The 57,671-nt window shown below is 47.1% G+C and carries 56 protein-coding genes (1 of these 56 running past the window's edge); 19 read left to right on the top strand and 37 right to left on the bottom strand.

Translation table 11 applies throughout. The annotated features are described in order from the left end of the window. Positions 1-79: the 3' portion of a winged helix-turn-helix transcriptional regulator gene (locus tag AB447_RS18200; RefSeq protein ID WP_048407241.1), read on the top strand. Its footprint begins 257 nt before the window's first position; 79 of the gene's 336 nt are visible here — the last part of the coding sequence; the start codon falls outside the window, past its left edge; it ends in the stop codon at positions 77-79. Positions 80-233: 154 nt separating this feature from the next. Continuing rightward, complete coding sequence (locus AB447_RS18195; RefSeq protein ID WP_057957685.1) at positions 234-710, top strand: hypothetical protein; 477 nt, start codon at positions 234-236, stop codon at positions 708-710. A 59-nt stretch (positions 711-769) separates the two neighbouring features. On the opposite strand, the gene AB447_RS18190 is transcribed toward AB447_RS18195, so the two are convergent. From AB447_RS18190 to glvA, 3 genes are all read right to left on the bottom strand, one after another. Beyond that, on the bottom strand, positions 770-2,356 hold the full coding sequence (locus tag AB447_RS18190) for an alpha-glucoside-specific PTS transporter subunit IIBC (protein ID WP_156416000.1): 1,587 nt from the start codon (positions 2,354-2,356) through the stop codon (positions 770-772). A 21-nt stretch (positions 2,357-2,377) separates the two neighbouring features. Beyond that, entirely contained in the window at positions 2,378-3,160 is a 783-nt protein-coding gene (locus tag AB447_RS18185) for a MurR/RpiR family transcriptional regulator (protein ID WP_048407250.1), read from the bottom strand. 110 nt (positions 3,161-3,270) lie between these two features. Next, positions 3,271-4,620, bottom strand: coding sequence for a maltose-6'-phosphate glucosidase (glvA, locus tag AB447_RS18180; protein WP_048355080.1), 1,350 nt, complete (start codon positions 4,618-4,620; stop codon positions 3,271-3,273). A 180-nt stretch (positions 4,621-4,800) separates the two neighbouring features. On the opposite strand from glvA, the gene AB447_RS18175 reads away from it, so the two are divergent. After that, positions 4,801-5,127 carry a YnfA family protein gene (locus tag AB447_RS18175; protein ID WP_046130997.1) on the top strand — a complete coding sequence of 109 codons (327 nt, stop codon included), beginning with the start codon at positions 4,801-4,803 and terminating at the stop codon, positions 5,125-5,127. On the opposite strand, the gene AB447_RS18170 is transcribed toward AB447_RS18175, so the two are convergent. The 5 genes from AB447_RS18170 to AB447_RS18150 all read right to left on the bottom strand — a co-directional run bounded on the left by AB447_RS18170 (position 5,128) and on the right by AB447_RS18150 (position 11,615). Beyond that, complete coding sequence (locus AB447_RS18170) at positions 5,128-6,978, bottom strand: sigma-54-dependent Fis family transcriptional regulator (RefSeq protein WP_048355081.1); 1,851 nt, start codon at positions 6,976-6,978, stop codon at positions 5,128-5,130. Positions 6,979-7,054: 76 nt separating this feature from the next. After that, positions 7,055-8,422 carry a dihydrolipoyl dehydrogenase gene (gene lpdA / locus AB447_RS18165; protein ID WP_048355082.1) on the bottom strand — a complete coding sequence of 456 codons (1,368 nt, stop codon included), beginning with the start codon at positions 8,420-8,422 and terminating at the stop codon, positions 7,055-7,057. A 15-nt stretch (positions 8,423-8,437) separates the two neighbouring features. Then, positions 8,438-9,556 (bottom strand): dihydrolipoamide acetyltransferase family protein, encoded by a 1,119-nt coding sequence (locus AB447_RS18160; protein ID WP_057957684.1) that lies wholly within the window; start codon positions 9,554-9,556, stop codon positions 8,438-8,440. Positions 9,557-9,580: 24 nt separating this feature from the next. Beyond that, entirely contained in the window at positions 9,581-10,615 is a 1,035-nt protein-coding gene (locus tag AB447_RS18155) for an alpha-ketoacid dehydrogenase subunit beta (protein ID WP_048355083.1), read from the bottom strand. A 25-nt stretch (positions 10,616-10,640) separates the two neighbouring features. Continuing rightward, positions 10,641-11,615, bottom strand: coding sequence for a thiamine pyrophosphate-dependent dehydrogenase E1 component subunit alpha (locus AB447_RS18150; RefSeq protein ID WP_048355084.1), 975 nt, complete (start codon positions 11,613-11,615; stop codon positions 10,641-10,643). Between the two features lie 205 nt (positions 11,616-11,820). On the opposite strand from AB447_RS18150, the gene AB447_RS18145 reads away from it, so the two are divergent. Beyond that, positions 11,821-12,498, top strand: a complete 678-nt coding sequence (locus AB447_RS18145) for a DJ-1 family glyoxalase III (protein ID WP_156415999.1) — start codon at positions 11,821-11,823, stop codon at positions 12,496-12,498. On the opposite strand, the gene AB447_RS18140 is transcribed toward AB447_RS18145, so the two are convergent. The 5 genes from AB447_RS18140 to AB447_RS18120 all read right to left on the bottom strand — a co-directional run bounded on the left by AB447_RS18140 (position 12,410) and on the right by AB447_RS18120 (position 17,950). Beyond that, on the bottom strand, positions 12,410-13,246 hold the full coding sequence (locus AB447_RS18140) for a PRD domain-containing protein (protein ID WP_048355085.1): 837 nt from the start codon (positions 13,244-13,246) through the stop codon (positions 12,410-12,412). The two genes, AB447_RS18145 and AB447_RS18140, sit on opposite strands and share 89 nt — an antisense overlap. Positions 13,247-13,288: 42 nt before the next feature. Beyond that, positions 13,289-14,662 carry a sucrose-specific PTS transporter subunit IIBC gene (locus AB447_RS18135; RefSeq protein WP_048406563.1) on the bottom strand — a complete coding sequence of 458 codons (1,374 nt, stop codon included), beginning with the start codon at positions 14,660-14,662 and terminating at the stop codon, positions 13,289-13,291. Between the two features lie 372 nt (positions 14,663-15,034). Continuing rightward, complete coding sequence (locus AB447_RS18130; RefSeq protein WP_048406564.1) at positions 15,035-16,240, bottom strand: MFS transporter; 1,206 nt, start codon at positions 16,238-16,240, stop codon at positions 15,035-15,037. 102 nt (positions 16,241-16,342) lie between these two features. Then, the gene (locus AB447_RS18125) at positions 16,343-16,666 is read right to left on the bottom strand and encodes a YckD family protein (RefSeq protein WP_048406565.1); all 324 of its coding nucleotides are present in this window, start codon (positions 16,664-16,666) and stop codon (positions 16,343-16,345) included. A 90-nt stretch (positions 16,667-16,756) separates the two neighbouring features. Then, positions 16,757-17,950, bottom strand: coding sequence for a macrolide family glycosyltransferase (locus AB447_RS18120; RefSeq protein ID WP_048355114.1), 1,194 nt, complete (start codon positions 17,948-17,950; stop codon positions 16,757-16,759). 107 nt (positions 17,951-18,057) lie between these two features. On the opposite strand from AB447_RS18120, the gene AB447_RS18115 reads away from it, so the two are divergent. Then, positions 18,058-18,636, top strand: coding sequence for a TetR/AcrR family transcriptional regulator (locus AB447_RS18115; RefSeq protein WP_048355086.1), 579 nt, complete (start codon positions 18,058-18,060; stop codon positions 18,634-18,636). A gap of 38 nt (positions 18,637-18,674) precedes the next feature. On the opposite strand, the gene AB447_RS18110 is transcribed toward AB447_RS18115, so the two are convergent. From AB447_RS18110 to AB447_RS18090, 5 genes are all read right to left on the bottom strand, one after another. Continuing rightward, positions 18,675-19,391 (bottom strand): YfjL-like protein, encoded by a 717-nt coding sequence (locus AB447_RS18110; RefSeq protein WP_048355087.1) that lies wholly within the window; start codon positions 19,389-19,391, stop codon positions 18,675-18,677. Then, positions 19,369-19,923 (bottom strand): hypothetical protein, encoded by a 555-nt coding sequence (locus AB447_RS18105; RefSeq protein WP_048355088.1) that lies wholly within the window; start codon positions 19,921-19,923, stop codon positions 19,369-19,371. The genes AB447_RS18110 and AB447_RS18105 overlap by 23 nt, the downstream gene beginning before the upstream one ends. A 238-nt stretch (positions 19,924-20,161) precedes the next feature. Further along, positions 20,162-20,623, bottom strand: a complete 462-nt coding sequence (locus tag AB447_RS18100) for a DUF6884 domain-containing protein (RefSeq protein ID WP_048355089.1) — start codon at positions 20,621-20,623, stop codon at positions 20,162-20,164. A gap of 50 nt (positions 20,624-20,673) precedes the next feature. Further along, complete coding sequence (rlmD, locus tag AB447_RS18095; RefSeq protein WP_048355090.1) at positions 20,674-22,062, bottom strand: 23S rRNA (uracil(1939)-C(5))-methyltransferase RlmD; 1,389 nt, start codon at positions 22,060-22,062, stop codon at positions 20,674-20,676. A 17-nt stretch (positions 22,063-22,079) separates the two neighbouring features. After that, positions 22,080-22,943 carry a DNA-3-methyladenine glycosylase family protein gene (locus tag AB447_RS18090; protein ID WP_048355115.1) on the bottom strand — a complete coding sequence of 288 codons (864 nt, stop codon included), beginning with the start codon at positions 22,941-22,943 and terminating at the stop codon, positions 22,080-22,082. Between the two features lie 136 nt (positions 22,944-23,079). Here AB447_RS18090 and corA point away from each other — a divergent pair, with 136 nt between their 5' ends. The 3 genes from corA (at position 23,080) to AB447_RS18075 (ending at position 25,720) form a co-directional block, all read left to right on the top strand. Further along, positions 23,080-24,039 (top strand): magnesium/cobalt transporter CorA, encoded by a 960-nt coding sequence (gene corA / locus AB447_RS18085; protein ID WP_048355091.1) that lies wholly within the window; start codon positions 23,080-23,082, stop codon positions 24,037-24,039. A 65-nt stretch (positions 24,040-24,104) separates the two neighbouring features. Next, the gene (locus AB447_RS18080) at positions 24,105-24,716 is read left to right on the top strand and encodes a hypothetical protein (protein WP_048355092.1); all 612 of its coding nucleotides are present in this window, start codon (positions 24,105-24,107) and stop codon (positions 24,714-24,716) included. Between the two features lie 122 nt (positions 24,717-24,838). Next, a complete protein-coding gene (locus AB447_RS18075; RefSeq protein WP_057957683.1) occupies positions 24,839-25,720 on the top strand; it encodes a hypothetical protein in 882 nt (293 codons plus the stop codon). 202 nt (positions 25,721-25,922) lie between these two features. Here AB447_RS18075 and AB447_RS18070 read toward each other — a convergent pair whose 3' ends face one another. The 4 genes from AB447_RS18070 to AB447_RS18055 form a co-directional block, all read right to left on the bottom strand. Then, positions 25,923-27,026: a glycerol dehydrogenase gene (locus tag AB447_RS18070; RefSeq protein WP_048355095.1), complete on the bottom strand. Its 1,104-nt coding sequence runs from the start codon at positions 27,024-27,026 to the stop codon at positions 25,923-25,925. A gap of 212 nt (positions 27,027-27,238) precedes the next feature. Then, positions 27,239-27,364, bottom strand: coding sequence for a hypothetical protein (locus AB447_RS27300; protein ID WP_277620359.1), 126 nt, complete (start codon positions 27,362-27,364; stop codon positions 27,239-27,241). A gap of 33 nt (positions 27,365-27,397) precedes the next feature. Further along, entirely contained in the window at positions 27,398-28,189 is a 792-nt protein-coding gene (pdaA, locus tag AB447_RS18060) for a delta-lactam-biosynthetic de-N-acetylase (protein WP_048355117.1), read from the bottom strand. A gap of 112 nt (positions 28,190-28,301) precedes the next feature. Then, positions 28,302-28,487: an SE1561 family protein gene (locus AB447_RS18055; RefSeq protein WP_048355096.1), complete on the bottom strand. Its 186-nt coding sequence runs from the start codon at positions 28,485-28,487 to the stop codon at positions 28,302-28,304. Between the two features lie 145 nt (positions 28,488-28,632). Between AB447_RS18055 and yfkAB the strand changes: the two genes are divergently transcribed. After that, on the top strand, positions 28,633-29,754 hold the full coding sequence (gene yfkAB, locus AB447_RS18050; protein WP_048355097.1) for a radical SAM/CxCxxxxC motif protein YfkAB: 1,122 nt from the start codon (positions 28,633-28,635) through the stop codon (positions 29,752-29,754). Between the two features lie 28 nt (positions 29,755-29,782). Here the strand turns inward: yfkAB and AB447_RS18045 are convergent, their stop codons facing one another. The 3 genes from AB447_RS18045 to AB447_RS18035 all read right to left on the bottom strand — a co-directional run bounded on the left by AB447_RS18045 (position 29,783) and on the right by AB447_RS18035 (position 32,185). Next, positions 29,783-30,574, bottom strand: a complete 792-nt coding sequence (locus tag AB447_RS18045; protein ID WP_048355098.1) for a YfkD famly protein — start codon at positions 30,572-30,574, stop codon at positions 29,783-29,785. A 66-nt stretch (positions 30,575-30,640) separates the two neighbouring features. After that, entirely contained in the window at positions 30,641-31,693 is a 1,053-nt protein-coding gene (gene cax / locus AB447_RS18040) for a calcium/proton exchanger (RefSeq protein WP_048355099.1), read from the bottom strand. A 108-nt stretch (positions 31,694-31,801) separates the two neighbouring features. Then, positions 31,802-32,185, bottom strand: coding sequence for an OsmC family protein (locus AB447_RS18035; RefSeq protein WP_048355100.1), 384 nt, complete (start codon positions 32,183-32,185; stop codon positions 31,802-31,804). Positions 32,186-32,273: 88 nt separating this feature from the next. On the opposite strand from AB447_RS18035, the gene AB447_RS18030 reads away from it, so the two are divergent. After that, on the top strand, positions 32,274-33,455 hold the full coding sequence (locus AB447_RS18030; RefSeq protein ID WP_048355101.1) for an MFS transporter: 1,182 nt from the start codon (positions 32,274-32,276) through the stop codon (positions 33,453-33,455). A 197-nt stretch (positions 33,456-33,652) separates the two neighbouring features. Here the strand turns inward: AB447_RS18030 and AB447_RS18025 are convergent, their stop codons facing one another. From AB447_RS18025 to AB447_RS18015, 3 genes are read right to left on the bottom strand one after another with little or no spacing between them, the layout of a single operon-like run. After that, entirely contained in the window at positions 33,653-34,477 is an 825-nt protein-coding gene (locus tag AB447_RS18025) for a YihY/virulence factor BrkB family protein (RefSeq protein ID WP_048355118.1), read from the bottom strand. A gap of 8 nt (positions 34,478-34,485) precedes the next feature. Continuing rightward, positions 34,486-34,824 carry a hypothetical protein gene (locus tag AB447_RS18020; protein ID WP_048406570.1) on the bottom strand — a complete coding sequence of 113 codons (339 nt, stop codon included), beginning with the start codon at positions 34,822-34,824 and terminating at the stop codon, positions 34,486-34,488. 19 nt (positions 34,825-34,843) lie between these two features. Continuing rightward, positions 34,844-35,314: a low molecular weight protein-tyrosine-phosphatase gene (locus AB447_RS18015; protein ID WP_048406571.1), complete on the bottom strand. Its 471-nt coding sequence runs from the start codon at positions 35,312-35,314 to the stop codon at positions 34,844-34,846. A gap of 490 nt (positions 35,315-35,804) precedes the next feature. Here AB447_RS18015 and AB447_RS18010 point away from each other — a divergent pair, with 490 nt between their 5' ends. Beyond that, positions 35,805-36,020: a DUF1128 domain-containing protein gene (locus AB447_RS18010; RefSeq protein ID WP_046131028.1), complete on the top strand. Its 216-nt coding sequence runs from the start codon at positions 35,805-35,807 to the stop codon at positions 36,018-36,020. 46 nt (positions 36,021-36,066) lie between these two features. Here the strand turns inward: AB447_RS18010 and AB447_RS18005 are convergent, their stop codons facing one another. Next, a complete protein-coding gene (locus AB447_RS18005; protein ID WP_048355103.1) occupies positions 36,067-36,582 on the bottom strand; it encodes a type 1 glutamine amidotransferase domain-containing protein in 516 nt (171 codons plus the stop codon). A 228-nt stretch (positions 36,583-36,810) separates the two neighbouring features. Here AB447_RS18005 and AB447_RS18000 point away from each other — a divergent pair, with 228 nt between their 5' ends. Continuing rightward, positions 36,811-41,073: a bifunctional 2',3'-cyclic-nucleotide 2'-phosphodiesterase/3'-nucleotidase gene (locus AB447_RS18000; RefSeq protein WP_048355104.1), complete on the top strand. Its 4,263-nt coding sequence runs from the start codon at positions 36,811-36,813 to the stop codon at positions 41,071-41,073. Positions 41,074-41,347: 274 nt separating this feature from the next. On the opposite strand, the gene AB447_RS17995 is transcribed toward AB447_RS18000, so the two are convergent. Beyond that, positions 41,348-42,694: a hypothetical protein gene (locus AB447_RS17995; RefSeq protein ID WP_048355105.1), complete on the bottom strand. Its 1,347-nt coding sequence runs from the start codon at positions 42,692-42,694 to the stop codon at positions 41,348-41,350. A 59-nt stretch (positions 42,695-42,753) separates the two neighbouring features. Here AB447_RS17995 and AB447_RS17990 point away from each other — a divergent pair, with 59 nt between their 5' ends. After that, positions 42,754-43,128 (top strand): UPF0715 family protein, encoded by a 375-nt coding sequence (locus tag AB447_RS17990; protein ID WP_048355106.1) that lies wholly within the window; start codon positions 42,754-42,756, stop codon positions 43,126-43,128. A 364-nt stretch (positions 43,129-43,492) separates the two neighbouring features. Here the strand turns inward: AB447_RS17990 and AB447_RS17985 are convergent, their stop codons facing one another. After that, positions 43,493-44,176: an NAD(P)H-dependent oxidoreductase gene (locus tag AB447_RS17985; RefSeq protein WP_046133037.1), complete on the bottom strand. Its 684-nt coding sequence runs from the start codon at positions 44,174-44,176 to the stop codon at positions 43,493-43,495. Positions 44,177-44,305: 129 nt separating this feature from the next. On the opposite strand from AB447_RS17985, the gene AB447_RS17980 reads away from it, so the two are divergent. After that, positions 44,306-44,668: a winged helix-turn-helix transcriptional regulator gene (locus AB447_RS17980; RefSeq protein ID WP_411801432.1), complete on the top strand. Its 363-nt coding sequence runs from the start codon at positions 44,306-44,308 to the stop codon at positions 44,666-44,668. On the opposite strand, the gene AB447_RS17975 is transcribed toward AB447_RS17980, so the two are convergent. After that, entirely contained in the window at positions 44,669-45,580 is a 912-nt protein-coding gene (locus tag AB447_RS17975) for an alpha/beta hydrolase (RefSeq protein ID WP_048355108.1), read from the bottom strand. A gap of 150 nt (positions 45,581-45,730) precedes the next feature. Here AB447_RS17975 and AB447_RS17970 point away from each other — a divergent pair, with 150 nt between their 5' ends. The 3 genes from AB447_RS17970 to AB447_RS25440 are packed head-to-tail and all read left to right on the top strand — an operon-like array spanning position 45,731 to position 47,068. Continuing rightward, positions 45,731-46,291: a TetR/AcrR family transcriptional regulator gene (locus AB447_RS17970; protein WP_048355109.1), complete on the top strand. Its 561-nt coding sequence runs from the start codon at positions 45,731-45,733 to the stop codon at positions 46,289-46,291. A 13-nt stretch (positions 46,292-46,304) separates the two neighbouring features. Then, positions 46,305-46,634 (top strand): DMT family transporter, encoded by a 330-nt coding sequence (locus AB447_RS17965; protein WP_048355110.1) that lies wholly within the window; start codon positions 46,305-46,307, stop codon positions 46,632-46,634. A 14-nt stretch (positions 46,635-46,648) separates the two neighbouring features. Further along, positions 46,649-47,068 (top strand): YvaD family protein, encoded by a 420-nt coding sequence (locus tag AB447_RS25440; RefSeq protein ID WP_048355111.1) that lies wholly within the window; start codon positions 46,649-46,651, stop codon positions 47,066-47,068. Here AB447_RS25440 and AB447_RS17955 read toward each other — a convergent pair. From AB447_RS17955 to AB447_RS17945, 3 genes are all read right to left on the bottom strand, one after another. Beyond that, positions 47,004-48,329: a nucleotide sugar dehydrogenase gene (locus AB447_RS17955; RefSeq protein WP_048355119.1), complete on the bottom strand. Its 1,326-nt coding sequence runs from the start codon at positions 48,327-48,329 to the stop codon at positions 47,004-47,006. The genes AB447_RS25440 and AB447_RS17955 overlap by 65 nt on opposite strands. A gap of 86 nt (positions 48,330-48,415) precedes the next feature. Then, positions 48,416-49,480, bottom strand: a complete 1,065-nt coding sequence (locus tag AB447_RS17950; protein ID WP_048355112.1) for a Gfo/Idh/MocA family protein — start codon at positions 49,478-49,480, stop codon at positions 48,416-48,418. After that, positions 49,477-50,586 carry a DegT/DnrJ/EryC1/StrS family aminotransferase gene (locus AB447_RS17945; protein WP_048406773.1) on the bottom strand — a complete coding sequence of 370 codons (1,110 nt, stop codon included), beginning with the start codon at positions 50,584-50,586 and terminating at the stop codon, positions 49,477-49,479. Before AB447_RS17945 ends, AB447_RS17950 begins: the two co-directional genes overlap by 4 nt. Before the next feature lie 154 nt (positions 50,587-50,740). Between AB447_RS17945 and AB447_RS17940 the strand changes: the two genes are divergently transcribed. Then, positions 50,741-51,940 carry a glycosyltransferase family 2 protein gene (locus AB447_RS17940; RefSeq protein WP_053071256.1) on the top strand — a complete coding sequence of 400 codons (1,200 nt, stop codon included), beginning with the start codon at positions 50,741-50,743 and terminating at the stop codon, positions 51,938-51,940. Between the two features lie 35 nt (positions 51,941-51,975). Here AB447_RS17940 and AB447_RS17935 read toward each other — a convergent pair whose 3' ends face one another. Next, positions 51,976-53,658, bottom strand: a complete 1,683-nt coding sequence (locus AB447_RS17935) for a glycosyltransferase (protein WP_479370974.1) — start codon at positions 53,656-53,658, stop codon at positions 51,976-51,978. A 158-nt stretch (positions 53,659-53,816) separates the two neighbouring features. Further along, positions 53,817-54,899 carry a glycosyltransferase gene (locus tag AB447_RS17930; protein ID WP_048353015.1) on the bottom strand — a complete coding sequence of 361 codons (1,083 nt, stop codon included), beginning with the start codon at positions 54,897-54,899 and terminating at the stop codon, positions 53,817-53,819. 162 nt (positions 54,900-55,061) lie between these two features. Here AB447_RS17930 and AB447_RS17925 point away from each other — a divergent pair, with 162 nt between their 5' ends. Next, positions 55,062-57,338 (top strand): glycosyltransferase, encoded by a 2,277-nt coding sequence (locus AB447_RS17925; protein ID WP_048353016.1) that lies wholly within the window; start codon positions 55,062-55,064, stop codon positions 57,336-57,338. The last annotated feature ends 333 nt before the right edge of the window (positions 57,339-57,671 follow it).

Here is a 57,671-nt window from a genome sequence, read left to right as displayed (position 1 = left end):
TGAACCCGTGCTAAGAGGAATCGAAGACTGGTCGCAGAAATGGGTCGAAATCGAAAACCTTCAGAAAAAAAATCATTAAAAAGGCATGCCGACAGGGCATTGCCTTTTTTGTTTGCTGCATTTCAGTTTTTCCTATAGTCAATTATACGTTTTCAAACGGCAAAACCCCCTTTCCCCTCCTTTGCAGCACTTCAATCCATGGTATAGTGAAAGGGCGGAAAGGAGGCGAAAACATGAGCGCAGCACTCGAACAAACCATCAGGACCATATTCAGAGAAGAGCTTCATCCTTTTAAAAAGGAACTCATCTTAATTAAAGACGAAGTCAGCTTTATTAAAAAGGACCTGGCTTCTGTTAAGGGTGAGGTCGGCTTCTTAAAAAAAGATTTTACTTCTCTTAAAGACGAAATGAGCACTCTCAAAAAAGACCTCACATCGTTTAAAAAAGAATTTACATCTTTTAAAGTGAAAACCTTGGCACATCAAAAACATTTTGATCACTTTAAAACCGAGGTCTTTTCTATGCTCGGGGCGCTTAAAGAAGCGCAGGAGAAAACCCAGGCAGAACTGTCCGCTTTTAAGCTTGATACAGGAAAGAAGTTCGATAAATTATTTCAAAGAACCTCGTTTTTCGATCACAACCTGAATGAGATGACAAAGGAAATTGCGGCCAGTAGGCGCGATATCGAAAAACTGAAGTTTAATGCATAAAGCCGGGCACATAAAAAAGCTGCCTTGTCTCAAAATGTTTAAAGGCAGCATGCTCTTTTTTAGCTGTCCAGCAGCTTCTCCACTCTTTCCCTTACCTGAGGAACCGAAAGGCCGATAATAATCTGCAAAGCTTTGCCGTTCCTGACCACACCGTGGGCGCCCAGCGCTTTAAATTCGCTGTCCGGCTGCACTTTTGATTCGTCATAGACGCTAACCCTCAAACGCGTCGCACAATTCGTCACTTCCGCGATGTTATCTTTTCCGCCGAGGGCGCGAATACAAAGGACCGCTTGATCTTCTTCGTGTTCCCTGCCCGCTGAAACCTCTTTTTCTGAATGCTTCTTCGCCTTGAAATCTTGTTTTGTATAAAACTTCGTTTCCTGCTGTTCACCTTTTTCCCGTCCCGGTGTTGCGATGTCCATTTTTAAAATCAGGAACCTGAATACGAAGAAATAGATGACTGAGAAGGAAAGGCCGATCAATATTTGAAATAGATAAGTGCTGCCATGCGAATGAAAGAGCGGTATCCAGTTGAGCGTCAAGATTTCGATTAAACCTCCGCCCATATTCCCGACAACTCCGCAAACATACATCAATGTCGCCATTGTAGCCGCTAAAAGGCTGTGGACCAAAAACAGCAAAGGCGAGATGAATAAAAAGGTAAACTCAATCGGTTCTGTGATGCCGGCTATCATGGCCGTCAAGGTAATCGGAATCAACAAGCCGGCTACGATTTTTTTCTTTTCCTTTTTGGCTGTCACATAAATGGCAAGCGCGATTCCAAGAATTCCGAAGATCTTGGAGTTTCCGTGAAGCGCAAACCCGCCCTGCGGAAACAGCTCCTTCAGCGGCTGCGCACTGGCTGAAAACTCCCCAAGGTGCTGGGCCCAATAGGTGACAATCCCGCCTTCAACAACGGCCGGTCCGAAAACAAACGGCGTGTAGATGAAATGATGAAGCCCCGTCGGAATCAAGACCCTTTCAAGAAATGTGTAGACCCATACGCCAAATGCGCCCGACCCCACGAGAAATGTTTGCAGTGATGCAATGCCGCCTTGAACCATCGGCCAAATATACGCTGTTGCCAAAGCGACCGGCAGCATGACGGCAAACGAGATGATCACGACAAATGAAGAACCTTGAAAAATCCCCAGAAAGTCGGGCAGCTTTTTATCAAAGTAGCGATTGTGGATATACACGACAATAGAAGAAATCAAAATCGCGCCAATGATGTTTGTGTCAAGCGTTTTGATGCCTGCAATTTCTGCAAGTCCGCTGGTTCCCCCGGCTTCCTGACTCATGTCTACGCCGAAAAAATCGCCCCATACGGTGAGGATGGCGCTGATAAAATAGTTAAAGGTCAAATAGGTGGTAAGCGCTTCCAAGCATGCGCGCGCCTGAGCTTTTTTCGCGAGGGCGATCGGGATGCCGACCGCGAACAACAGCGGCATCTGCCTAAATACGGTCCAGCCCCCTTCCTCAATGATATACCAGCATTTATACCAAAAGGTGTCAGGCCGGGCGATCGCCCCCATCAGCTGGTCGTTTTTAAATAAAGTGCTCAGTCCCACGACGATTCCCGCAAAAGCAAATAACAAAACCGGAACAAACATGGCGCTTCCGAATCGCTGCACTTTTTGCATCAATGTAAAATCCCCCCTTGTTTATTAAACATGATTTTTTTCGGTCCGGTTCTTTTCTTCAGTGTAATCGATATAACTGCGAAACAACGCTTCCCCGACGAGAAAAAAAGGAGCAAACGCCGTCAGTTCTGTATGAGAAGAAATCGTTACAGGCTGGCTTGTCGCATAGAGGTTGTACGGCGTCAATTGGGCGAGTAAATTATTTTTCAGATTGGTCAGGGAAATAAACGGAATCCCTTTTGCAGAGAGCGTTTGGGCTTGCGGAATCAGAGACGGGGTTTCTCCGGACAGCGAAATGATAATGATAAGGTCTTGATCGGTGAAATCAGACATCATCATTTCGAATTCGATTTGATCTTTGATAACCATTAAATACTTGTGCCGGGGTATAAACATGCGCTGCAGCTCGCAAGCGCAGGAAGTTTGGGCCGTGCCGGAGCCGTACACAAAAATACGGTCTGCTTCGTCAATGAGCTTGCACATCTTCCGCATATCCGTATTTTTCAAATATTTCATGCTGGCTTCCATATCCCTCATCAGCCCTTCGAAAGAACGGCACTCATCCCGCTCTTCCTCCCGCTTCTCCGCCTCCCACTTCAAAAACACCCGAAATTCGCTGTATCCGCTGAAATCAAGCTTTTGAGAAAGCCTTAAAATAGAAGTGCGTGAAACATTGCACTTTTTAGCCAGTTCATTTATGCCGAACTTGTAGCAGGTATCCTGATGATTCAAAATATATTTCAAAATATGAAAATCATTTTCATTTAGTTTTTTATAATGCTTGTTCATCAATTCTTCCAATTGCATCATGTTCACCCCATTTTTTCTCTATTTTTATTATATAAAATACGAGAAAAAATGGGGGTTATGCCAAGCAATGAATCACCTGCCGGTTGGCATGTAAAGCGTGACGTTCTTTATAAAGACGGCTGAAGGTTTTTTTCTGCCAGCGGCGGCCAGTAATCTTTGTTTGCTTCAACCAGGTCGTCTAAAATGAGCTTTGCCGTTCGTGCGTTTGGAACCGTCTGCGACAACGTCAGCGCCTGCCACAGTTTTTGATATGACTTTTCAATCCACGCTTCGACAACCAGCTTTTCAACGGATACCTGCTGTTCCATCAGTCCTTTTTGGAACTGCGGAATCCGGCCGACCGTGATCGGCTCTGGCCCGTTTTTGCCGACGATACACGGTACCTCAACCATTGCCGTCGGATCAAAGTTTTCGATCGTACCGTTGTTTTCAACGATTAACAGCATCCGTTCCCCCGTATTATATGCGAGCGCACGGGCAAGGTCGACGATATATGAAGCATGGTCATCAATTTTGATTTGGCTGTCTGCAGACGATTGCGCCCTGACGATTTTTTCGCATTCGCCGAAAATGAATTTTTCCCGGCCCTCCATGACTTCGTTCGCCCGGGTAAAATCGGGATTCGATTTTTTCACCATATCATCCGGGTAGAAATAATATTGCAAGTATGTGTTTGGCAGCGTATCCGGATCAAGCTGGTAGACTTCGCGGGCCTTTTTGAAGGTATCATTCCAGCTTGCTTCCGCCTGTTCTTGTTCGTTTTTCGGAATGTAGCCGAACTTTCCGACGTGTTCCTTGATCGCCGGCATCAGATCGTTTCCGGCCTTGTCACAGATTGACGTCCACCAGCCAAAGTGATTGAGGCCGTAATAACGGACGATCATTTCTTTCCGGGAAGACAATCCGAGGATTTGGGCCATTCTGTCTTCAATGCCGATCGGCATATCGCATATGTTCAGCACTTTTGAAGTCGGACGCAGCCTTCTCGTCGCCTCGGCGACAATGGCAGCCGGATTGGAATAGTTGAGCATCCACGCATCAGGAGAATAGGTCTCCATAAAATCGATCAGCTCAAGAACGCCGCCGATGGATCTCATTCCATAGGCGATTCCTCCAGGTCCGCACGTCTCCTGGCCGACAACTCCGTATTTCAGAGGGATTTTTTCGTCAAGCTCCCTCATCGCATATTTTCCGACCCTGATATGAGCCATCACAAAATCGACCTCAGAAAACGCTTCTTTCGGATCTGTCGTCGCCAAAAATTCAATATAAGGCGCCCTCTCTTTAATCAACACTTCACAGGCCCCGGCGATTTTGTTTTGGCGCTCTTCGTCATTATCGTAAAGCTTCAGGCGGGAGATCGGAAAGTCATCAAGATTGTCCAGCAGCATCAAAACGATTCCCGGGGTAAATGTGCTTCCTCCTCCGGCTATGACGATTGAATACGATTTGTTCATTTTATTGCCCCCTTATAAGCGTTTACATGTTACTTATATCACGCTTTACATCGGCATCCAACAGGTTTGGGGCAGACAGTTCCTATAATCGTGTTCTGTTTATTTTCACGGAAAGCGGGAAATTTCCCATGGCATTATTGTACAATCTGTGTAAGACATCGTAATTGGAGTGTTTCGTTTATGCTGATTGCATTGCTATTATTTCTACTTGCGGGTTTGGCTGAAATCGGCGGGGGCTATCTTGTTTGGCTGTGGCTGAGGGAGTCCAAGCCGGCTTGGTACGGAATTTGCGGAAGTCTGATTTTAATCGCTTACGGGATCATCCCAACGTTGCAGAAGTTCCCGTCATTCGGCCGGGTGTATGCGGCCTACGGCGGTGTGTTTATCATTCTTGCCGTTCTGTGGGGCTGGTGGGTCGACAAAAAAACCCCTGACCTCTATGACTGGGTCGGGGCTGTCATCTGTTTAGCGGGTGTATGCATCATGCTTTGGGCGCCGAGGGGATAGCTATAAATTATACTTTTGCAGGCGCTTGTAGAACGTGCTTCTCGGAATGCCTGCCAGCTTTGCGGCCTTTGTCACATTGCCTTTCGTTTTTTGCAAAGCCTCCATCATCGTATGTTTTTGGATATGCTCCCTGAATGTAAGCGGCGCACTTGAACAGTGATCTGCGGCAGGCGATCCTGAACTTTGCCAATCGAGCGCGCCCAGGACCGGTTCATAATCGGCCTCGCAGATCATCCCGCCGGATGGAAACAACACTCTCAGACGTTCAAAAACATTGAAAAGTTCACGAATGTTTCCAGGCCAATGGTATTCTTCAAGCCGCCGAAAAAAATGATCGGGACATTCGGCATTCCACTGATGCTTCTTTTTGTAATGGGTGAACAAATCGGGAATATCTTCTTTCCGTTCTCTCAGCGGCGGAATGTTGACGGGGTAGACATGAAGGCGGTAATACAAATCTTTGCGAATCTTCCCTTTTCGTAAAAGCTCGGTAATATCGCGATGGGTTGCGGAAATGATTCTGATGTCTAAAGGAATGTCATGAGTGCCGCCGATCGGGGTGACCTTTCGCTCCTCGATGATCCTTAACAGCGCAACTTGCATCGCATGGGGGATTTCGCCGATTTCATCCAAGAAGATCGTTCCTTTGTCAGCCTGCTCAAATTTCCCTTTTGAGCCGCGGCGTTTCGCCCCGGTGAACGCGCCTTCCGCATAGCCGAACAGTTCGCTTTCCATTAAGCTTTCAGGAATGGCGCCGCAATTCACGGCAATAAAAGGGCCGTTTCTTCTGGCGCTCCCCTCATGGATCGCCCTTGCCGCCAGTTCTTTTCCAGAACCTGTTTCCCCCCATATGTATACGTTGGCATCCGTATTTGCTGCCATTTTCATTTCGTTGAGCGCCTTTTGAAATATCTCGCTTGTTCCTGCGGCTCCTCTATAGCTGAAATAGGATAAAAATGTTCCGGCATGTTCTTTTCGCGGGGCTTCTCTCAATGAGATTGAGGTTCCGAGCGGCTCTCCGTTTATGTCTGAGACAACTTTCTGTTCCTCACGGGTGTAACACCCTCGGCTAAGCAATTCATTGACATTCAAGCCGCGCCAGTCTGAAAAACGCTCGCGCACCGGCTTGCTTGCTGAAACGATCGCTTTTTTATCATTGCAGACGACGAACGGTTCATCAGAATCGATGATCTCAAGACAACGGTTGACGAGTTCCATTTCTTTTCGTTTCGAGCGGACATTGATTTCGCGTTCAATGGCATGGGCCGCGGTCGCTGCCATGCCGAGCATAAAAGGGTGCCGCCTGTCCGCGAGACAGGAAATGTCAATGACGCCTAAGATCGTTCCGTCCTCATGCCGGATCGGGGCGGCTGAACAGCTCCATTGATGGGAGGCGACGGAGTAATGCTCCGTTCCGTTAATCGTGACGGCCTCGCCGATTTCAAGCGCCGTACCGATTGCGTTTGTGCCGACTTCCGTTTCTGTCCAGCACACCCCTTCGACAAAATTGATTTTTCCCGCTTCTTCAAGCGTTCTTTGGCTTCCCGCCAAGCTTAGCACATAGCCTTCTCCATCGATGAGAAGAGCCATCATTTCCGATTCTTCCAATTCAAGGCTGATCTTTTTCAAATAAGGCAGGGCGGCATCAAAAAATTCGGAATGCTTCTGTTTTTGAGCGTTGAACAAATCCTTTTGCAATATTGACCGTCCTTTATCTAAATACGGATTCACATTTGCATTTTTACAGCGGTACCATGATTCCATGACTCTTTTGTTCAGGCGGGACCCGTCAAGCAGCCCCTCCTGAACGAAGCGCTTCCACGTATTTAAATAGCAGGGCGTCGGATTCATTCCATCCTCTCCTAAGGGCTTTTTTCTCATTATAGAGAATTATAAAAGCGCTTTCAACATTGCTTTTTTAGACGCATCAGCAATGGACGGCCTGCCCCGTGGTTTGCAGCAATGCTTCGTGAATCGTTTCTGAAAGAGTCGGATGTGCAGCGATCAAATTCTCCATTGCGTCAGCCGTCATCTCGGCATGCATCATAATGGATGCCTGCCCGATCAGTTCGGTGGCATTCGGCCCGATGATAGACACGCCGACGATCTCGTTATATTCCGGCTCCGTGATGATTTTCACCTTGCCGACAGGCTCGTGTAAGATGAGCGCTTTCCCATTCGCGGAAAACGAAAACTCTCCCACCCGAATATCGCCATATCGTTCCCTTGCTATCTTTTCATTCAGTCCGACGCCGGCGATTTCAGGTGAAGTATAGATGCAGCGCGGGATGATCTCGCCGCTTGCCTGCACGTCTTTGCCCGAGGCGTGGGAAGCGGCGATTTTTCCTTCGTGAAAAGCCGCGTGTGCAAGCTGTACGCCTCCCGTTACATCACCGCAGGCGTAGATGTGCGGAAGGTTCGTTTGCATATGCTGATTAACGTAAATGCCCCTGCTGTCATATTGAATTCCGATATGATCAAGGTTTAAATCCGACACCCTCGGCTTCCGGCCAATCGCGGTTAAACAAACGTCCGCACCGATTTCTACTCCATTGTTCAAAAAGGCTTTCTTCTGAATGTGATCAAGCCGTTCAACAGATACGGATGTCATGACGTCGACTCCGGATTGTTCCAGCTTGCTGCGCAAAAATGCGGCGATGTCAGGGTCCTCTTCAGGCAGAATCTGCCCGGCTTTCTCAGCGATGACGACTTTAGCGCCCATTCTGCTGAAAATGCTCGCGAATTCGCAGCCGATGATGCCTCCTCCGATGATGAAAATCGAGTCGGGAATGGACGGAAGCGCCATGGCATCGCCGCTATGGATGATCCACTTCCCGTCAAGAGGGGCGAACGGCAGCTCCGCCGGTTCAGAACCTGACGCGATGATCGCTTGATCGGCTTTGACGACCTCCCTCTTCCCTTCTCCTTCCACGAGAATGTCACGTTCAGAGAGAAAAGACGCTTTTCCGTTCAGCACCTTGATCCTGTTTTTGTTCATTAAATAGGTGATGCCTCCTAAAAGCTTTCGGACGATCGCCGTTTTTCGCTTCTGAACGGCCTGCCATCGAATGACGGCTCCTTCTTGGGGCAGATCAATGCCGAACTCATTGGCCGCCTTGATTTTCTCATACAAATCCGCGCTTTCAAGCAGCGCTTTTGTCGGAATGCAGCCTTCGTTCAGACACGTCCCTCCCAATGGCCCGCGGTCAATCAATATGACTTCCCTGCCGAGGCGGGCGGCGGTAATCGCCGCCACATATCCTCCCGGTCCTCCTCCGATAATGGCGAGGGTCATGTTTTCACCTTCTTTCTATAAAAGAATCGATGCCGGGTTTTCCAAATACGTTTTTACGGTTGACAGAAACGCCGCGGCCGGCGCCCCGTCGAGCGCTCGATGATCAAACGTCAGGCTCAGCGGAAGAATATCGCTTTTGCACAATTCCCCTTCCTTGTAAACGGGCGTTTCGTACATCCGGCCGATTCCGAGGATTCCCGCCTCAGGCGGATTCAAGATCGGTGTGAAATGCTCAACTCCGTATGCCCCCAGGTTTGTGATCGTAAATGTTGAACCTTCAATCTCATCGTGAAGAAGCCGGCCTTCGCGCGCTTTCTCAGCGTACCATTTTATTTTTTTGGCCAGTTCGATTAATGGTAGGCGCTCGGCATGGCGGATGACGGGAACCGCCAAACCGCCGTCCAATGCGGCCGCAATTCCTAGATGGACGTGTTCATAAACCGAAAGCCTTTCGTCTTGATATGAGCTGTTCATCTCAGGGTGCTCCAATAGCGAAAGCGTCGCCGCCCTTGCGGCAAAATCGGTCATCGTCAGCTTCGTATCATATTTTGTTTTGGCCGTTTCATTAAGCTGATGCTGCAGGACGGTCAGCTTCGTTACATCGGCTTTCATCGTGATGGTAAGCTGTGCGCTGTTTTGCAGGCTTTCCGTCATCCTTGCGGCGATCGTCTTCCTCATCGTGCTCACAAACTGCTGATCATTTTCGGCCGGCTGTGTTTTCGGCTCCTCAGGAAGCGCCTTTAAAACATCAGCCTTCGTAATCCTTCCGCCCGGTCCAGTTCCCTGGATCGAATGAATGTCCACGTTTGCGCCTTCAGCGATTTTACGGGCGGCTGGAGAAATTTTCAGGCGTTCTCCCGCCGGTTTCGGTTGTTTTTCTTTCGGAGCCTTTTCGCTTTCATCGCCGATACAGCAGATGACGGTTCCCGGCGGCACGCCTTCTCCTTCAGGCACTTTAATTTCTAAAACGGTCCCTTTTGCCGGAGACTCGATGTCCATTTCGATCTTTTCAGAGTTGATGCTTGCGATGCTTTCTCCTTTTTCAACAAATTCCCCGGCTTTTTTATTCCAGGCGGACACGATACCTTCTTTCATTGACATTCCAAGCTTTGGCATGACAACTTCGACGGCCATATTTTTCTCTCTCCTTTCTTAATGTCACACGCCTTGAGATGACGTCTCTCCCACAAGCTCCAAAACGGTGTTCATGACCTTGTCAGGCGTCGGGAGATAGATGTCTTCAAGCGGCGGCGAAAACGGGACAGGTGTGTGCGGCGCCGTCACCTTTTTGATCGGGGCGTCCAGCAAATCAAATCCCTTATCTGCGACCAGTGAGGCGATATCCGCGGCGATGCCGCACCTCGGATTCGCTTCATCAACGATCACGAGCCGGTTTGTTTTTTCCACTGAAGCGAGAATCGCCTCTTCATCAAGCGGCGACAAGCTGCGCGGATCAAGGACTTCCGCCTCGATTCCCCGGGCCGCAAGCTGTTCCGCTGCTTCTAAAGCCGTGTTGACCTGTTTGCCGACAGCGAAGATCGTCACGTCAGAACCTTCCCGCTTCACATCCGCCTTGCCGATCGGAAGCGTGTAATAACCTTCAGGGACGTCGCCGGTCATGTTGTATAATGTTTTGTCTTCAAAGAAGATGACGGGATCTGGATCTTCAATCGCCGCGAGCAGCAAGCCTTTGGCATCATAAGGCGCAGAAGGCACGACCACTTTCAGCCCCGGAATGCTTGTAAAAAGGGCATACAGGCTTTGCGAATGCTGAGCAGCCGCTCTGAAGCCCGCCCCGTACGTCGTTCTGATCGTTACCGGCACCTCCGCTTTTCCGCCGAACATATAGCGGAACTTCGCACCTTGATTCAGCACCTGGTCCAAACAGCTGCCGATAAAATCATTGAACATCAATTCGGCGATCGGCCTGAGACCCGTTGAAGCGGCAGCCATTGCGGCGCCGATATACCCTGCTTCACTGATCGGCGTATCGAGGACCCGCTCCCTTCCGAATTCCTGAACGAGCCCCTTTGTCACGCCAAGCACGCCGCCCCATGCTTCATCATCCTGCAGGTGATCGACGTTTGCACCGCCGGCAACGTCTTCCCCCATTAAAATGACATCGGCGTCTTTTCTCATCGCCAGTTTGATCGCTTCATTGAGCGCGCCGGACACGCTTAATACTCTCGCCATTTTTCAATTCCCCCTTTTGAATCGATTAATAGGAAACATACACGTCTGTCAGCAGTTCGGCTTGATCCGGATACGGGCTTTTTTCGCTGAACTCGACCGCTTCCTCGACCGCTTCTGCGACAGATGTTTCAATCCGGTCAAGCTCCTCTTCAGTCAGCTTCTGACTTGTCAGCAATTCGCGTCTGAAAGTAGAGATCGCATCTTTTTCTTCTTGATGCTCCAGTTTTTCTTCGCTCGTCTTGTAGCGCTGGGCATCCCCTTCAAAATGGCCGTAATTGCGATATGTGATGCATTCGATTAATGTCGGTCCTTCGCCGTTTTTCGCCCGTTTTACCGCCTCTTCGGCCGCTTGATAGACGGCCATCACGTCTTTTCCATCCACTTGTACGCCTGGAATCCCGTAGCCCGCGGCACGATCGGCGATCGCTGTGCAGCTCGACGCATAGGAAAACGGTGTCGCTTCACCGTAGCCGTTATTTTCGGCGACGAAGATAACGGGCAGCTTCCAGATGGCGGCGAGATTGATCCCTTCGTGGAAAGTGCCTTGATTGTTTGCGCCGTCACCGAAAAAGCAAACGCTTACATTTTTCTCGCCTTTATATTTGGCTGTTAGAGCAGCACCGCAGGCCAACGGAAAACCGCCGCCGACAATCCCGTTTGCGCCGAGCATTCCTTTGTCAAAGTCTGCGATGTGCATCGATCCTCCCTTGCCCTTGCAAAGCCCTGTCGCTTTTCCGTAGATCTCAGCCATCATTCCCTTGATGTCGCACCCTTTTGCGATGCAATGCCCGTGACCGCGGTGCGTGCTCGTGATGCTGTCTTTGTCGTTTAAATGTGCGCAGACGCCGACCGCAACCGCTTCTTCCCCAGCATAAAGGTGGACAAATCCCGGCAATATTCCCTGGGCGAACAGCTCATGCACCTTGTCTTCGAATTTGCGGATTTCGAGCATTTTTTGGTACATCCATTCCGCTTTTTCCTTTGTCAATGCCGCTACCATTACACAAAACCTCCCTATCTTTTTATCGCTCACTTTTTATTAAGCAAAAATCGTGCCAACATAAAAAAGCCGCTCCGCCGCAGATGGATCTCAAAGAGACTGGCGAAAAAAGAAACAAAATGAGACCCGTGTCTCGTTTTGTCTACGAATGATTTGCCAGAAAAACTTTTTGGCCGTTAGAATGGAGATTAAGGAGGTCGATTCCATGACAAAAGCATATGTCTTTTTAATTGACGGATTTGAAGAAATCGAAGCCATTGCAACGATCGATATTTTACGGAGGGCAGAAGTGGAAACCGTCACCGTCTCCCTCGATCCCGAACGAAGCGTCAAAGGCGGGCACGGCATCGTCGTTGAAGCTGACAAAATGTTTGACGACGCCGACTTTCGGGAAGCGGACATGCTGATTCTGCCGGGAGGAAACGTGGGAAGCAAAAAAATGCTTGAGCATGATGCCCTGCATGAGACTTTAAAAGAAGCCGCAGCATCCGGAACTTACGTTGCCGCCATCTGCGCCGCGACGATGACGCTCGGAAAAACGGGGCTTGTCAGCGGCAAAAAAGCAACCTGCTACCCCGGCGTTGAGAAGGAGCTTACAGGAGCGGACATCGTCACGGATGAAAACGTCGTGATGGACGGAAATATCATTACCTCCCGCGGGCCTGCGACGACGATCCCGTTCGCCTTAAAGCTGGCCGAATTGTTAAACGGCAAAGAAAAGCCGATGCAGTTGCTAAAGGAATGCTCGTCCAATAAAAAACACCGGCTCAGACTGCCGGTGTTTTCTTATAATGTTAAATCGACCGCTGGTAAAACCTTTGAATATGCATTGAAATATAGCATAATTCCTTTTCCGGAAATTCAAACCCGTATTCTTTTTTGACGAATTTCCCGATTTCGCGCGCGCACAAAAAGGCTTGTCTGAACCTCTTTTTAATCAGGTCCATCATGTCACTATCAAGTTCATAAAAGGTCTCACCCGCTTCGACGTGCTGAATCGCAAAGCGGAGATGCGTGACAAGCCTTTCATATGAAATCGTTTCGTCTTTGATCGTGATGTTCAACCTGTTTTCGATGATTCTGATGATGTCCCTGATCATCGTCGTAAGGTCGAGCGTTTTGGTCATATCCCCGGCGTTTGTTTTGGCGGTATGTATATGTAAAGCGATGTTTGCGACTTCATCCTCGGGAATGTCGATGTGAAGCTTCTCTTTAATGAGCGCTTTCGCCCAGCGTCCGATTTGGAATTCTTTCGTATATAGGACTTTGACTTCATGAAGCAGCGGATTTTTGATGACCATTCCTTTGCTCAGACGTTCAATCGCAAACGACAGGTGGTCTGAGAAAGCAACATGGATCCGCTCGTGGATTTTAATCCCCAGCTCTTTTTCCGCATGAGAGATGATGTCCTCTGCAATCTGAATGTGATCCTCCGGGAGCGTTTTTAATATATTCTCAAACTGGAGGTACTCTGTTGAATCTTTTTTGACAAAGATTTTTTCGATTTTAGACCTGTCCACGACATCATTTTTCTTTTTCTGAAAGGCGATTCCGGACCCCAGTACGATTTTTTCTTCATCACGGTCTTTCACTACCAGCGCGTTGTTATTTAAGATTTTCTTGATTTTCATAGCTGCCTTCCTTTCATCCCTGTTTTGGTAATGAAAACGGAACTATTCTTTTTCCTCTTTCAAGCCAAGACACAGCGTCGCAACGAACGCAGAAACCGCGGCAATCGCAAAACCGATCAGGTAATGAACGAGATTGGCGGTTCCGAGCGGCAAAATGATCGAAATCATCGGAATGCCGGTCAGCCCGTATGAATTGGCGGCGACGTGGACGAAGGTCACATATGCACCGCCAAGCGCGCCGCCGATCGCTGCACCGATAAACGGCCTGAGATATTTTAGGTTGACGCCGAACATCACGGGTTCGGCGATTCCGAGAAAGGCGGTAAGTGAGGCGGGTATCGCAATCTTTTTGATATCGGCGTTTTTCGTTTTAACAAATGCGGCAAGCCCGGCTCCCCCTTGAGCGACGTTGGCCATCGACCAGATCGGAAGCAAAAAATTGACGCCGTATTCGGGATCTGCAAGCAGCGACGCTTCGATCACATAAAAGCTGTGATGCAGGCCGCTCAGGACGAGCAATGAGTAAAGTCCGCCAAATAACAGTCCGGCAACCGGTCCCGCATATTGATAAACAAAGCCGAGGCATTCACTCATCAAATGGCCGATGAATAAAGAAACAGGCCCCATGATAAACAGTGCGGCAAATCCTGTAACCATCACCGTCACAAACGGAATGACAAGCAAATCCAAAGAGCAGGGAACGATTTTTTTCAGCAGCTTTTCAATGCTGCTCATGATATAAACGGACAACAGAACCGGGATGACCGTCTCCTGGTATCCGATCAATGGCACTTCAAGCCCGAAAACATTAACGGTTGGCAGTGCTTTGCTGCCGAGCAATGAAGGATCGAGCAAATCCGGATGGGTGAGAATACCGCCGATGACCGCTCCAAGATACGGATTCGCACCAAATTGCTTTGCCGCACTGAATCCGAGCAGCACAGGCAGAATGATAAATGCTGAACTCGAAAAAATATCGAGCATTTTCATAGCCGGGACGTCCGCTGCGCTTAGTCCAAATTCTTTGAGGACCCCGATCAGCCCCTTGATCAGCCCGCTTGCGACCATTGCCGGAATGATCGGGACGAATATATCAGACAATGTTTTTGCAAATCTCGTAAAATGATTCATTCGAGATTGCGGTTCTATCTCCTTCTCTATTGGAGCCGGTTCACATAATTGAAGCATTTCTTTGTAGATTTTATTAACGGTACCCGCTCCGAAAATGATTTGAAATAAGCCGTACCTAAAAAAAGTCCCTTGCACGTGCTCCAGCTCTTCGATAGAGGCAATATCTATTTTTGTATCATCTTTGACATTGAAACGCAGCCTTGTCGTACAGTGGCTGATATCGATGACGTTTTCGCTGCCGCCGATCCTGGACAACAGTTCTTTTGCGATTTCTTTATGCTCCATAACCGGTGCCTCCTCCTTCAATTTTTTTATCCTATCAAATGAGCAGCCCGCGATCAAAATGAAAAATGTGACATTCGGGAAAAACGCGTCGGCAACCTAACGAAAAAAGACCTAAAACATGCAAAAGACGTCTGCCGATAGGCGCAATAAAGCGCACTAAAGGAGTAGGTCCTTTATCACATTTTAGGTCTTGCCTGCTTTACCAGTAACAAACCCGCCGATATTTTGTTCTTATTACGATTCTATTCTGTTCAGGCTTTTGCATCAATAGTACTATTTTCACAAAAAAGAGAAGGTGCGGCCACCTTCTCTCTACGTCTTTAAGCGATGTTTATCAGCTTTTCCCAATCCCTCTTTATGTCCTTCGCTCAATTAAGCAAGCTCCTGCTGCTTCGTTTCCGTTCCCAAAAAGAGAACGGCGCTGACGGCTGCCAAAACCGCCAGGCAGAAGATCAGGAAAATGACGGAAAGCGATGTGCCCTTGCTGACGAGACTTCCCACAAGAAGCGGCCCCAAAATCCCGCCGATTCTGCCGAACGCAGCGGCCATTCCGGCGCCGGTCCCCCTGATCTGCGTCGGGTACTGCTCGGGCGTATACGCGTAAAGCGCTCCCCATGCGCCAAGGTTGAAGAAAGATAAAAACATACCCGCCGCCAACAGGAGGGCAAGCGACTCGGCCGTTCCGAAAAAGTAAGCGCTGACGGCTGTTCCGAGCAGGTAAAGGATGAGGACCATTTTCCGGCCGGCTTTCTCGATCAGCCAGGCAGCCGAGAAATAGCCGGGCAGCTGGGCCAAGGTCATGACCAATACGTATTCAAAGCTTTGAATCATGCTGAAGCCTTTCATGACCATCACGCTCGGCAGCCATAAAAACATGCCGTAATAGGAAAAAACGACGCAAAACCAGACGATCCACAGCATTGCCGTCGGACGGACGAAACGGGCGGACCAGACGCTTTTTATACTGTCAACGATGGACGGCTTCCGCTCTTTAGCAATCGTGTCGTATTTTGGCGAGTCGGGAAGCGCCAGGCGCAGATACAGCGCGTAAAACGCCGGAAGCGCGGTAATGACTAAGGCGATCTGCCAGCCGTAATGCGGAATAATAAAATACGAAATCAGTGCTGCGGCCAGCCAGCCGAATGCCCAAAAGCTTTCCAGCAGGACGACGACCCTTCCCCGCCGCTCGGGTGCAACGGTTTCCGATACGAGCGTTGATGCGACCGGAAGCTCTCCTCCCAGCCCCATGCCGACAACAAAGCGCAAAACCAAAAATGCCGTAAGTGTCGTTGTCAAAGCGGATAAGCCGCTGCCCACCGAGAAAAACAGCAGGGTAATGATAAATACGTATTTTCGGCCGATGCGATCGGCCAATAGCCCGAACAAAAAAGCCCCGACAGCCATGCCGATGGAGTTGATGCTGCCGATCCAGCTCATCTCCTCCGGCGTCAATTTCCATTCCTCGTGTAAAGCAGCGATAATAAACGACAATATTCCGACGTCCATGGCATCAAAAAGCCAGCCGAGACCAGCAATGCCAAGCAGCTTCCGCTCGGAAGCCGGACGGTTTTTCTTCATACTCACTCACCTCTTAGCTGATTTTACATGAGTATTAGTTTACACCTGTCTTTACACTTTTGTCACGAAGAAATTGCGGCTGCCATCCCGGGGCTTGCGTTTTTATGGCATATGATGTTTATGGAACTTCTTTTCCTTGTCTTGATGCCACTTCGGCATAAACCCGTTCTTTTTCTCTTTGTCATAGCGTTGTTCAATATGGGATTTGATCTCTTTCCCTCTCTCTTGATCGATAATTCCGTACTCGACATACTTGTTGATCAGCTGTTTTTTCTTCTCCATAATATCCCTTTGCATTGAAGCCAGTTCACTTTTTTGCTGTTCTGTCAGATCCTGATAAACGCGCGTTTCCCCGTGCGCCTCAGAAAGCGGGACGAAGAAGGACAACGGCGCGATTACCAATAAAGACAGCCATAATTTACGCATTGCACAAACACCCTTTCTCAAAATTTATTCGTTCTATTCTTTTCTTTTTCAGGCGAATTATGCACACGAATGGTAAAAAAAGCAAACCGGTTAGCGGTTTGCTTTTTGGGCGGCATATTGATCAATGCGTTTAAGCGCTTCGTTCATCTCCATGCTGTTCTGGAAGCTCTCATCGATTTTTTGAATGTTTTCTTTATATCGGCTGTTGTTCAATACTTGATCTGCAGCGTGCCGCAATGTGTTCGCATCAAGCTTGTCTTTGAAAATCGGGTAGCCTGCATTTAATTCAGCAAGCCGCCCGGCGATCATCGGCTGATCCTTATCATGGGGCACGACGACCATCGGAACCTGAAAATGGATGCTTTCATTTACGCTGTTCATTCCTCCGTGAGTAATGAATACATCCGTTTCTTTCAACACTTCAAGCTGCGGAACATAAGGGGCTATGATGAAGTTTTCGGGAACGTCCTTCAAATGCGAGAAGTCGGCTCTTTCTCCCGCCGCTATCACGACGATGCCTTCAAAACAAGAGAACGCATCAATGCACAGGTTGAAAAATTCCGCCGTTTTGTCCAAAACCGTGCCCATTGAAATATAAATGACCTTCTTCCCCTTTAGCTTCTCAAGCGGAAAATCGTGCTTTTTGTCCAGCCGTTTCGGAAAGCTCGGGCCGATAAACAAATAGTCATCCCCGTACCGGTCGCTCTCAGGCTGGAAATAACGGCTTGTATACACGACGGTCAACTCAGCCCGGTTGCTCATAAATTGAGAGACATGGCGCGGGGATACTCCGTATGTTTCTTTGATCTCGGCGAGCAGGTCTACACATTCTTTGTCCATTTTGAGCGGCACGCCCGAATCCGGATGCATCGGCAGAATATCCAGATGCTCCTCTCCGAATAAGAATGAAGCAGATGACGCGACTCCCGGGATATTTAAATAATCCCTGACCAATTCCCCCGCACAGAATGTGTCATAATAAACGAAATCAAACTGAATGCTTTTTGCCAGTTCCTTCACGACCTCCAATATATACAGCGATGTCCGCAGGTGAATCTTCAAAAACGAAAGAAGACCGGAAGGAGACCCCGGATCGATACTCGCGGTTCTAAGCAAATCTTCATGCAGATGGACAGTCGCACCCACACCTTCCAATCTGTCTTTAAATTTTCCCGTTGTAATGTAATGAACATTGTCTCCCCTGTCAACAAAGGCCTTTGTGATGCCTAAAGTAGGGTTGACGTGACCTTCTGCCGGAAAGTTTACGATTAATACGTTTGCCACCTGTAAAACTCCTTTTCGTTCATTTTTAAACAGCTTGACATGCAAATGCCGCCTGTTTAGACTGATGTTAGTTACTACTAACTATCATAAAATGGAGGGATTTATGCATGCAAGAGACGAACGACCGGATTATTTCTGCTGCCTTGGACTTAATGCAAAATGACGGATTTACATCAGTTACAATCAAGGATATCGCCCTTTCTGCAGGCGTAAGCGAAATGACGGTTTACCGGCATTTCAAAACAAAAAAAGGCCTTTTGGAAGCCGCCGTTCAAAAATTTTCATATATCCCCGCCTTTAAAACGATCTTTGAAAACAGCATTACATGGGACTTGGAAAAAGATTTAACGCTGATTGCCGAATCCTATCTGCAGCTCATGGAAAACAACAAACCGCTGTATCTCATCGCCGTCCAAGAGGGAGAAAGGCTTTCTGATCTGTTTGGTTTTATTTTGAAGCACACGGAAGAACTCCTTCGTTATGTGACAGATTATATTGTCACAATGCAAAAGAAAGACCTGGTCAAAACAGGTGATGCAGGTTCGCAGGCTTTCGTGTTTCTGACAACTTTATACGGATTTTTCTCATCAAATGCGCTTGCTGCAGGCCGATTTCAAAAAATCGCAAAAGACGCATTTGTGAAACAGACGGTCGCCGCTTTTTACAGCGGATTGAAAAAAGAATAAATCCCTATCTCCAATCGCAGGAAATAGGGATGAATGGTTTATTGATTGAGTGTTTCAACATCGCTGAGCTTGATATCAGCGTCTTTTTCAAACGATACGGCATATTTGACATAACCGCTTTCCATATCTTTTGTGTCCTCTCCATCAAAATCATTTGCGTTGATATTGACATATCCATAATCATATCCTTGATCTTTCAAAACATGCTGAACCGTTTTCGCGGCGTGATAAACGTCTTCCTGATCGCTGTCTGCCGCATCCAGTACAAGTTCGATTTGCATCGGTCCATCGAGCTTGATGCCTTTGCTCCATTTTGTGTCATCTGCGAGTTTGTCCTTTAAAACCTCCAGATAAACGTCGACACCTACGAGACGGCTTACTTTTTGCTCCAAAATCGCTTTCAGTTCTTTTGAAGCTTCGCCGCCAAGCCGCTCCATCAGCTGCTCATCAAGATTCGCATCGTGAATGCCGTCAATGTTCACCTCCGGTTTGAAAAACCCGGTAAGCGTGAACTGATACGATCTTGTTTGATCGCCAACCTCCATGACATCAAACACATATTCGGCAAACTTAAAGTTGTATACGCCCTCTTCAATTTGCAGCTCCTTGTCAGGATAGCGGTCTGCCAAATAACGCTCAAGCGCTTTTTTCGCCAACATCCCGCTTACCGGGTTGCCGTTGAATGAATTGTATGCAACAAGTACGAAAGCTACGGTAATGAAAAGGAGCGCACTATATACGATTTTCTTTTTCATGACATGACCTGCTTTCTGTCAGTTTGATGCACAGCCAGCCGATAAAGCTTCCGACAACGGCGAATAAACAGTGAATCGCGGCGAGCCAGACTGCTCCATAAATCGAGCTGATCACATATTCCCCAAGCGTCGCTCCTTCGATGGCATCCCCGCCAGCGAGTTCTGCAAGCGAATCGGTAATTCCCCAAATGAAAATCGGAACAAATGAGAACAGGAAAACGATTCTAACATTCCGATAGAATAGATAGATTAAGAGGCCAAGGACCGCATACCACAATATGAAGCCAAAGCTTCCATTTAAAAGCGACATTTTAAGCGCGAGAAAAAAAGAAATGGCCGTAAACAAGATCTGATAAAGAGAAAGCCTGCGATCGATACTTTTCTTTTGAGGCGGGGTTTCTGTCACCAGCTTTTTGTATTCCGGGTTGTTTTTGACCTGCTCATCAAACCACTCCTCCGTCTCTTCGCTCAGCAGTCCTTCCCGGTAAAGAGGAAGCAAATCGCGAATAATATAGCGCATCTTATCTTCCATGGTATCCCTCCATTTCGTTTTGCCCTGTGAAAAAGATGCTCCGAGACCGGCTCTATACCGCTTGGAGCGAAAAGGCTTTTTCAACACATGTTTGGCAATGAAAAAAAGCGATCGTTTTGACCGCCGGCTGAATCCTCAAACCTGTGGACACCCTGCATTTTTCTTCCCAAGTATTTAGTGGCCGCAAGCGGTTCATTTGTTACACTTTTCATAAAAAAAGAGACAAAATGAAAAACATTCATTTTGTCCCAAGTTCTAATCTTTCATCCACGGCCTGCTTCAGCGCCTGAAGCATGTAGCCGATTCCCCGATACCCGGCAAGCGGATAGGTGATCTGCTGCTCTTTTCCAAACACGCTCATCAGGACGGGACGGTATTTTTTTCCGCCTAGCATCACGATTTCGTCATATTGCATGAGATGTTTCTGTTCGGCTTGCGCCTTCAGCGCATCAAGCGGCATGATCTCCGGGTGGCGCATACCGAAGGTGACGTCGTAGTTTTCCGGCACGATATCGTCCGGCCGCAGAAAACCGTGCTTGGCGGAGAGGATCGTCCAATCGGCAAAAAAGGTTTGCGCATATGTGCGGCACGCCTGATGGAACGGGCTGAGATACACGTTCCGCGCGGCAGACGGCCCCTTCGACGGGTCGATATCCCAGATCTTTTTCTTGCCGCAGGGGATGACGCAGAGTCTTTTCATCGTGTGTTCCTCCTTGTGATTTCGCTAAAAAACGCCTTGTGAAAGGCGTTTTATTTCAGCTTGAGCGATACGACACTCTCCACATGCGCGGTCTGCGGAAACATATCGACAGGCTGAATATATTCGACACGGTAATCTTTCGCTAAATACTGCAGGTCTTTGGCGAGCGTTGACGGGTTGCATGAGACGTAGACAAACCGCTTCGGCTTCACCTGTTTGATCGTGTCAAGAAACGTCCGGTCGCAGCCGGTTCTCGGCGGGTCGACGATGACGACGTCAGGGCGGAAGCCTTCTTTCGTCCACTTTGGCAGCCAGTGTTCGGCTGTGCCTGTGACATATCGGGCGTTTTCGATGCCGTGCTTTTTCATGTTTTTGTTGGCGTCTTCGATCGATTCTTTAATGACGTCCATACCGCGGATTTCTCCTGCGCCGTCTGCGACCCACATCCCGATCGTGCCGACCCCGCAATAGGCGTCGACGACCTTTTCTGTGCCGGTCAGCTTGGCGGCTTTTTTCACTTCGTCGTAGAGCTTGACGGTCTGGATCGGGTTGAGCTGGAAAAAGGCGCGGGCGCTCAGCTCAAATGAGACGTCTCCGAGAAATTCCTGAATGACCATATTGCCGGCAAGCAGCCTTGTATCTTCGCCGAAGATCACCGATGTTTTCGCTTTGTTGACGTTTTGGATGACAGATGTCACCTCAGGCAGGCGTTTTTTGATTTCTTCAGCGATCAGCTCCTTGCGCGGGAGTTCGTCTTTTGCCGTGACGAGCACGACCTGCACTTCTCCCGTTTCAAAGCCGGCTCTTGTGACGATCGTCCGCACGTCGCCGGTCCGCTTCCGTTCATCATAGACGGAGATGCCGAAGTCCTCGAGAATCTGCTTGACGGTCTGCGTCGTTTTGTTTGTCGCCGGATGCTGGACGATGCATTCAGTAATCGGAACGAGGCGATGCGAATCAAGCCCGTACAGGCCGGCAACCATTTTTCCGTTTTTCGTGCCGAGCTGGAATTGGCTTTTATTCCGGTAATGCCACGGGTTGTCCATCCCGATCGTCGGCCTGATCTCCATCTTGCCGATGTCAAAGCGGGTGTGGCGTTCAAGCGACTGAATGACGATGTCCCGTTTTTCTTTCAGCTGCTGATCGTATGCCAGGTGCTGAAGCTGACAGCCCCCGCACTGTTCATAGATGATGCAGGGCGGTTTGACGCGGTGCTCCGAGCGTTTGCGCACCTTTTTGACACGCCCTTCGGAAAATTTCGGATGAACCTTTGTCGCCTCGACGACGACTTCCTCGCCGGGCAGGGCGCCAGGAACGAAGACGACTTTTTTCTTAAAATAGCCCACGCCTTCGCCGTTAATGCCGAGGCGTTTGATCGTCAGCGGAAATTGCTGTCCGACTTTTATTTCTGCTGATGATCTTTTGCTTTCACGTTTCACTCATGTTCTCTCCATTTCTATTCAATGCTCCTCCATAAATACAGGGAAGCATAGCTTAAATAAGGCTGCCATTCCCTGCTCATTTCAAGCATTTCGTCTTTTGTCGGTTTATCTGTTAAGCCAAAATGGCGCTTGATCGCATTTTGCAGACCGATATCGGCCATCGGAAACAGGTTGGGCCGCCCAAGTCCGAAGAGCAGGACGTTTTGCACGGTCCACGGGCCGATCCCTCTGATTTTCACCAGCTTTTGCATGATCTCTTCATCTGTCAGTGATGCCAGCTCATCAAGGTTTAAGATCCCTTCTGCGATCATTCTTGACGTATCGATCGCATATTCGGACTTCCGCATGCTGAACTGAAGGTCGCGCAGATCGGCGTAATCGAGCTTTGCAATCGTTTCGGGAAGCGGATAAAACCAGACGCCGTCTTTCAGTTCGCCGAATGTATGAACGAACCGCTCCGTCAGCGTAAACGCGAACGACAGGTTCAGCTGCTGGTGGATGATGCATTTCATCAGGCAATGATACAGCTGAAAATCGAGGACTAGCGGCGTCCCAGCATGCTCTTCAAACAGCTTGGACAAGCTTGTTTTTGAAAAATGATCCAAAACGGGCTGAAGGCTTTCTTTCCAACCGAAAATCCGTTTCACTTCTTCCATCATCAGTTCCTGATCGTCTGTTCCGCTGACGACAAACTCAGGAGCGTCAACCGTTCCTGCCGCCCGCACCGTGACGATGGACGGCTCCTTAGCCTGATTGCGAAGCGGTAGCCTGACTTCCCGTTGTTCAAGGCTGACCGCATTGAGCGGATCAAGAGACAGTCTCTCAAGAACGCGGTCAAATTGATAAGGCGGTGTTACGCTTACGATTTCCTTCCACATGGCTTCCCATCCCTTTTCTTCTTTGTCCACAGTATACCATGTTTGCTTTTCACTTATAAAACGGCGGAAATTTAATTTTTAAACTGAATGATACCAGGTGCCGGGAGCATGCTATGATGAAGGTGGAGGGTTGCCAATGTTTACACATACCGCGATTACAAAAGATGGACGGCTTTTATCCGGCATTTCTACGGAAAGGCTGGCAGATCAAGACATAGAGTGGTATTGGACCGATTTCGATCAGCCTTCGGAAGAAGAAGCTTCTTTGCTGAAAGACCATTTTCACTTTCACCCATTGTCGATTGAGGACTGCTTTCATTATTTGCAGCGCCCGAAGCTTGATCAATATGAAGAATATCTTTTTTTCGTTATTCATGCTTTAAATCAAAAAACTTTGGCTTCTGAAGAAGTCGATCTATTCGTCGGAAAAAATTACGTTGTTTCATTTCATTTTCATCAATCAACGGGTATTGAAAAGGTGAGAAAGCGGTTTTTAGAAAATAAAGCGCTTTGGAAGAAAGGTCCGAACCACATTGCCTATATGATTATGGATCAGCTTGTCGACGAATATTTTCCAATCTTGTATCAAATCGAAGACCGGCTCAATGAAATCGCCGAAAGCGACAACCGGAAAACGTTTGGAACGCTGATGAACGAAGTGTTTGATATCAGAAGCGATCTCTTGAAGCTCAGAAGAACGATCATTCCGATGCGCGATTTGCTCTACCGGATCTTAAATATTGAGCATTTAAAAGATCACCGCGAACGAAAAGCCTATTACAATGACATCTACGACCATCTTCTCAAGCTGACTGAAATCGTCGAAAACAACCGCGACATGACTGCTGATTTAAGAGACAGCTACCAGACGCTGAATTCCAACCGGATGAACGCGATCATGATGACGCTGACGATTGTATCGACGATTTTCATTCCGCTGACGTTTATCGTCGGTGTATACGGCATGAATTTTGACAACATGCCCGAACTTCATTGGCGCTACGGATATTTTATCGTCCTCGGCGTCATGGCCGCCGTCGTCGCCGGCATGATCATCTGGTTTCGCCACAAAGGATGGTTTGACATTTTCAAGTAAAAAAGGAAACCTTTTAAGCACCGCTTCGACTACTATATGAGACGATATAAATGAGGAGGGGCAACATGAAGCTTCACAAAGGATCGGTCGGAATCGGCCTGATTGTGTTCGGTTTGCTGTTTGGCGCCAATACCCATCAGGAGTTTCCGGCAGGCGAAACGATCATCCGCATGTTTGGCGGACCCGTCCGGAGCCATGGCGGCCTTTATTACGCCGCTGTTGCCGGTATTTTTCTCGTCATTGCCGGATTCGTGCTTGCTTCGCTCCATTACAGAAAAACGCCGTGGATCCGCTTTAAGCTGTTCCTGTTTATAATGGGATTGACCGCACTTTACCCGCTTGTCACCGAGCAATTGATGGTTTTTCTGAAATGGAACGCAACAGGCCCCGATGCGGTCGAGTACATAAGCAGAGAAAGTACGTGCAGCTATGACGGGGATGAAGATGGCGGCGAGATGAACTGTACGGTCAAAGTGAACAATTATGGAGCAAACACCGAGCGGGTCTCGCTTTCGCCTGGCAATGTCTATGAATTTCACTTCAAGCCGGAAACGCTGGAAGCACCGCCCCATTCGCAAAAAACGTACGACATCACGTTCAAGGCCCCCGGGAATGAAGATGCGGGAATGTCTGGTGATATCGAGGCGCCGGAGTTTGTTATTGAGGTTTTAAAGTAAATATTTATTAAAATTTAGACTCACTTATTAAACTGCAGAAACCAAAAAAAGTCACTTATAAAGCAGTTAAACTTATAGCCTGCAGCAACAACGAATTGCAATTATCGAAGGAGCGATTAGTAATGGGGAGAGTCATTAATTCTGCATTATATCTTCCAAAAGGAACCGCAAAGGATTATATAGACGAAAAACAGAAAATGACTAGAGCAGAAATGCAAGAAAACATCATGCAATTTAAGATTTTATATGATTTCTATTGCCCTGAATGTAAGACACTTCTTACAATCGATAAACGTGGGTATTTTAGAGTTTTTTCGAAAACTCACCAACATCTTGATCATTGTTCTTATGGATATGAATATGTCAGCATGAATTATGAAATACAACAGGGAAAACATACTCTTTTAGACAAACCGAAAGTAGTGCCATCCCTTCCCCACACTTCAAATATTCAAACAGAATCCACTACCAAGGCAGAAAAATGTAACCGGGACTCACACAAAATAATACGCCCGAAATCAAAGTACAGCTCTAGAAAAAAAGGAAGCTTTCTTATACGAACCGTTGACGAATATTTTTATCACATAAATGATGCAAAAGAAAAAGGAAGAGGCCAAGAACTTTATAGAGTTTTTTCCCAAGAGAAAATTTCATATTCTCAAAAGGGTTACCCTTTTATGTATTCTAATCAAATAAAAGGAGTTCTTCCTGACTACTTCTTTGTTCAAGGTCAAATAAATAACCGCAGTAACTCTGATAAAAACGGAAAAATCCAATCGGCCACACTAAAATTCTATGACCATTCCAATGGACGCTATATTCCTAAACTATTCTTTGAGAATTCAAAAGTTAAAACTCAAGACATCTTAAATTCAATAAAATCATGCGAGACAATTGGTATCTTGGTAAAATGTAAAAAAGCATACACTTTCGAAAGCGATTCAACAACTATTCATATTATAGAGTTGGAAGTATACGATATCGACATTGATAGATATTCATAAACGCTAATAAACAAGATTCGGTGACTTGTAAAATAGAGCTGTTTATCATACATACTAGGTTAATTAATATAATCAAAAAATCATTACAGTAGTTATGTTTAATAACAAAGAAAAGTTTCACGGCTAAACACCTTTTTCATCAATTCTCCTTTCCCCATATCTAAAAAAACTGCTCCCCTCCCCGGGAAGCAGCTTGTCCGCCTTAATCGTGATAAGACTCTGCGATCGCGTTGGCGGCGATGATGGCGTTGTAGACGTCGTCAGGTGTGACAGGGAACGGCATGTTGCCCATTGTGTCGCCTTCCGCACAAGCGCTTTGAGCGACTTGGCGCCATTCTTCTTCGACGAATTCCTCGACTCCAAGGTCTTTTAATGTCAGCGGGAGGCCGACGCCTTTGATGAAGTTGATGACGGTTTCCAGTTCTTCTGTCGGCACGTTTTCAAGGACGAGCTGAGCGAGAAGGCCGAAGGTGACTTTTTCGCCGTGCTGTGCATGATGAAGAGCCGGTACGGCTGTCATGCCGTTGTGGATGGCATGGGCTGCGGCAAGTCCGCCTGATTCCGCGCCGACTCCGCTCAAATAAATCGTCGCTTCAATGGTATCTTCCACGGCGCGCGTCGAAATTCCGTTTTTGACAGCCTGCATCGCTTTTACGCCGTTTTCCAAAAGCGTATCATAGCAAAGGCGGGCAAGACCGAGACCCGTTGTTGAAGGCTTCATCAGCACAAGGTTGTCCCCGTTTGCGCGATAACATGCCCGCGCTTCAAAGTATGTCGCCAGCGCGTCACCGATTCCGGCGGCGAAAAAGCGCGGCGGCGCGGCAGATAAAATATCTGAGTCGGCGAGAACGACGTCAGGGTTTGTCGGCAAAAATAAATAGCGGTCAAATGCTCCGCTATGTTTATAGATGACGGCCAGCGCCGTACAAGGAGCATCGGTTGAAGCAATGGTTGGGAAAATCACAACCGGCAGATTTTCATAATATGCTGTCGCTTTTGCCGTATCAAGCGTTTTTCCGCCCCCGATCCCAACGATGATGTTCGCGCCTGCTTCGCGTGCAAGCTCCCTGTTTCGATCGATTTCTTCCTGTGTACACTCATAATTAAATTTTTCAAAAACGGCTTGATTGCCCGCTTTTTTAATGGATTCTCCGGCTTCTTTTTGGGCCCGTTCCAAAATAAATGCGTCGCAAATGATGTAAGCCTTGTCGCCTAAATCTTTAATATAATCGTTCATATTCTCAAGCAATCGTTTTCCCGTGATAAATTTTTTAGGTGATGTGACTGACTTCACTAAATTTGACATGGTAATTCCCCCTTCGAATATAATAATAAACCTATTTCTTTTTTAAATCTAGTAATATATGTATATAAAATGGTTTTTTATTCTGCGGGATCGCTTGGAGGAAATGAAAGAGCCGGAAGCATTATTTTTAAGCCTAAAGAAAAATCCTCCGTTTCCGGAGGATTTCAGATTGTTGACAAAATCATAAAACGGTTTATAGTTTTAGGATTTTGTCATCCTTTCAGCGTGATTGAAAACCCTTGCAGTCTAGGAAGGCCGAGCATCGGAGCGGAGCGAATGTTGGAATTCGTGAGCACCGACGCGCAGGCCTGACAACGAATGCGAGGGTTTGTCGACACGCTGAAATCCTCCGTACTTCCGGAGGATTTTCATTATAGGGGCTTTAGCATCATATATTTTTCAAACATCAGGTCGTCGAGGCTTTTGAATGTATACCCTTCTTTTTTCAAATCGGTAATCGCCTTGTCAAGTGCATCGGCATTGTCTTTTGACACCGTGTGCAGCAGATAGACGGCGCCTGGATGCGCCTGTTTCAGCATGTTGTCATAGGCGTATTTCCAGCCTCTTTGGGCGTCGATTTTCCAGTCGACAAAGGCGACTGACCAGAAGACGGTCTGATAGCCGAGCTTTTTCGCTTCGTCCAGTACCCGTTCGCTGAATACGCCCCGCGGCGGGCGCAAATAGAGATTATTCTTTTTGCCTGTGATTTTAAACACTTCCTCGTCGACCGATTCCAATTCCTCTTGAATGACGCGGCTCGTTTTTGTCGTGAGGTCTGGATGGTGGAACGAGTGGTTGCCGATGATGTGGCCTTCATCTGCCATCCTTTTGATGAGCTCGGGCTTGTCTTTGACAAAATGGCCTGTCACAAAGAAAGCGGCCTTGACGTTTTGTTTTTTTAAGACATCGAGCACCTTCGGGGTATATCCATTCTCATAGCCGTTATCAAACGTTAAGTAGATCGTCTTTTCCTTTGTGTTGCCCAAATAAAAGGCGTCGTACTTTTTTAACATCTCGTTGAGCTCTTTTCCCGCGTCTACCGGCTGATGGTTTTTGCTTTTGGCGAATCCCCAATGAAACGGCTTGTTGGATATCGCTTGCGCATTGCCCGAAAAAGCCAGCATCATCAGAAATCCGCAGCATATGGCACAGATTCGTTTCATGATCTTCGCTCCCAGCTTCATTTTTCCTTATTGTGCAAAAGAGCTCTGTTTTTCATACTAAGCAACACTTGGAAAACACGAAAAAACCGCGGCTTAAGGAGGGCTCGCGGTTTTACTTCCAGTCTTTTTTAAATCGTTCATACTTGGCTTCAAGATCGTCAAGCATGCCGATCAACCTGTCAATATCTTCAATGTCCGTCGATTCAGGGTCTAAAGAATCGATGACAGACATAAACATATCCAATCTGTTTTTCAAATAATTCACTTGCTGTTCTTTATCGGTTACTGCGTTGCCCATGCTTCTCCTCCTTTTTGTTCCTTTATGGTAGCCTATTCCCCGCTTTTTTTCAATGATCCTTCACTTGCAGAGCTCAGGGATGAGGTCTAAAATGAATAGTTGGGCTATATTAGTATGTCCTATCGATAAAGGAGTTAGATATGCCATGACACAAAAAATGACGGTCCGTCCGATCACGCCGGAATATGATCCGTGGGAAGCGTATATGGACGTTGACCAATACGGCGATATGCAGCTGACGAATGTTGAATTTACGACAACAACACTTTGCAATATGCGCTGCGAGCACTGCGCCGTCGGGTATACCCTTCAGCCGAAGGATCCGAACGCGCTTCCGCTCAGCCTGCTGTTAAAACGGCTTGATGAAATTCCGCGGCTCCGCTCTTTAAGTATTACCGGCGGAGAGCCGATGCTTTCGTTAAAATCGGTAAAGGAATATGTCGTTCCTTTATTAAAATATGCACACGAGCGCGGCGTCAGGACGCAGATTAATTCAAACCTGACGCTCGATATCGGCCGCTACGAGCTGATCATCCCTTATTTGGACGTTCTTCACATCTCCCACAACTGGGGAACGGTCGAGGACTTTGCCGAAATCGGCTTTGCGATGATGGATAAGAAGCCGACATTTGCGCAGCGCGCCCGCTATTTCGAGAAAATGATCGAAAACAGCAGGACGCTCGTCAATGAAGGAGTGATGGTATCAGCTGAGACGATGCTGAACAAGCGGACGCTCCCTCATATCGAACATATTCACCGCCAGATCGTTGAGGAAATGAAATGTCAGCGCCATGAAGTGCATCCGATGTATCCGAGCGATTTTGCAAGCGCGCTCGAGTCATTGAGCTTGAAGGAGATGAGGGAAGCGATTCACCGCCTTCTCGACATCCGCGATGAGAATACGTGGATGCTGTTCGGGACCCTGCCTTTTTATGCGTGCAGCTCCGATCCCGAAGACCACGCTCTCCTCGAGCGCCTTCGCACAGCCAAAAACGTCACGGTCAGAAATGATCCTGACGGGCGTTCCCGTCTGAATGTGAATATTTTCGACGGCAATATTATTGTGACGGATTTCGGCGATACTCCGCCGCTCGGCAATATCCAAACAGACAGCCTGACAGATGCCTACAACAGATGGAGAAAAACAGACCTTGCCCGGGAGCTGAGCTGCCATTGTCCAAACGTGAGGTGCCTCGGCCCGAATGTATTGGTGAAGAACAGCTATTACGAAAATGTCGATTTTTCTTCCCGGAAAGCAAGAATCTAAAAAAGCAAGCCTTTTTCGGCTTGCTTTTTTATTTTGGCTGATGGCTCAGCTGAAAGCTGAAAGTCAGGTGATCCTGTACAGGAATCCAAGCTCCGATTCCCTGCGAGGTAATATTTTTGACGACAAGCTTTCTTTTATTGCCTCTTAGGACAAGGTAGACTTCTCCGTAGGTGACTTTCCCCTTTTCATTTACGGCCGGGGCGTATGCATTCAGGTAACCGAGCTTTTTCGGCGAAATCTTATACACCTGATCCCGTTTTGTGCCGGCTCCTACGACAGTTTCAAATGCAAGCGGCAGCTTCGTTTTTTCCATGGCCTTGAGCATCATCATATTTTTTACATCGTCTGATTTCGGCACTTTTGCGGTTAAGCCGCCCTTGATTTTACTCGTCTGCTCCTGCGAATAAGTCAGCTCGACAGGCGCTTTTCCGCCTCTGTTGTCAAAGCGGTTTGTGTTGATTTTGCGGTATTCCCAGTTTGCGACTGTTTCGTTGGACGTGTATCCCAGCGCCCATCTTCCCAAATAAATCGTCGCTCTGTATCCAATGGCAGTCGGTGTTCCCGAAATGCTTGTTTCATTCAGCATTTTGATCAAATGCGGGTTTTCGATCGCCGTATCTGATGTTTTCAGAAGTTCTTGGGCCAATTCGCTCGGCTGCAGCCGCGGCTGGTCCTGTGAGGCGTTCGGATACGTATTTTCTTTGGAAATGTTAGTGACAGAGCTTGGAATCTTGATCGGTTTAGCTGCATCGGCTTCCTGTACAGCGAAAAAACTAAAGGATAAAAACGCGGTCAGCGTAAAACACAAAAGCTTTTTCATACTATCACTCTTTCTGTTCCTTTTTCTTTAGTGTTTTCCGTAACAGACGCCTTTATCCATCTTTTTTTAAAGAAGAAAGAAACCGATTCCCATAATGATATACGCCGCCAATAATGTCGCTCCTTCGAACCAGTTCGTATCCCCGTCGTTGGAAATCACGATCATCAAAAGAACACTGGAGGCCATTGCGACAAGCTCCGGCAAAGTAAAGACGAGCGGCATCCCGGTTTGGAAAAACAGGGAGCAGATCACGAGCACCGGCGCGACGAACATCGCGATCTGCAGGGTTGAACCGATGGCGATTTCAACCGCGATATCCATCTTGTTTTTATAAGCCAGCAAGACAGCTGACGCATGTTCTGCAGCGTTTCCGACGATCGCGACAATGATGACGCCGATAAAAAGCTCTGACCAGCCGAATTGTTTGGCAACCGAATGAAAAGTATGAACGAGGTTTTCCGAAATGTAAGCGACGGCAAGCGTCGCCAAAAACAAAATCAGCGTAGCGCGCATTCCCGACCATTCCGGCTCTTCTTTTTCTTCTTCGGCTTCGAGATTTGACTGGTAGACCCCTCTGTGGCTGACAAGCTTAAAATAAAGCGCGGCCAAGTACAGCAATATCATGATGATGCTGATCCCGACGCTCATCGTCAGTTTCTTAGGCTCGGTCATGTTGATCGTGAACACTTCCGGAATGACGAAAGCGACGATGACCGCAAACATGAGCAGACCTGAATTATGCCTGGCATCATAAACATTAAACTCCTGCCTCTTGTATTTGAGGCCGCCGATGAAAAACGACAGGCCCGCTACAAGCAGAAGATTGCCGAGAACAGAACCTGTCAGGGAAGCAAGCACGATTCCGACCAGCCCTTCTCTCAATGCGAAAATGGAAATGATCAGCTCAACGGCATTGCCGAATGTGGCATTTAAGAGACCGCCGATCCTCGGGCCGGCGATAATCGCAAGGCTCTCTGTCGCTCTCCCCATATAGCTGGCCAGCGCGATTATCGTAAGGCAGTAAATGATGAACATCAGCGTAGACGGCCAATGCAAAACGCTTCCGGCAATCGACAATGGGATGCCTGCAGCCATCATCAGAAAGAAAATACGCCCCATGTTAGATTCCTCATTTCTTACATTTCGTTATAGGTTATTTTTGCACGAACCCGTCCGATTATATACGGGCATACTGTTCTATTCCGCATCGGCGAATGTTTGAAACACCTATGGGATGATTTCAAACGATTCCGTAATGTCGATGCTGCCCTGAACAGACCTGACCATCGCGCAGTTTCTCATCGCTGTCTTAAGCGCTTTTTCCATGATATCGGGTCTTAAGCGTTCTCCTTTTAAAACAAAATGCAGGTGAATGCTTTTCAGACGGTCCGCTTCTTCCGGTACGCGTTCTTCTTTTGCCTTGATGGTCATACTTTTTAGCTGCAGCCGCTTTTTTTCAAGGATTTTGCGAAAGACCGCCCCGCTGCAAGCCGCGATCGAAGCGACCATGAGCTGATACGGTCTGAATCCCTCTTCCTCATGGCCAGAGACCGTAAGACGGCCATATTCGAAATCGGCATAAAAGCCGTTCTGATTCGATTTCACTTCCATCGTTTTCACCTCATGCTGAAAATCGTCTTACCTAAAAACTTCCTCTAGTTGTACGATCAAAGAAGAACTACGATAAGGAGAATTGGCGATGTCACGATTTCACTTTTTCATACTCGTTTTAATTGTCAGTATATCAGGATTTTCCCAAGGGATGCTGCTCCCGGTCATTTCGGTTATTTTTGAACAGGAAGGACATTCCGCGGCTTTGAACGGGCTTCACGCCACAGGCCTCTACATCGGCGTATTGATCGCTTCCCCGTTCATGGAAGCGCCGCTGAGAAGGCTCGGCTTTAAGCCGCTGATCGTGATCGGCGGGATGATGGTGGCCGCATGCCTGTTCAGCTTTCTGTTGTTTCAGTCGTATATCGTCTGGTTCTTTTTGCGGCTGTTAATCGGAATCGGCGACCATATGCTCCATTTTTCAACACAGACATGGGTAACGACCCTGTCGTCTGAAAAAAACCGCGGGCGGAATATTTCGTTATACGGGCTTTCTTTCGGGCTCGGGTTTGCCGCAGGACCTTTTTTAACGCCGCTTGTTGAGGTTGCACCGTCCTTGCCGTTTATCATCTCGGGTGCGTTCAGCCTAACGGCCTGGCTGTTTATTTTCTTCCTGAAAAATGACTTCCCTGAAAAAAGCGCCGCAGACACCAGGACCGATAATAGCCTGAAGCGCTTTTTCCAGGCGTTTTTGCTCGGATGGGTCGCCTTTTTGCCGACATTTGGCTACGGGTTTTTAGAGACCGCGCTGAACGGAAATTTCCCGGTGTATGCGCTCAGATCGGGGATCTCTGTTGAAGGGGTATCAATCATTTTGCCCGCCTTTGCCATCGGCAGCATCGTGTTTCAATATCCGCTCGGCATCATGAGCGACAAATTCGGGAGAAAAAAGGTGCTGCTCGTGATTTTGGCCATCGGTGCGGGGTGTTTTTTCACAGCAGGGTTCTCCTATTCTTCGCCGTTTTTAGCGGGATGTTTTTTTGCGGCTGGGATGGCCGTCGGTTCGACTTTTTCTCTCGGCATCAGCTTTATGGCCGATTTGCTGCCAAAGCACCTTCTTCCGGCCGGAAACTTGATGTGCGGGATTACCTTCAGCTTCGGAAGCATTTTCGGGCCCGTCGCCGGCGGCTGGTATATGCAAACATTTGAGAACGGAAATCTGTTTTATTTCATTACATTTGTGATGGCGTTGATCTGGTTTGGCGTGCTTTTTGGAAGATCTAAAGGTATGAAAGGCATCCGGCAGCAGTCAGAGGCAAAACCGCTTTAAAAAAGCCGCCTGCATGAATGCAGACGGCCTTGTTGAATGCCCGGGAGCCTTTAATGATATCCGTTTTGTCCGTTGGCGCTCCCGCTCGTTTTATGTTTTGAGCTTTGCTTTGAGTTTTGCTTGTTATGGCTTCCGCCTTTTTTCGTATGCTTTGTCATGATGATCCCTCCGCTTTGAACTTTTTAAAAGGTTCCTTTTTAGGTTGCTCGTTTTGCCGGATTTTCTTCAGGAATGATTTTACGTTTATGTAAAAGGGCATTGATTTCGCCTCCTAAAATAATCATCATTCCGCTTAAATAAAACCAGACCATCAAAGCGATGATTCCGCCGAGGCTTCCGTAGGTGGCGCTGTAGTTTGCAAATTCGCTGACATAATAGGAAAACGCGACACTGACGATAATCCAGCCTGCGGTTGCCGCAATCGCGCCGGGAAGCGCGAATGTAAATGACAGCCGTTTGTTCGGCGCAAAAAAGTACAAAGCCGTAAATACGATCAGCAGGACGAGCGGGCTGATTCCCCAGCGAATCGCTGACCAGGCCGTAAGAAACATGTGCGGCGTACCGTCTAGACCGGCAATGAAATGGCCGATGACTCTGCCGAATACCGGAAGAAGCAGGGCAATTAGGATCGTGAACACCAGCGCCGCCGTCAGGAAAAGCGATGTCAGGCGAACCATAATAAAAGAGCGGGTTTCCTTTACTTCATACGCATGGTTAAACGCCCTGACAATCGCGTTTACTCCGTTTGAAGCCGACCATACGGCCGCGATGATACCGAATGAAAGGAGTCCCCTGTTTCCCGTTTTGAGCGTTTCTTCGATGATCGACAGCGTATCCTCAGGGGCATACTGTGCGATCAGGCCGATGACATCCGCCGTTTTGACGGGCAGATACCTGATCAGCGTGAGCAAAAAGATCATGAACGGAAACAGGGACAAAAGGAAAAAATACGCCAGTTCGGCTGATTTGCTCGGCCCTTCATGCAGCAGAAACCGCCACACCAGCTCTTTTATAAAACTCACCACTTTTCTCACTCCAGACGATTGTCAGTTTTTTTGGAGAAATGCTCCCTCGTTTCCTCGATTAATTCGATCACCTTCGGGGTGGTTTCTTTCAATTCCCTGATCTGTTGATTTAAAAAATTCAGATCGTCTGTAACAGATGCCGACAGCTTTTTTGTTTCTTCGATTTTCTCTTTGATGCAGTCGGTTAACAGATTCGGATTGCTCCGGTAAAGCTTGATTTTGCTTTTGCAGGCCGACAGTTTCTCACCGCAGGCTTCCCTTGTCGGTTTGTGCAAGAGTGACATGACCGCCCCGACCGAGGCGCCGAGGAGGATGTTTCTAAGAACGACGCGATCACCTTTCATCAAAGATCTCTCCCTTTTTTTATAAATTGTGCTCTTTTTTGATTTCATTCAGCAATTGACGGCAGCCTTCCGCTACGAGCTCATACACCTCATCAAAATTTCCCGTGTAGTAAGGATCAGGGACATCTTTCGTTTTGCTGTCATCGACAAAGTCAAGAAGCCGCCTGATCGCGGGCTTTTCGGCGAATCCGGCCATCCTTCTGATATTCCCTTCGTTTTCAGCATCCATCGCAATGATGTAATCAAACACTTCCAAGTCGTTTGCCATGAGCTGTCTCGCATACAGCCCCTCACAGCTGATCCGTTTTTCCGCCAGCAATGCGCGCGTTCCTTCATGCGGCGGTTTGCCGACATGCCAGTTTCCGGTGCCGGCCGAATCGGCTTCTATGTGTTGGCGAAGCCCGCTTTTGTTGAGCATGTCGTTGAATACCGCTTCCGCCATCGGCGACCGGCAAATGTTGCCGAGGCAGACGAATAACACCTTTATCATTTCTTTCCCCTCTTTTCTAAAAGTAAAAACGTATTTGATTTTATACTAAAGTTTTTTCTTATTTTTTCAACTTTGGTCAGAATATCTGCCCCTGATTGAGGAGGAGTTTCGGCAGTCGAAGATAAAATGTATTTGTTTTTATCGGAGCGATTTTGGTCCTGAACGGGGAATATGTAACGGCGAGGCTCCTTCCCTAAGTTTTCGAGTCAGTCATATTCAAGCCAATCGGCGTCATAGCTTTTGTGATCCCTGTGGCCATTGGCAGCCGGCACCGGTCACAGCCTTATTTTATGTCTTTTCCGGCCTTATCATTCTCGTCCAGGCTGCAGAAGACGGAGCGACCGGAATCAGCCTGATGGCGATTGCGAACCTGATCAGTCTCCACGGCTTACCAGAAATCGCGTCTATGATGGATCTAAATGGTCCTTTTCTTCTCCGGCATTTCTGTTACAATAAAAACTACGAAATCCGAGGGAAAGGAAGTGCCCGATTGTCTGATCAAAAAACAGCGGTGCTGAACAAAATGGTCGAAGAGATCTCGCAAAAGTTAAACATGCTGAACATCAGTGTCATCAAAGCGGAGGACTTCAGCGATGAAAAGCTTGATGATCTTGAATATTTGCACAAAATGGTGATGAAAAAGAAATCCTTCAGCCCAAGCGAAATGCAGGCGATCGCCGAGGAGCTGGCTGCGCTGCGCAAATAGGCTCTCTGCAAAAAAAAAGACCGGAATCACATCCGGTCTTTTTTGCTTAGCCGAGCAATTTCAACGCTTCACGCGTAAACGCCGGAATGTCGTCCGGCGTCCGGCTCGTGACAAGCTGGTCCTGGCACACGACAACTTCTTTGTCCTGAAATTTAGCTCCGGCGTTTTCCAAATCAACACGAATCGATGTGTAGCCTGTCGCGCTTCTGCCGTCAAGCGCCTTGGCCGTGATCAAAAGCTGCGGTCCGTGGCAGATCGCAAATACCGGCTTTTTCTCTTCCATAAAGGCTTTTGCAAATGATACAAACCGTCCATCCGCTCTTAGAATATCAGGCGAAAATCCGCCCGGAATCAATAAGGCGTCAAAATCGGCGGGACTGACTTCGTCTATCGATGCGTCTGTCTCAACCTCTGCCTGTCCCTGCTTCCCTTTCACCGTTTTGCCTTTTTCTTTTTCGATGACGGTCAGCTCATGTCCGGCATCTTTGAACGATTTGGCAGGTTCGGCATACTCGGAATCCTCAAAGTAGTCTGTCAGCAGAACTGCAATTTTTTTGCCCATTTACGTTCACTCCCAACATCTTTTGTCTACATAAATCCTTTTACCCCTGCCACACTAAATAAAACATCCTGCGGCCGGATCCGCCGAAATACCCAAAAAGGCGATCAGACAGACGAAGACTTTAGAATCAATTTCAGACTGTTTACAATATTCGAAACGAAATATCTACAAAACTTTACAAAAAGTTCTTACAATAGAGGGTGTTACTCTAATCTGAAAGGTGGAGAAATGGTGGGAATACAGAATAGACGGTTTTCAGTTCTCCGTATTCTGCTTACCTCAGCGATGATACTTAGCTTACTTTTTCCAAACACCCAGACCCATGCGGAAGAACATCCCCTTGTCAATCTCAGCATATTAGGCACGACGGATATTCACGCACATATGATGAATTATGATTACTATGCCGACAAAGAGACGGCGGAATTCGGGCTGTCCCGGACGGCGCAGCTCATCGAAAAATACCGCAGCCGAAATCCTAACACGCTTCTCGTCGACAACGGCGACCTGATTCAAGGAAACCCTCTTGGAGAATATGTCTTCAAACATGAACGTGAGCCGATCATCTCCGGCTCGAAAACACACCCGATCATTGATGTCATGAACAAGCTGAAATATGACGCAGGCACGCTCGGAAACCACGAATTCAACTACGGGCTTGAATTTTTGGACGGAACCCTCAAAGGTGCACAATTTCCCATCGTCAACGCCAATATCAAAACGATGGACGGGCAAAACAAATACAAGCCGTTTCACATAGAAGAGCGGACATTCACCGATGAAAGCGGGCAAAAGCAGCAGCTGAAAGTAGGCTACACAGGGTTTGTCCCGCCGCAGATTTTAACATGGGATAAAAAGCACCTGGACGGCAAAATCAAGGTGCAGGACATTGCCGAATCAGCAAAAGAAACGATTCCGAAAATGAAAGCGGAGGGGGCGGACGTGATCATCGCGATCGCTCACACCGGCATCGAAACTGAAGAACAGCCGGCAGGAGCGGAAAATGCCGTGCTTGACCTTGCTTTGAAAGCTGACGGGATCGACGCGATCATCTCAGGCCATCAGCACGGCCTGTTCCCAGGCCCCGATTATGCCGGAAATGCGAAAATTGATATTCAAAAAGGCACAATCAACGGGATTCCGGTCGTGATGCCGAAAAACTGGGGAAGCCATTTAGGCATTATCGATATGCAGCTTGAAAAAACCGACGGAAAATGGACGGTCAAAGATGCAAGCGCGAAAACGGAAGCCGTTTCCGGAAACGTATCCTCGCAAAACGAAACAGTAGCGTCGGCCATTCAAGATACCCATGAGAAAACGCTGGACTACGTCCGTAAACCCGTCGGCAAAACGGAAACGGATATTAACAGCTTTTTCTCCCAAGTAAAGGATGATCCGTCCATCCAGATCGTCACTGACGCGCAAAAGTGGTATGCCGAGGACGTTATGAAAGATACGGAATACAAGGACTTGCCGATCTTGTCAGCGGGCGCTCCGTTTAAAGCGGGAGGCCGCAACGGCGCTGATTACTATACGAACATAAAAGCAGGCGATCTCGCCATAAAAAACATCGGCGACCTGTACTTGTACGACAATACGCTGTATATCGTCAAACTGACCGGAAAAGAGGTCAAAGACTGGATCGAGATGTCCGCGGGGCAGTTCAACCAAATCGATCCATCTAAAACGGGAGAACAGGCGCTCCTTAACCCGGACTTCAGATCATACAATTTCGATGTGATCGACGGTGTGACGTATCAGATCGATGTCACACAGCAGGCTAAATACAACGCCACAGGCGGGCTGAAACATCCGGAGGCCAGCCGCGTCAAAAACCTCGCCTATAACGGAAAGCCCGTCAAGGACGATCAGGAATTTCTCGTTGTCACCAACAACTACCGCGCTTCCGGGGGCGGCGGATTCCCTCACTTGACACAGGACAAAGTCGTGTACGCCGCTGCTGACGAAAACCGGCAGGTGCTGATGAATTACATTATAGAAAAAGGAACGATCAATCCGGCCGCGGACAATAACTGGTCGATCGCGCCGATTAAAGGAGCAAACGTGACGTTTGAATCTTCCCTTCTTGCGAAGCCTTTTGCTGAGAAAGCAAAAGACATCGGTTTCGTCAGAGAATCCGAAAACAGCGGATACGGCGTATACAAGCTGAATTTTGACGCAGATGGATCAGAGCCGCCGAAAGATGATGAAAACTGGACGTTAACGGTAATGCATACGAATGATACGCACGCACACCTGGACAATGCGGCAAGGCGCGCAGCAAAGGTAAAAGAAGTCCGCTCGCAAACACAAAACAATATTCTGCTTGATGCCGGCGATGTGTTTTCCGGAGATCTTTATTTTACAAAATGGAACGGCCTCGCCGATCTGAAGCTGATGAACATGATGGGCTATGACGCGATGACGTTCGGCAACCATGAATTTGACAAAGGACCGGGCGTTCTTGCCGATTTTCTCGGCGGAAACGGCGCCGCCGTTGATCCGGGGAACAAACATAAATTCGAGGCGCCTGCATTTCCGATCGTCAGTTCAAATGTCGATGTGTCAAACGAGCCGAAGCTGAACCGATTTGAGAAAAAACCGGCGGTCTTAAAGGCCGGCAAACCTAAAGAAACGGGAATCTATCCGTACATTCTGCTTGATGTAAACGGCGAAAAGGTAGCCGTTTTCGGACTGACGACCGAGGATACGTCATATACGTCAAGTCCCGGGGCAAACATCGCCTTCAATGACGCGTATCAAACCGCCGAAAAGACCGTCAAAGACATCAAAGAGAAAGAAAAGGTCAACAAAATCATCGCCCTCACCCATATCGGCTATAACCGCGACTTAGAGCTGGCGAAAAAAGTGCAGGGAATCGATTTGATCATCGGCGGACACACGCATACGCTCGTCGACCGGTTGGAAGTCGTTCCGAATCAGGAGCCGACAATCGTTGCCCAGGCAAAAGACTACGGACAGTTTTTAGGGAGAGTCGATGTCGCCTTTGATGAGGACGGCATCGTTCAAACGGGCAAATCGGGCTCCCAGTTGATCGCAATCGATGAAAATACGGCCGAGGATCAAGATGCCAAAGGTGTACTTGACGGTTTTAAAAACGAAATTGAAGACTTAAAAACCGAAGTCGTCGGCATTGCCGATGTTCCCCTGGACGGAACCCGCGAGCATGTCAGGTCAAAGGAAACCAACCTCGGGAACTTCATTGCAGACGGTATGCTTAGAAAGGCCAAACAAGCCGGCGGCGCTGACATTGCGATCACAAACGGCGGCGGAATCAGAAGCGGAATCGACAAAGGCCCCATCACTCTCGGCGAGGTTCTTACCGTGATGCCGTTCGGAAATACGCTTTATGCCGCCGATTTGACCGGAGCACAGATCAAAGAAGCGCTTGAGCACGGCGTCAGTCAGGTGGAAGAAGGCGGCGGCTCGTTTCCTCATGTGGCCGGTATAACGTATACTTTTACATTGAACAAGCCTAAAGGAGAACGCATCTTAGACGTGAACCTTGTCGATGAAAACGGAAAGTCCCGGCCGCTTGATCAGAAGAAAACGTACCGTGTCGCCACAAACAACTTCATGGGCGGAGGCGGTGACGGCTACTCTGTCTTTAAACAAGCGAAAAATGGAGTGGATCTCGGATTTACCGATTATGAGATTTTTACGGAACAGCTTAAATTATCCGCTTCGGTCTCACCGAACATCGAAGACAGAATTACGGAAGTTTTCCTGCCGGACAGGCAGGAAAACGGCGCCTGGACGCTGAAGGAAGACCCGTTTCAAACGTACGCGCAAAACGCCAACAAGGCGATCGTCTATTTCCCTGATACAGAGCGGGAAGACATTAAGCTGAACATGGCAAAAGCGCAAACCAATCTCATCAAAGGAAGAACAAACGATCCAAACATTACGCTGAAAAACGAAAAAATCGCCATGGTGCTTCCGGCTGCAAATCTGAAAAAGGAAGAGACGGAGATCGGCATCAAAATCGGGAAGGACATCAAACAGGCGGTTACCAAAGTGTACGATTTCAGCATCCGCCAAAAAGGAAAAGCCGTCAGCTCATTCAAAAAGCCGGTCGGACTGTTTTTCCAAGTCGATAAGCCTGACAAACAAGCAGGTGTCTATCACGTCGACCGGAAGCATAACCGCTTCACAAAAGTGAGAAACGGCTACACGAAAGACCAAACCGTCGCCGGATATGTGAATCATTTCAGCGAATATACCGTCTTAAACGCACGCAATGCCGGGACGCCTTCAGCGCCGCCCGCAAGCGGAGACGATTCCGCCGCCGGCGGCTCCGGAAACGGCACAGACGGAGTAAACGGCGGACAAGCCCCGGCTGATCAGGCAAACGGATCATTGCCTGATACGGCCTCTAATATCTACAATTGGCTTATGCTCGGCCTTTTGCTGCTCGCATCCGGAAGCGGTCTCTACCTTTACCACCGGAAAAAAAGCAATCTAATGTAAATATAAAAAAGCCGGTTCTGCGGAGAACCGGCTCAGTTTGTAGAGAAAAGCCTTTTTTAATATCTGTAAAAAGACATAACACATTTAACAATTCTTATAATATTATAGAAATAGACTTTAAAACTAAGGTTTAGGTGACGAGACAAAATGGACTAATACGTCTGGTATATACTTTAGCTACAGTAAATCTCTCTATTTACATTAAAGGAAAATCCCTTACTACAGTCAGAATAAAATTTACTCTACTGGATACGAAGAGATCATACATAACAGTCTAGAAAAGTTCAGTTTTCCAGGATTTTTTAGGAGCCCAGAACCACAAATTCCAAAAGTCATCCTTTGATTTAACCGCATATCTGTAGATTGTCGTTGACTTAGAAGCAGATGGCGCGCTTAAATAGAACTCATGGTTTGGAGCTTTATCGTGTTTGCCTGAAATGGACGCCATTCCCTTCGTCAGAATTACATTGTAACTGTAGTCAATCTTTGGATAGTAGTCTGCGAATGGTATTCCAACTGCATGAGTTACAGTCCAATGTAGATAGTCGCTCTTCTTACTGTTAATATAAAGTTTTATTCCGGCGCTGCTTGCGGTTTTTCTTGCGATAACCTTTTTGCAGTCCGGATCACTACATCTTGCAGATTGTCCAACTTTTTTATACAAAGTTATACTTGTTGGTGAATGGAACTGCGTATTGACCAATGCCTGTGTCCTGATTTTATTAGAAGTGTCTGAAAACCCTCTATTATCTCCCTTTAAGTATGTTTTCTTAAACTCTGGTTTAGGGTCAGCAACAGATTTGTAGGGAATAAAAGTTTTATAATCCCACCCCTTCATATTATCCTTTGGTAGTTTTCCTTGTACTGAAAAGTTATCGTTATTCGTTACATCGTCTAATATAGAATCTTTCGATTCTAGGTATGATTCTTTGTTTTCCGGCAAGTCTACAACTGCAGAGAGTGAACCTTCGACACTCATGATTTCAGATTTTTCTTCCTCAGAAAGGTTTGAACCTAGCTCTTGTATCTTTTTCTCAATCTCTTTTTGCTCTGGTAAGGAAGGGTCTATTCTTACTTGTATAGAGTAGTTGTACCTTTCACCCGATTTCACATTGTTGTCTGTAAACTCCCTATTTTTTGTTTCACCTATTTTTTGGTCGTCTCTATAAACCTCATATATCCCGTCCTTATCAGGGAGTTCATCCCATGAAAGTTCTACGCTTTCAGTATCTGCTACAATATTTAAATGCCCCTTTTGAATTTGGTAAGCCATTAAATCTTCGGCATATGATCCTTCGAATGAATTTGGAGTCTCTTGTTGCAAATCATTAGGAACGTTGAGAGTGACCACTTTTTTTAGTTTGTCATTTTGAAAAATTCCAATTTTATATTTGTCTCCAACCATTGATATATCACCACTGACTTTACTAGAAGAGCCTTCGTAAACAGGTTCCCCATTTTTGAAGAACTTGTATTTATCACCTTTTTCGTTTACCTTTAAAATAAAATGTCCATTTTTCACTTTGGTATCAATAGAGGCTTCTTTTGCATAGCTTTTCGGTATTGAACATAAACAAAGAAACAGTATTAGGAAGAATGGTAAAACAAAAAACTTTTTCACAAAAAATCCTCCGATCTTTAGTTAAATTAATTAAATTTTAGAAGAAAAGGAGTTAACTAATGGGTATTTTGAGAGGGATTATTGATTATTTGTGTACTGTTGTCTTTTCCGTTTTATCAGCGACAATTGTTTACACATTGATGTTCTTAGAGGGTTTTGGTTTTGCGTCTTTTAGAGCGATAAGTTTGTTTATGTTGGTCGCTTATCTTATTTTTGCAACTCCAGTTCAAATCTTTTTAAATCGCAATCCCCAAAAATTTCATGGGTGGTATTTAGTGACTTACTTCATAGTTTCTCTAGTTGTGTGTGGGATATTGGCCTTATTGACTGACTATGGCCTTATTGTTTTTTTGTGGTATAAATTGTACGTTTTCAGTTTTCTTTTGGCTTTGGTTTACTGGTTTTGGGATTCTGTCTTTATCCAAAAGAATTGAGCACAAAAGATTTAAGTTAAATTTCACCCCTTTTTGTTTATTTGCCCGAGTCAATTGTATCACATTTTATGGTAATAAAAAGAAAATCATCTATTTTTTTCAATTTCAACCGAGTGAGTCCAAGTCGTACAGTTGTAATTGTGCCCAGTGTGAAAAGAGCACCCTAATTGGGCGTTCTCAGTTTAAAGAGAAAGTGGGGGTTTGAAGACGCAGGTCAAAAAACCCTCATTTTTTATTTCCGCAATCTCAAGACACTATATATAGAGGATTTCTCGTGAAATCTATCTGTATATTTTGTGGTTATAATTAAAAAGGCTATCGAGATTTTCTCGACAGCCTGGCCGATTCTAAAGAGTACCAGCTTTTAGTTGACCCATTTCACGACTTGATCAAGCTCCTGCCTTGTTTTCGGACGAGGCTCTTTGACGCGGTATCCGAACGCGGCCATCACCGAAATGTCAAACCGCCCTTCCTCAAGCAGGCCTTCTTTTTCAAGGATGTCATGAACCTTGTCATAATTAAAGCCTTCAATCGGGCAGGAATCGATGCCGATCAAAGCGGCTGCCGTCATCATATTGGCAAGCGCGATGTACGTTTGTTTGGAGACCCAGTCAAACATCGCCCTGTCGCTTTCGAACAAGTGAAAATCGCCATCCTGGAAGCTCTTGATCACGCCGTCTTCTTTTACCATGTTTTCGATGATGTCATCCGGCATTTTCTTCACATGCTTTAATTGATGTGCGATATAGTCGGAGTCATATCTCATTTCCTTAGCCGTGCGGCCGAGCAGCAGCACGAAATGGCTGGCGGTCGGGAGCTGTCCCTGTGCCCCCCATGAGACTTGACGGAGCTTTTCGCGCAGCTCTTTGTTTTGAACGACGACAAATTTCCACGGTTCCAGTCCTACCGAGCTTGGCGACAGTCTGCCGGCCTCCAGAATAAGCTGAAAATCTTCATCTGAAATCTTTTTGTCCGGGTCGAATTCTTTTGTGGCATGTCTGAATCGAAATGCTTCAAGAATCTCCTGTTTCTTTGATTGATCTGCCATGATTTGCTTCTCTCCTCTACTAAAAAGTGTATTCCTTTTTCAATTACATTCTAATTATTATAATAAAAGATAAAAAGTACGCACATTTTTGTTGGATAGTATCATTTTTTATACTAAGGAGAGATGAAGATGGCAGACTGTAAAGGACCGGCCGGATATTCATGCCCGGTTGAAGCGACGATTGACATTATCGGCGGCAAATGGAAAAGCGTGATCCTGTTTCATTTAATAGACGGGAAAAAGCGTTTTAACGAGCTGCGCCGCTTAATCCCGAAAGTGACGCAAAGAATGCTGACCCTGCAGCTTCGCGAGCTGGAGCGCGACGGCATCGTTCACCGCGAAATTTATAAGCAGGTTCCCCCAAAAGTCGAATACCGTTTAACCGAATTCGGCCAGACGTTAATTCCGATCATCAACCAAATGATGAGCTGGGGAGTGTCGCATGCCGATAAAATCGAAGAAGCGCGCAAACAATCGGCGGCTGCCGAGTAACTATTTGACCGGTTCAACCTGCAGTAAAAAGTCTTGAATCCTCCGGATATACTCTTCGGGGTTTTGGCGAAATCCTCCGACGTGTCCCGCTCCTTCGATCAAATACAGCTTCTTGATTCCCGTTTTCCGCTCGTACAGGCTTTCGGCCATTTGCGGCGGGACGAGCTGATCATTTTTGCCGTGGATAATGAACAGCGGCGTATCCGTCTCTTCAAGATCGCGGACCGGGGAAATGTCGGCAAGGCTCCAGCCGTGACGCCGTTTAATCAGCCTGCTCGTCAGCGGAATGAGAAACGGCACAACCAGCTTGACGGCCCCTTTCAGCTGGTAGCGGCAAAGCTCTGTTAAATCGCTGAAACACGAATCCGCGATGCAAAATCGAATCCTCTCATCCTGTTTCATCAGTTCAACGGCGGCCGCCGCTCCGAGCGATTCGCCGAGCACACCGACAAAGACGCCTTTGCCGAGCTTGTTTTCAAGCTCATCTGCCCACATCGCCAAATCGTTCTTTTCATAATATCCGTAGGAAACATGCGAACCGCCGCTTAATCCGTGGCATCTGCTGTCGCAAAGCAGCACATGATAGCCGAGCGACTGGAACAGCTCAACATATTTATAGCCCCCAAACAGCGACCATTTAATGCCATGGGCGATAATCACGGCTTTCCGGCTGTCCGGAGCCGGGAAATACAGCGCATGAAGCCGGCAGCCGTCCTCAGCAGTCAAAAAAAGCTCCTCTTTGTCGTGCGACCGATACACATCGTCAATAATCTCCCCATTTCTGACCCCGCTGAAAAATGTTTCTTCATAGCTGCTCCTGTTTGGCATCACAAACAAATAGCTGACAATGAGACTGACGGCAAAAATGCTGATCCCCAGCCCCAAGACGATCAACGATATTCCGATCCACACGGCCCTCACCCTTTAAGCACTGTTTTACCACATTGTATTCTGAATTGATCTGGGCGTGAGTGAGAAGAATTTTACATTTGTCCAATTCCGGGTTACAATACCTTTGGTACCAAAAAGTTTTTATCAGTACCAGAAAGGGGACAAACAGGAATGAAAGAACGAATGCTGAAAGAAACAATTCATCTCATTAGGCAAAAAGGCTTCACCTTTACGATGGGCGATTTAGCGAAACAACTGGCCGTCAGCAAACGCACGATTTATGAATGCTTCGCATCAAAAGATGACCTTGTAGCCGAAGTCATCGATCATGTCGTCTCACAGATTAAAGAAAAAGAGCAAGCCATCGCAGCTAATGAACAGCTTGGCACCATAGAAAAAATTGAACAAATTTTGATTGCCGTTCCCGCCGATTTTGAATTCATGGATATTCGCCTATTGACGGAATTGAAAAAATATCACTATGACCAATGGCTGAAGCTCGATTCGTTCTTAAAGGACGATTGGGCCGTTGTAGAAGATCTGTTCAACCAGGGAATGGCGCAAGGAATCATCAAAGAGATCGATTTGCCGTTATTCATTCACATGTATACAGGGAGCCTGAATCAGATTTATGATCCAGCTTCTTCTTTGAAAAGCCGCTTTACGATGGGAGAGATGCTGAAGTCCGCCGTCGATATTTTGATACACGGGATCAGCACAAAACAAGATTAGAGGAGGAATCGATGTGCACTGGCTTTATTTATGTTTAGCGGTCTTGTTTGAAACGGCGGGAACGGTCAGCATGAAGCTGTCGAACGGCTTTTCAAAGGTGGTTCCGAGCGTTCTTCTGCTTGCATTTTACGGTGCAAGCTTGACGTTTTTGACGCTCACCCTGAAAACGATGGACGTTTCCGTTGCTTATGCCGTTTGGTCCGGGGTCGGAATCGTCTTGATTTCGCTGATCGGTTTTCTTTTTTTAGGTGAAAGCGTCAGTATCGTGAAGGCCGTTTCTATCATTCTGATTATCACCGGAGTCGTCGCATTGAATATAACAGAGCACCGGCCAATCAATTGAATCGGGAGGAAACCGTGAAATATTTGAAACCATTTTTGTTTGTTACAGATATCGGCTTTATTTTATATTGGTTCATTACGTTTTTTCACCTCATTCCGGCAAACGCGGCGTTTAAGGATTATGACGATCCGGTCGTCATCGCTTGGAACTGGTCGTTTTTGCCGCTGGATATTTTGATTTCGATCAGCGGGCTCGCCAGCTTATATTTGCATAAAAAAAAGCGGCCGTTATGGAAAAGCGCCGCCCTGGTCTCCCTTGTGTTAACATTCTGCTCCGGCCTGCAAGCGATCGCCTTTTGGCTGTTCAGCGGAGATTTCGATCCGCTCTGGTGGTCGTTCAACCTGTTTCTCATGATATATCCGTTATATTTCATTCGTTTTCTGCTGACGGATGACACGGCTGTGAAAGACCGTTTCCGAGCTGAACGACTTTAGCGTTTCCTGAGCTGTCTGTTAAAATTCCCCTCGTATCAAAGATGACTTTTGCGTATTGCAAAAGGAGTTCTTTTGGCAGTTCGGCGTGGTCCGTCAAAATGACGATACAGTCGTAATCCTTCAGCGTTTCGGAATTAATCGGTTGACTGAAAAACGTCTTTCCGCCGATACGAAGCTCTGGAACATGCGGATCGTGATAGGAAACCTCCGCACCCGTCCCGACGAGCTTCTCGATGATGTCGAGCGATTTTGATTCGCGCACGTCCGCGACATTTCGTTTATAGGTGACGCCGTAGATGAGAATGTTCGCTTCTGTTGTGTTTTCTTTTTGCGCCAATTGCAGCGAGCGTTCGGCAATATAGCGAACGATCCTTTCGTTCATCTCTTCCGAAAGGCGAATGAAGTCGCTTGAGATGCCTTTTTTTCCGATGATAAATTGCAAATATAAAGGGTCGACCGGAATGCAGTGACCGCCGATTCCCGGACCCGGATAAAACGCAGCAAATCCGTATGGCTTCGTGCTTGCCGCCCTGATGACTTCCCATACGTCAACACCTAGCTTGTCGCAGATCATCGCAAATTCGTTAATAAATGAAATGTTGATGAACCGGTATGTGTTTTCGAGCAGCTTTGTCAGCTCGGCCGTTTCAGGAGATGTGACCGGAACGACTTCCTGATAGATGCTGGTGTATAACTGATAGACTTGATCCCGGCAGGCGTCCGTCGCTCCCCCGACAACTTTCGGAACGACTTCGATCGGAAACTTGTTGCCGGGATCGACGCGTTCCGGGGAATAGGCAAGATAAAAATCCTTCCCGCACACCAGGCCGCTTTTTTCCAAAATCGGTTTGACGAGATCTTTCGTCGTGCCCGGGTATGTCGAGCTTTCCAAGACAACAAGCTGGCCTTTTTGCAGATGCTCTCTGATCGATTCCGCCGCTTTTGTCACGTAGTCCAAGTTCGGAGCCGATTCATCGTCCAAAGGCGTCGGCACGCAAATGATCACCGCCTCGGCTTTTCTGATCAGCCCGTAGTCAGCGTCAGGCCGAAAAGAGCCGCTCGTAATGGCGCTCTTGATCGTTTCTCCTTTTATATCAGAAATATAGCTGTTCCCGGCTTTTAAAGATTTGATTTTCGTTTCGTCCAAATCGATGCCAATGACAGAAAACCCTTTTGATATCAGCAGCATAGACAAGGGCAGACCGACAAACCCCAGGCCTATGACAGCTATCGTCCGGTGTTGCTGTTCTTGATTGTTCATGTATTTAATCGCCCCTTCATACATTCCTTTAATAAAATATGTTTTATCTCTTTTTTTGAAAGGGACGGTTTACCGATTTGCGACACCTATTTCTTTCTCATGTCTGCTGTTTGAAATGATGGAAGGGGGAGGTGCACCACTTCCTTTGTCAGTGCGGATTGATAGATTCCGAATATCGTTTCCAGCGCTTTTTTTCCTTCGCTGCCGTCAACCAGGAGCGGGTCGTCCGCGCAGATGGAGCGGATGAAGTTGTCGTACATCGCCTCCTGTTCGCCCCGGAGGTCATTCAGCTTTTCCGCTTCTTCCCTATCCGTCTCTTCCCCTGCAATATACCAGCGGCTGATCCGGTTTAATGACGGGCCTTCCAACGATATCGAACCGTTTTCCCCGAAAATGGACAGCGAGCTTCCAAGATTGTTCGGCTGTGTAATGATGTTGGCTTCTATGACGCCTTTTGCCTGATTGGCAAACGTCAGGATGCCTGCTGCTACGTCTTCCGTTTCTTTCCCTGGCGAAGCAGTCAGGATATCGCCGTATGCGCTTGTCACGTCTCCTAAAAACCATTGCAGAAGGTCGATCAGATGGATTCCCTGATTGATGAGCATCCCCCCGTCTTTTTCCCAATTCCCGCGCCATGAAGCCTCTGCGTAGTAAGCTGGAGACCGGTTGAGCCGGAGCGCAGCCGTACCTAAGTACAGCTTCCCTAATTTTCCCTCTTCAATCGTTTCTTTTATTTTTTTCATGATCGGCCGATGACGCATTTGATGGCAGACCATGAGCTTACGTTTTTTCTCTTTCGCCAGCCGGATAAGCTCATCGGCCTTCTCGAGCGACAGTGTCATCGGTTTTTCGAGAATGACATGCTTTTCGGCCAGTATCGATCGTTTCGCCATTTCGGCGTGAAGACCCGAAACGGCCGCAACGATTACCGCATCGATCGACGGATCGGCCAGCATGTCGGTATATTCCCGATAGCGGGCGACCTCAGGCTTTAAGCCTCTCAACGACTGATAGTAGTCAGCTGCTTCGGCCATTCGCTCTTCGGTTACATCGCTGATGGCTGCAAGCTCTGCTTCAGGGCACCCGCTTAAGGTGAACAGGTGTTTTTTGGATATATAGCCGCAGCCGATCAGTCCAAATCGAATCGTCACGTCTCCCCTCCCCCTTTTGCTAGCAGCACGGAGATGATCTGATCCTGTTCATCGCTTGTAAGGAAAGGGTCCATCGGAATCGCAAAAAGCGTGTCAGACAATGATTCGGCCACCGGGAAATCTCCTTTTTTGTATTGCAATGAAGAGTAGACATCCTGAAGATGAAGACAGCAAGGATAGTATATGCCTGAATGGATCTGCCGGGTGTCCAGCGCCTGCATGATCTCTTCGCGGTTTTCTGCCCCGATGCAGAAGAGGTGGTAGATGTGGGATCGGTCTTCTTTTTCTGTCGGCAGCGTCAGATGTGAGGCCTCTTTCAATGCCTCCCGGTACTTGCCGGCGACCTTTCTTCTTTGTTCATTCCAGCCGTCGATTTTTTCAAGCAGAATGAGCAAGGCGGCCGCGTGCAGTTCATCAAGCCGGCTGTTAAAACCGATTTTGTCGTGAAAGTATTTTTTGCTTGTACCATGCGTTCTGAGCGTCCTTACACGTCTGGCTGCTTCAGGGTCGGACATTGTCACCATTCCCCCGTCGCCCAGCGTGCCTAAATTTTTCGTAGGAAAAAATGAGAAACAGGCCGCATCCCCGATGCTGCCTGCGGGACGGCCTTTGTATTCCGCGCCGAAGGCCTGGCAGGCGTCTTCAATCACAATCAGTCCGTGCTTTTTGGCGATCGCATTGATCTCGTCCATATCAGCCGGCTGGCCGAAAATATGAACGGGAATGATCGCTTTTGTAGCCGGTGTGATGTTTTCTTCTATTTTTGCCGGATCGAGATTGTATGTGCCGCGGTCGACGTCTGCAAACACAGGGGTCGCCCCGACCCTTGAGACAGCTTCTGCGGTTGCGAAAAAGGTGAACGGCGTTGTGATCACTTCATCCCCCTTTCCGATGCCGAACGCTTTCAGCGTCAGCACTAAAGCATCCGTTCCGTTTGCCACCGCCACGGCATCCCGCACGCCGAGCTTTTCGGCCGTTTTCTTCTCCAGCTCTTTGACTTTCGGCCCCAATATATACTGCCCGCTGTCCAATACCCGCTCAAACTCTTTTAACATATCTTGTTTTACCGTTTGAAACTGCCGTTTCAAATTGATTAACGGGATCATCCCGATTCCTCCTTCAAGAGAAAGTTCCCAATAATTTATGTGTGACGTTCCGAACTTGTCACGGCTGTAGCGGCGAAAAGCCCATATCAGCAAAATGAAGAACAACATAATCTATCAAGAGGGTTTGAAAATTTGAAGCTAAAGAGGGATGCAAATGAGGGATGTCGGAATTGTCATGCCCGTGTATAAACAGAATCATGACTATTTGAAACTTGCGCTAAAATCGGTGCTTGAGCAAAGCTTTACAAACTATTATTTTGTCGTCGTATCTGACGGGGCACCGGCCGATCATATCGAGATCATCAAACGCGAAACCGAAGGAGACGGAAGAGTTCATCTGATTGAAAAGGAGAAAAATGAAGGGATCGCAACAGCATTAAATACCGGTTTCAACTATTTGCAGAAGTTTGAATCGATTCGTTACTTAACATGGGTGTCCAGCGATAATGTGTATGATCCGGAATTTATCGAAAAGCATCGGAACGCGCTGGAAAACGCGCCGGAAAACGTCGGTTTATCCTACAGCAATTTTCACCATATTGACCACAAAGGCACCATCCTAAGAGAGCAATTTTCCAATTATCAGGGGCAGCCGAAGGAAACGCTGCTTGATAATTGCTTTATCGGCGCCTCTTTTATGTACACATCAAAAGCGGCGGCAAAAACGGGCGGATATCAGCTGTGGCCCGTCGAAGATTATGAATATTGGCTGCGGCTGACCGAACATTGCGATATTGTGTACATTCCGGAGGTGTTTGCGGCGTACCGGGTCAATTCCCCATTGAGCGTATCGGCGCAGCTAAGGCACTCAAAGGAGCAGCATCGCAGATTTCGCCATGCGCTAAACCTTGCAAAGCTCGAGGCCAGAAAGCGGCGGAACATTCCGTGTGAGCTGACGGTCATCTATCCGGTTTCTGACGGATCTCTGCAAACGATCGATCAACTGGAGCGGCTCCTTGAACAGACGTTCAGCAATTATCAGATTACAGTGCTTGATACAACGCCTGATCAATCGGCGTCCAAAGCGCTTAAAGGAATTGAAGATCCGCGGCTGACCTTTCTCCATATTCCGGGTGCCTCTGAAGACACCGCTATTTTAACCGGAATCCAAAATGCCGATGCACCGCTCTCCATGCTTTACGGAAAAGGCGCTTTTCCTTCGAATCACGTGATGCTGAATCGTTTGTTTCATTATTATCTTCAATACAAAGCGAGGGGCGCCGACGCAAAGCATATCATCTTTTTTGTCAACGATAAAGGGCAAGTCAGCCATCGTGCCGTCCTCCCGGAAAACGAACCGGCATTCGGCCAGATATATCATACGGAAACGCTTGACGGCATTTTAAAGAAATGACAAATATCCCTCTGAATTCAGAGGGATATTGACTTTCACCCTTTTTTGAGTTTTTTTATCATGCGTAAGAATTCTTCTGCGTATTTGTCCGGAGAAAAATTCGTTTCAATGTGTTTGACGGCATTTTGTCTGATCTCTTCTCTTAAAGCTAGATTATCCATCAATTCTTTCCCTTCTTTGACCGCTTCTTCAATGCTGCCTGACGGATAGAATTTCCCCGTCACGTTGTGGTCGATAAAATTGCGCACGCCGTCCGAGTCCGAAGACAGGACGGGGCATCTGCAAACCATGGCTTCTAGAACCGCATACCCGAACCCTTCCACTTTTGATGTAGAACACAAAAAGCCGCCGGAATCGCCGATGATGGAGAGGTATTCCGCCATTTTACGATGGGGCTGATTGGCAAAAATCTCAACATTCCGGCTGATATTCAGCTCTTTGAGTTTTTGTTCAAAGGCGTTTCTCTCCGTTGCTCTCGATAAGGTACTGTCTTCGAACATCCATAGCTTGACCGCAGGATTTTCTTTGATAAATTCCGCTCCGATCAACAAAAACTCCCGCCAGTTTTTATTGTCTTCAAGCCTCCCCACCCAGCCGATCACCGGTTTTTTTTCTAAAGGATGGACTTGATAGTGAAATTCTTTCGTATGAAAACAATTTTGCAAACAAAACTTTTTCTTAGCTGGAAAATACGTATTGATCGCTTTGACGAGGTGCGGCGTCGGCGGGTGCAGTACGGCGTCACATTCCTTCTGAACTACCTCGTAAGCGAAATGTTTAATATATTGGCCGATGTATTCCTTGTTGATCCCCGCCCCTTGAATTTCATAAATCAGAATCCCTTGGTATCCGAGATTGCGCAGTCTTTTCGCCAGCCGAACATCCGAGCTGACGACGATCGCGTCATAATTCCCCTCATACATGATCTGTTTAATTTCTTCATCACTGTTCGTGACAAAGATTGACGTATCGAGCTCATTTTGCAGACCGATCCCGTCTGTTGTGTATAAAAAATGACAGTTAACCATATGTTTAGCCAATCCATAGTAGCGCTGCCTGTTTAGCGTTTCAATCCCTCCGCTCGGTACGATGTACGCAAACAGGATGTTTAGCGGAGCCGGCGAATGAGACGTCTGCCATTTCGCTTTTACAATCGTTCCGTGAAGATGATTGACCGAATCTCTGACCGTGTCCCCAGCTCCTTCGTCCAATTTCCAATACCTGAAAAGGCCTGATTCATCTCCGTGAAGTTTCTGATTGATGTGCCGTTTGAGCTCCGCTTGTGTTTTTGCTGCCTTCCACACTCTTATTTCTTTCAGGCCTCCCTCATAAAAGCCGCCCGTCTTCATTCCCCCGAACACGCCTGACGGAACCGCCGCATCGCTTCGGCTGACAGTACCCTTTGCGGCAAACGCTCCATTGATATAAATGGACGGCACTTTATCATCATATACAACAGCGATGTGCATCCAATCATAGAGCGACGCGGCACAATGCAAAACAGCGGCCAGGTCGTCTGCTGTATGCTCATATATGACAACGCCGTCCGTTCCAACGGCCACACCCACACCGGCCCGTGAATCATCGCCGTCCCCATAGGCTCCGGAAATCGGCGTAACGGCGAACCGGAAATCGTGTAAAGTCTCAGCCTCAGGCTTTGCCCAAAACTCGATCGTGAACGTATTTTCCAATGCTGTCAATAACGGCTCATCCGTTATGATCCTGGCACGGCCGCCAAATGAAAGGTAGATATCGCGCAGCTTTGAGCCCTCCTTCGTTATTCAGCTTGATTTGGAATAATTTATGATGTCGCGCTGCAAATTGCCACCCGCCGCATAAAAGAAAGCCTACTTTTTAAAAGTAAGCTTTTCCCCGATTATTTTTTTATGCCTAATTTTCCTTCAAGCAACTGTTTATTATGAAGGACGGACTTATCCTCCGGACGATATTTTCTGGCCTCTTCATTATGTTCATATGACTTTTCAAAATCTCCCAAGTTGTAATAGCACACACACATTTGCAAGTGCGGATACCACGTGTAATACGCCGGATAGCTAAAGCTCCATTTGTTTGAGTCTGGAACCTGCTTTGTCGCCTGATCATACCAATAAATCGCCGCCTGATATTCCCGCCTGCGCTGAAAGTTGTAGCCGATCCGGCTGCACGTCTCCGCGCGCGGCGTTTTCGAAAATTCAAACGACTGGAACAGCGATCTGAGCTCATTTTCCAAATCCCCGAGATAGCGGTAGCAGTCCGCTTTATTGATGCAGGCGTATACTTTGTCCTCAATCCATCCTTCCTTCATTTCAATATTTTTATTATAGCTTTCGATCGCCTTCTCATAATGCCCGTTCTCTCTTAATTCGTTTCCGTAGTAAAAATGGTCTCTCGGAGAAAACGCATCGCCGCGGTCAATTTTCGTTTGATAAATATTGAGATTCCGTCCGACGGAATGGCGGATTTTCTTATGCGTTACGGAAATATCAGCATTGATGATGTTGCCGTAAACCTCCAGGTACTGGTGGCAGTCGCCTTTCCATTTAAAATTTTTCTCGCGTTTAACCAGGCGGTTGCGGCGGTATCGTAACGTGACGTTTCCGAATTCATCCGTTCCGGCGTCATAATACATCGAAACCGAATCAACGGACGGATCGAGCGTCTCTTTTAATTCTTTTAATTTCTTGCGGTCTTTCTCAAGCAGGACATCATCTGCATCAAGATATAGAATGTAATCTTTCGTGGCATACTTAAACGATTCATTCCTGGCGGCTGCAAAATCGCCGATCCACTCAAAGAAAAAGACGCGGTCTGTGTATTGTTTCGCAATCTCCACCGTTTTATCGGTCGATCCCGTATCGACGATATTGATTTCGTCTACGATGTCTTTTACGGTATCAAGACATCTTGCCAATACTTCTTCTTCATTTTTAACAATCATACATAGGCTGATTGTGATCAAACCGTTCACTCCTTCATCTTTATTTTCACTTCAATAGATTATGAGAGCATGATGCTTCTTGTTTGTGTCCTTATCATGAATCAATGGATCACCCGGAAACTTCTTTCTATTTGTGAATATAGATATTATTAGTGTAATTCAACGTCTAACAGGAGGATTTTGATGACCCAAAACAATGAATTGGAACTGCTGTTGTGTTCACTCGATCTCGCTGTTACGGAAAGCGGCATCATGGAAATGATAGATGAAAACAGGTGGGACGAAGCTGAACGGCTGATTGAGGAGAAAATGAAAACCGATCCATTCGAGATTGCCTCGTTGGTCAGTTTAGGTTTTATCAATGAGAAAAAGCTCCGCATTCAAGAAGCCTGTGAATGGTATGATGATGCCGCTCTTTTTATGGATAAAGTACAGAAAGAAAAACTGTTTCGGGAGAAAATCGGACTTTTTCGAAGCGTCGAAAGCCTTCGGCCGAAAATCGTCTTTTTTGTCAAACCCGGTTTAGATACGTTTATACACCCTGTAGCCAAACATCTACCAAAATCATACAGAACACTTAAACTGATCATCACAGATCTCAGACAAATCGACAACGGGATGAAGTGGGCGGACATTTGCTGGTTTGAATGGTGCGACAACCTAACCATTTACGGAAGCAAACTGCCTCTCGCTCATGAAAAAACATTAATTTGCAGGCTTCACAGTTATGAGGCTTTTACATCGTATCCTTATCAGGTTCGCTGGGATGTCATTGATCAGGTCATTTTTGACGGTAAGCATATGGAGGAATACATCGTCAAGCAAGTGAAAAGCCTGGATAAAACGAAGACCGTGACGATTCCAAACGGAGTTGACTTAGAGCGGTATACGTATAGAGAACGCGAAAAAGGGTTTCATATCGCCTATGTCGGATTCATCAATTATAAAAAAGGACCCATGCTGCTTCTGCATGCGTTTAAAGCCATCCATGACAAAGATCCAAGATACAAGCTATTTATTGCCGGCCGATACCAAGACATCCGCTATCAATTATATTTTCAGCAAATGATCGAGGAATTCGGCCTTACAGACAGCATTCAAATCGACGGCTGGCAAAGCGATATTAATCAATACTTGGAAGATAAGCATTACCTGATTTCGACAAGCCTTTTAGAAAGCCAGCAAATGTCGGTAATGGAAGCAATGGCAAAAGGGCTGAAACCGCTCGTTCACAATTTTTACGGGGCCAAAACGATCTATGATGAATCCTATGTATGGAATACGATTGATGAACTCGTCGAAATGGTCACTGAAGACGACTATTCATCAAATCAATACCGCGCCTTTATCGAAGAACATTATTCATTAGAAAAACAAATGAAAACAATTGACGAAACCGTCTCCCGATTTGCCAAACCCGCAAAAACAAAAACCCGGACAGCCTTCCTGAATCCGCCTAAAATCACGGTCGGCATCGTCAATTACAACTATGCCCGTTTTTTGGAACAATGCCTTCAATCTGTGCTCAATCAAACGCACCCGAACATCGAAATCATCATCGCAGATGACTGTTCTACAGACGACTCGCTTGACATCATCAATGCATATCAAGACAAATACCCCCATATCAAGGCTATATGCCATCGCGAAAATTCCGGCATGGCGGATACGGCATTTGCAGAAATTTTTGAAGAAGCTTCTGGAGAATATGTTATGCCTATCAGCGCGGATGACTATTTGGCGCATGAAGAAGTGCTCGCTGATTTTATCACATATTTTCTTGAACAAGAGGATTTGGATTATGTGTACGGCGACTTTTTGCTCGTCGATAAGAACGGAAATCGAATCGGGAGCTGGATCTATCAACCTTATACAGATGATGAAACCGTCCGCAAGACCTTTGAAAGAAGCGGTTCCGGCGTTTATCCAATGGTCGGCCTATACAAACTGTCTTTTTACCGGAAGCATCACTACTCCTGGGTGGTCGATCCCAAAAATCCATATGCCGGTGACGCGCTCAACAGCATCGTAAACATCAAACGCGGCTGGAAACGCCGATACGTTCACAAACCTGCCTATTGCTACCGCAGGCACCAGGATAATTTCACCTACAATGTCGCTAAACGAATTCCATCTATTATTTATGTAATAGAGTATATCATCAACCATTTCAGCGAAGAAATCTACCTGCCGAACATCAAATGGAATGAACTGGAGCCGCGGGAGCGAGCCGCACTGAAGTACTACACGCTTGGAAAAGTCTATGCGGACACTGCAATTGATTACCAAAGCAATAGCTTTACACAGCATCTTGATCAGGAAGAGAGGAAAAAGTGCGTCAAACCGCTGATTGAAAAAATGGAGCACTACTTTGATTTGAGTTTAAGCTCCGGTGGTGAAACATATAAACAAAACATTGATGATATAAAAATGAATATCAAACATTTACTGACAATTTGATTGATCAATAAAAAGAAAGGATTGCCTTAGCTTATCGGCAGTCCTTTTTTAAGTGAAGTATTTCTTTCAGTACATAAAAAGAGGCGCATGAAAACCGAAGCTTTCATACACCCCTTAAAACTTTCCCCGATTCCAAATAGACAAACCAGTTAGAAAACAAGCTATATAGCAGCTAAATTGTGGTTATGCGCCTGTAGGGCCAGTTGGACCGGTTGGACCGGTTGGACCGGTCGCTCCTGTCGGGCCGGTTGCTCCCGTCGGACCGGTTGCTCCTGTTGGACCTGTCGCTCCCGTCGGACCGGTTGCTCCTGTCGGACCTGTCGCTCCTGTTGG

Source organism: Bacillus glycinifermentans, assembly GCF_001042475.2.
Taxonomy (GTDB): domain Bacteria; phylum Bacillota; class Bacilli; order Bacillales; family Bacillaceae; genus Bacillus; species Bacillus glycinifermentans.
Note: the sequence above shows the minus strand (reverse complement) of the source record. Positions and strands in the feature narration are given on the sequence as shown.

What these genes read in the sequence shown, in the direction of transcription:
- AB447_RS18030 (WP_048355101.1), top strand. Translation starts at nt 32,274, where the DNA reads ATGTCACGATTTCACTTTTTCATACTCGTTTTAATTGTCAGTATATCA.
- AB447_RS18160 (WP_057957684.1), bottom strand. Translation starts at nt 9,556, where the DNA reads ATGGCCGTCGAAGTTGTCATGCCAAAGCTTGGAATGTCAATGAAAGAA.
- AB447_RS17980 (WP_411801432.1), top strand. Translation starts at nt 44,306, where the DNA reads ATGGCAGACTGTAAAGGACCGGCCGGATATTCATGCCCGGTTGAAGCG.
- AB447_RS18055 (WP_048355096.1), bottom strand. Translation starts at nt 28,487, where the DNA reads ATGGGCAACGCAGTAACCGATAAAGAACAGCAAGTGAATTATTTGAAA.
- AB447_RS17945 (WP_048406773.1), bottom strand. Translation starts at nt 50,586, where the DNA reads ATGATCCCGTTAATCAATTTGAAACGGCAGTTTCAAACGGTAAAACAA.
- AB447_RS18125 (WP_048406565.1), bottom strand. Translation starts at nt 16,666, where the DNA reads ATGCGTAAATTATGGCTGTCTTTATTGGTAATCGCGCCGTTGTCCTTC.
- pdaA (WP_048355117.1), bottom strand. Translation starts at nt 28,189, where the DNA reads ATGAAACGAATCTGTGCCATATGCTGCGGATTTCTGATGATGCTGGCT.
- corA (WP_048355091.1), top strand. Translation starts at nt 23,080, where the DNA reads ATGTTTACACATACCGCGATTACAAAAGATGGACGGCTTTTATCCGGC.
- glvA (WP_048355080.1), bottom strand. Translation starts at nt 4,620, where the DNA reads ATGAACAAATCGTATTCAATCGTCATAGCCGGAGGAGGAAGCACATTT.
- AB447_RS17970 (WP_048355109.1), top strand. Translation starts at nt 45,731, where the DNA reads ATGAAAGAACGAATGCTGAAAGAAACAATTCATCTCATTAGGCAAAAA.
- AB447_RS18075 (WP_057957683.1), top strand. Translation starts at nt 24,839, where the DNA reads ATGGGGAGAGTCATTAATTCTGCATTATATCTTCCAAAAGGAACCGCA.
- AB447_RS18155 (WP_048355083.1), bottom strand. Translation starts at nt 10,615, where the DNA reads ATGGCGAGAGTATTAAGCGTGTCCGGCGCGCTCAATGAAGCGATCAAA.
- AB447_RS18005 (WP_048355103.1), bottom strand. Translation starts at nt 36,582, where the DNA reads ATGGGCAAAAAAATTGCAGTTCTGCTGACAGACTACTTTGAGGATTCC.
- AB447_RS18105 (WP_048355088.1), bottom strand. Translation starts at nt 19,923, where the DNA reads ATGGAAGATAAGATGCGCTATATTATTCGCGATTTGCTTCCTCTTTAC.
- AB447_RS18100 (WP_048355089.1), bottom strand. Translation starts at nt 20,623, where the DNA reads ATGAAAAGACTCTGCGTCATCCCCTGCGGCAAGAAAAAGATCTGGGAT.
- AB447_RS17985 (WP_046133037.1), bottom strand. Translation starts at nt 44,176, where the DNA reads ATGGCAGATCAATCAAAGAAACAGGAGATTCTTGAAGCATTTCGATTC.
- lpdA (WP_048355082.1), bottom strand. Translation starts at nt 8,422, where the DNA reads ATGACCCTCGCCATTATCGGAGGAGGACCGGGAGGATATGTGGCGGCG.
- AB447_RS18015 (WP_048406571.1), bottom strand. Translation starts at nt 35,314, where the DNA reads ATGATAAAGGTGTTATTCGTCTGCCTCGGCAACATTTGCCGGTCGCCG.
- AB447_RS17940 (WP_053071256.1), top strand. Translation starts at nt 50,741, where the DNA reads ATGAGGGATGTCGGAATTGTCATGCCCGTGTATAAACAGAATCATGAC.
- AB447_RS17955 (WP_048355119.1), bottom strand. Translation starts at nt 48,329, where the DNA reads ATGAACAATCAAGAACAGCAACACCGGACGATAGCTGTCATAGGCCTG.
- AB447_RS18090 (WP_048355115.1), bottom strand. Translation starts at nt 22,943, where the DNA reads ATGTGGAAGGAAATCGTAAGCGTAACACCGCCTTATCAATTTGACCGC.
- AB447_RS17925 (WP_048353016.1), top strand. Translation starts at nt 55,062, where the DNA reads ATGACCCAAAACAATGAATTGGAACTGCTGTTGTGTTCACTCGATCTC.
- AB447_RS18020 (WP_048406570.1), bottom strand. Translation starts at nt 34,824, where the DNA reads ATGAAAGGTGATCGCGTCGTTCTTAGAAACATCCTCCTCGGCGCCTCG.
- AB447_RS18175 (WP_046130997.1), top strand. Translation starts at nt 4,801, where the DNA reads ATGCTGATTGCATTGCTATTATTTCTACTTGCGGGTTTGGCTGAAATC.
- AB447_RS18080 (WP_048355092.1), top strand. Translation starts at nt 24,105, where the DNA reads ATGAAGCTTCACAAAGGATCGGTCGGAATCGGCCTGATTGTGTTCGGT.
- AB447_RS18000 (WP_048355104.1), top strand. Translation starts at nt 36,811, where the DNA reads ATGGTGGGAATACAGAATAGACGGTTTTCAGTTCTCCGTATTCTGCTT.
- cax (WP_048355099.1), bottom strand. Translation starts at nt 31,693, where the DNA reads ATGGGGCGTATTTTCTTTCTGATGATGGCTGCAGGCATCCCATTGTCG.
- AB447_RS18150 (WP_048355084.1), bottom strand. Translation starts at nt 11,615, where the DNA reads ATGGTAGCGGCATTGACAAAGGAAAAAGCGGAATGGATGTACCAAAAA.
- AB447_RS18045 (WP_048355098.1), bottom strand. Translation starts at nt 30,574, where the DNA reads ATGAAAAAGCTTTTGTGTTTTACGCTGACCGCGTTTTTATCCTTTAGT.
- AB447_RS18110 (WP_048355087.1), bottom strand. Translation starts at nt 19,391, where the DNA reads ATGAAAAAGAAAATCGTATATAGTGCGCTCCTTTTCATTACCGTAGCT.
- AB447_RS18195 (WP_057957685.1), top strand. Translation starts at nt 234, where the DNA reads ATGAGCGCAGCACTCGAACAAACCATCAGGACCATATTCAGAGAAGAG.
- AB447_RS18115 (WP_048355086.1), top strand. Translation starts at nt 18,058, where the DNA reads ATGCAAGAGACGAACGACCGGATTATTTCTGCTGCCTTGGACTTAATG.
- AB447_RS18145 (WP_156415999.1), top strand. Translation starts at nt 11,821, where the DNA reads ATGACAAAAGCATATGTCTTTTTAATTGACGGATTTGAAGAAATCGAA.
- AB447_RS18130 (WP_048406564.1), bottom strand. Translation starts at nt 16,240, where the DNA reads ATGAAGAAAAACCGTCCGGCTTCCGAGCGGAAGCTGCTTGGCATTGCT.
- AB447_RS18140 (WP_048355085.1), bottom strand. Translation starts at nt 13,246, where the DNA reads ATGAAAATCAAGAAAATCTTAAATAACAACGCGCTGGTAGTGAAAGAC.
- AB447_RS18185 (WP_048407250.1), bottom strand. Translation starts at nt 3,160, where the DNA reads ATGCAATTGGAAGAATTGATGAACAAGCATTATAAAAAACTAAATGAA.
- AB447_RS18070 (WP_048355095.1), bottom strand. Translation starts at nt 27,026, where the DNA reads ATGTCAAATTTAGTGAAGTCAGTCACATCACCTAAAAAATTTATCACG.
- yfkAB (WP_048355097.1), top strand. Translation starts at nt 28,633, where the DNA reads ATGACACAAAAAATGACGGTCCGTCCGATCACGCCGGAATATGATCCG.
- AB447_RS18135 (WP_048406563.1), bottom strand. Translation starts at nt 14,662, where the DNA reads ATGGAGCATAAAGAAATCGCAAAAGAACTGTTGTCCAGGATCGGCGGC.
- AB447_RS18035 (WP_048355100.1), bottom strand. Translation starts at nt 32,185, where the DNA reads ATGGAAGTGAAATCGAATCAGAACGGCTTTTATGCCGATTTCGAATAT.
- AB447_RS17990 (WP_048355106.1), top strand. Translation starts at nt 42,754, where the DNA reads ATGGGTATTTTGAGAGGGATTATTGATTATTTGTGTACTGTTGTCTTT.
- AB447_RS18170 (WP_048355081.1), bottom strand. Translation starts at nt 6,978, where the DNA reads ATGAATCCGACGCCCTGCTATTTAAATACGTGGAAGCGCTTCGTTCAG.